Source organism: Deinococcus maricopensis DSM 21211 (assembly GCF_000186385.1).
Classification (GTDB): domain Bacteria; phylum Deinococcota; class Deinococci; order Deinococcales; family Deinococcaceae; genus Deinococcus_B; species Deinococcus_B maricopensis.
The window spans coordinates 700,249-755,093 of sequence record NC_014958.1; the positions used below are offsets into that span (position 1 = coordinate 700,249).

A 54,845-nucleotide genomic window follows, 5' to 3' on the forward strand; every position below is an offset into this window, starting at 1 on the left:
GGCGGTGTCCATGCGGATGCCGTCGATGGCGTAGGCGCTTGTCCAGGCCTGGCTGAGGCCGGTGAGGTACGCGGCGACGGCGCTGTCCTCCTGCCGGAAGTCCGGCAGGCCCGCCAGAGGACAGTTGACGTCGTCGCCGGTGCAGTTGTTGTGGAACCAGCCGGGTTGCTGCGTGACGATGCGCGCGCCGTACCCGGCGTGGTTGGCGACCATGTCCATCATGAATTTCTGCCCGCCGGCGTGCAGGTCGCTGATAAGGCCGGTCAGGTCGCTGGCCGTGCCGAGTTTGGGTTCGATGGCGGTGTCGTTGGGGTTGGTGTAATCCGGCCAGTAGCCGTGGTAGCCGCAGCTGTTGCCGTTGACGAGGCCGACTTGTTTGTAGACGGGCGTGAGCCAGAGGGTGGTGGCGCCGAGGTCGCGGAGGTAGCCGAGTTTGCTGCGCAGGCCCTGGAGGTCGCCGCCGTGGAATTTGGTGGCGCTGGCGCGGTCAAAGCAGTTGGGTTGGCCGGCGCTGTCGTTGCCGGTGTTGCCGTTGCTGAAGCGGTCGGGCAGAGCGAGGTAGATGACCTGTTTGCGCCAGGTGTCGATGGTGGTACCGCTGAGGGCCTGCGTGGTCAGGGAGCTGTGCGTTGCGGGGGTGGTGGGCTGGCCGCAGGCGGCGAGCAGCAGTGCGCTAGACAGCAGGGTGATGAGGGTTCGGGGCATAGGACTCCTTCTTGGTGTTTCCGGCCTCGCTGGGGGGTGCGGGCATGACGCGTGGCCTGCACGGTGGTGAGCGTTCACCGTGCGCGCGTGGATTGTCTGGAAACGCTTCATGTTTACCCTGCCAAACGCCCGTTGGGGAACGCTTCCACGCCAAGATGACTAGACAGATGATTCATGCAGCCTGAAGTTGAGGACCTGACCGCTCATGAGGCAAACACCCCCGACTTCATTCAGGCCGAAGCCCACCCCCCCTCCATACACTGAAACCAGTTTCAGCACGGGAGGTCCCCACATGGACTGGGAGAAAATGCGCGAAAGCGCCAACGTCAACGACATCCGCGGCGGCGGGGGTGGCCTGCCCGGCGGCGGCATCGCCGTCGGCGGCGGCGCCGCCATCCTGTTCGCCATCATCAGCCTGCTGTTCGGCGGCAACCCCGGCGACGTCCTCAGCCAGCTCGGCAACGGACAGAGCCAGCCCCGCGCCGGCACAGGCGCCAACGACGACGCCCGCCGCTTCGCCAGCAAAGTCCTCGGCAGCACCGAAGACGCCTGGGGCAGCATCTTCCAGAAGGCCGGACGCACCTACGACCCACCGCGCCTCACGCTGTTCAGCGGCGGCGTCAATACCGCCTGCGGCGGCGCCAGCAGCGCCGTCGGGCCCTTCTACTGCCCCGCCGACCAGAACGTCTACCTCGACACCACCTTCTTCGACGAACTGGCCAACCGTTTCGGCGCCGGCGGCGACTTCGCGCAGGCGTACGTCATCGCCCACGAAGTCGGCCACCACGTCCAGAACCTCCTCGGCATCAGCGACCGCGTCGAGCAGGCGCAGCGCCGCGCCGGCCGCGCCCAGGCGAACGCCCTGAGCGTCCGCCTCGAACTCCAGGCGGACTGCTTCGCCGGCATCTGGGGCCGCAACGCCGCCGCCAACCGCGAATACAACATCACCCAGCAGGACGTGCAGGAAGCCGTCACCGCCGCCGAAGCCATCGGCGACGACACCCTCTCGCAGGGCCGCGCCACCCCCGACAGCTTCACGCACGGCACCAGCGCCCAACGCGAACGCTGGTTCCTGCGCGGCTTCCAGACCGGCAACGTCGACCAGTGCGACACCTTCAACGCCCCGCAACTCTGAACGCCGCTCGCCACACCACGAACGCCCCGCTGCGGGCGTTCGCTCTCTTTTCCCCTCACCCACGCCCGGTACAGTAACGACCGTGCCCCCGCGCGCCCAGCCGCCCGCCCCCACCCTCGACGTTACCGTCGCGGGCGTCCCCGTGCAGGTCGTCGTGTCCCCACGGCGCCGCACCGCCGCGCTGCAGGTCAAACCCGGCACCGTCACCCTGCGCGTCCCCCCCGGCACCGACACCGCCCGCCTCGCGCAGTTCATCGAAACGCGCCGCGACTGGATCACCGCGCACCTGCAACGCTTCCAGGCCCGCGCGGACGCCACCCCCGCCTACACCTTCCGCAGCGGCGAGACCCTCCCGTACCTCGGCGAGACCCTCACCCTGCACGTCACGCCCACCGCCGCGCGCGCCTGGCGCGACGGGCACACCCTGCACGCCCCCACGCACGACACGCGCGCGCACGTGGAAGCCTGGTACCGGCACGAGGCGCTGCGCGTCATGACGCCCATGACGCACGCGTACGCCGCGCGCATCAGCCGGCACGTCCGCGCCGTGAAACTCACGGACGCCCGCACCCGCTGGGGCTCTTGCACGTCGGGCGGCGTCATCCGCCTGAACTGGCGCGTGCTGCTCGGCCCGCCCGCCGTCATGACGTACCTCGTCGCGCACGAGGTCGCGCACCTGCGCGAAATGAACCACAGCGCCCGCTACTGGCGCGTCGTCGCAGGCTTGATGCCGGACTACCAAGCGGCCCGCGCGTACCTGCGCGCGCACGGGCACACCTTCACGCTCGAGCCCTGACGCCCTCCCGGTCGTCCACAACGGCGAGCAGCGTCCCACGCTCGTCGCGCACGCGCACCTCCCCGCGCGCCGTGTCCCGCGCCCACACCAGCAGCGCGTTCAGGTCATCCGAAGCGCGCAGCACCTCCCGCGCCTCGTCCGCGCCGTACACCGCGTGCGCCGTCACGGGCGAACGCGCCGCCGGCGGCGTCCAGGCCTGACCGTCATCGTTCTTCACAAACGCATGTGACATGCAAGGCACCTCCGCCCTCACGCTACCCCGCGCGCTTGAGCGTCCATACGCGCGCCGTTCAGCGTTCCTTCAAGATTCGCGCGCGCCATGAACGCCCGTTCACGCGACTGACAGGCACGCGCTCAGGCACGCAGCGCATCCTGAACCCACACGAAAGGAGCACACCATGACCGACCACCCGAACGCCCCGAAATCCGAACAGCACGACACCGGGTTCGTCCGCAAGAACAACGAGACGCAACAGGACATGGACAACGAGGTGCACCGCCTCCAGCAGGGCGACAACGCCCTCCCTGAGGACGCCGGGCACGACTTCACGTTCCCCGACGAACAGGAAACCCTCGGCCGCAAGACTGGCGACGACCTCCCCGGCGAGAGCGACCCGCACCGCGACTGAACCCCCCAGGCCCCCGGGTGCCCTGCGCGCCCGGGGGCCTGCACGCTCCGCCAATGCGCGCACGTGCCGAACGCCCACGCCCCCTAGCCTGAGCGGATGCTGCCCGACGCCCTGCAGGTCTTCCTGAACCGCGCCGCCCCCGGCGCGCACCCGCATTGCGAACACGCCTGGCCGCACGGACTGAGCCGCGCGTGGCAGCTGCACACCCCCGACGGGCCGCTGTTCCTGAAAACGCACCGCAAGGCCGCCCACTACGCCCGCGAACGGCACGCGCTGCAGCACTGGGCGCCCGCGCTCGGCGCGCGCAGCACGCAACTCGTCGCGCACGACGACGACGCGCAGGCGCTGCTGCTCACCGCCGCGCCCGGCACCCTCGCCCTGCACGCCCCCCTGACAGCCGCGCAGGAACGCACCCTGCACGCTCAGGCGGGCGCGCACCTCGCGTGCCTCCACGCCCAGCCGCTCGCCCCCGCCGAGCACTTCGAGTACCGCGCGTACCTGCAAGGTCAATGGCCGACGGTCCGGGACCGCGCCCTCACCCACGGCACGCTCGGCGCGCCCACGCTCGCATGGGTGGACACGCAGGTGGACGGCGCCCTCCGCAGCGGACCGTGGCCGGTCGCGCCCGCCCACCGCGACTACACCGCCCGAAACTGGGTCGTGGACGTCCGCCCGGACGGCACCGTCCGCACCACCATCATCGATTACGGCGGCGCCCGCCCACACCCGCCGGTCCTCGATCTGGAACGCCCGCACGCGGAGGTGTGCCCACCCGCCCGGACCTCCGCGCCGCCTTCCTGAGCGTGTACGGCCGGGACCTCCCGGCGCCCGAAACGGCCTTCCTGGACGCCATGACCGCGTTTAACGCCGCTGCGACGATCACCTGGGCGCACCGGCACGGCGAGCACGACTACGCCGCGCGCTACGGGACGCTGCTCCGGCGCCTGAGCGCCGCCCGGCCCTGAAGCTTGCCGGCGCTCAGGCGCCCGGCGGACGCGGATACGGCCCCGCCCACGCCGGCAGCCGCGCGAACGCCACCGCGAACACCACCGCCGCCAGCCCCCACAACGCCGCGAGCGCCCACGGCACCCGCAGCGCCGCGCACCCCAGCAGGAACGGCACCAGCGGCGCGAACGCCACCTGAATGCTCGCCGCGACCGCCGACCCCAGCCCGGGCTCCGCGCGGTACGCGCGCGCCGCCAGCCAGAAACACGCCGCCGCGCACCCCACCGCCAGCGCGAGCAGCAGCCCCAGCTCCAAACCGCTGAACGTCAACGCCGGCCGCACGAACACCGATACCAGCAGCGCCGGCACTGCCGGCACCGCGAAACTCCACCCGAACGCCGCCCGGAGCGCCCGGAGCGCCCGCGGGCGCTCCGGGTACCGGCCCAGCCCCACGAACGCCCTCATCCGGGCTGCGCGGGCGTCAGGTCCTCCACGCGCGCCGACACGCCGCCCACCTGCACGTCCGCGCCGTCCGCGAACTCCTTACGCAGGCGCGCGAGCGTCACCGCGCCCGTGCTGGCTCCCGTGCGCCCCACGACCTTCCCGGCGGCGTCCGTCACGTCCGCGTGCGCCGGCAGGCCCTCGCCGGTCAGGCGCGCCAGGCGGTACCGGGTGTTCCCGCGCGCCTCCAGGCGCGCCATGATTTCCTGCCCCACGTAACAGCCCTTGCGGTAACTGATGGCGAAGTCCAGCCCCACCTCCTGCGGCAGCACCCCGCGCCACTCGTCCGCCGGGACGTCCGGTACGCCCGCCTCCAGGCGCGCCCGCTCCAGCGCCGCGCCCGGCACCTCCTCGCCGAGCGCGGCGAGCACCGCCGCCTCATGCGCCCGCAGGTAATGCACGTCCACGCCCACAGCGCCCACGCGGTTCACGCGCGCCGCCAGCACCGTCCCACCGCCCAGCTCGAAGCTCTGCACGTCCGCGCCTGCCGCGTCCCAGCCGGGCAGCGCCGCGCCCGGCCACACGTGGGCCGTCCCAAGCTGCTCGGTCACGTCCTGCACGTCCACCTGATCGAAGATGATGTACCGCCGCAGACGCGCCGCCAGCGCCGGCGCGTCGCCCTCCGCGAGATGCAGGTACACGTCGTCCGCGCGCTTGTACGCGCGCGCGAAGAACTCCACCTGCCCGCGCACGTTCAGGAACGCGCACGGCACCATGCCGGGCGTCGGCGCGGCCTTCAGGTGGTTCGTCATCTGCCCCTGCACGAAATCCACGCGGTCCGCGCCCGTCAGACGCAGCGCACTGGAAGGAATCCGGGTCCACATGCCCCGACTGTAGCGGCTGCGCGCCCGCCCGCGTGCGGCCCGCGTCACCGTGACGCGCGTGAACGCCACCCTCAGCGGCGTGTCACGCGCGCTCACCCGCCATGTGGCACGCTACACCCATGACGCCTCCACACCTTTCACGGCGCGGCGGGACGAACGCATGAGCGGGTACGCCGTCAGTGTCCCCCAGGACCTCGGCGCGCAGGGCGACTGGCTCGGCGAGCACGGCGTGGACGTCGGCGGCCTCCGCGCCCGCTGGCCCACCCCGAGCGAACTGCTCCGCGTCCTGCAGCACCTCGCCGGACACCAGACCGACACCACCGAAACCCTCGACCTGCTCACCTTCAGCGTCACCGAAACCGCCGGCGTGCAGCACATCAGCGCCAACGAGGCCCGCGCGTGGCTCGACGAGCACGGCGACGACGCGGACCTCGCGGGCGCCGAACAGGGCTTCACGATCATTCAAGGTGGCTGGGCGGAACTGCGCGTCCCGGACTTCACCGGCGACTGGAACGAACCGCACCCCTTCGACTTCGACGGCGGCAGCGCCGACCTCGTCGCGCGCATCATGCTGGGCGTCACGGGCCTCACCGGCCCGCTGCTCATCATGCAAGAGGGCGCCGGCGTGCCTGTCCTCGTGCGCGCCGGCGCCCCACACGACGCCCTCGCCGCGCGGCTCAGGGGCGCCTGAACCCCAGCTGGGTCCAGGCGCCCCCGCCCACCGCCGCTCAGCGCAGCGTCGCCACGCGGTCCAGCACGTCCGCCGGACGCACCGTGTAATCCCCCGTCTTCTCCTCCACATGCTCGAACTGCACCACGCCGCCCTTATCGATCAGGAACACCGCGCGGCCACTGATGCCCCGCTCATCCAGCGCCACGCCATACGCGCGCGCCACCGCCAGGTTCAAGTCCGCCAGCAGCGGCACGTCAATGCCGTACTCCGCCGCCCACGCCTGATGCGTATACACGCTGTCCCGGTTCACGCCCAGCACCACCGTGTCCGCATCCGCGAAATCATCCTGACGGCCGCTGTACTCCGGCAGCTGCATGCTGCACACCGGGCTGAAATCCAGCGGGTAGAACACCAGCACCACGTGCTTCTGCCCGCGGTAACTGGACAGCGTGATGGGTTCGCCGAGGGTGGACGGCAGCGTGAAATCCGGGGCGCTTTGACCGAGCAGGCTCATACCCCCCAGTCTACCGGTCGCGCACCCCACCGCGTCGCGCTGCACAGACGAGCGCCCACCCCGCCGCACCTCACGAATCGCTCGGCAGGCGCCGCACCGGCAGCTTCACCACGCCCCGCCGCGACAACCACCGCAACGCCACCACCAGCGCCGCGCCGATCAGCTGCACCGCGAGGTTCGGCAGCTTCCCATGCAGCGCGTACACCACCAGTGCCCCCGCCCCCGCCGCCGTCGCGTACAGCTGATCACGCCGGTACAGCACCTGCGGCACCTCGTGCGCCAGCAGGTCCCGGATGATCCCCCCACCCACGCCACTGATCGCCCCGACGAACACCACCCCCAGCGGCCCGTACCCCAACCCGATACCGCCCAGCGCGCCCGACACCGCGAACAACGCCAGCCCCATCGTGTCGAACACGCTCAGCGTCCGATCGAACCGCTCCAGGCGCGGCCCCACCAGAAACCCCAGCACCGCGCCCGCAATCGCCACCCACAGGTACGTCTCATCCCGCAGGTAGATCGGCGGGACGTTCCCCGTGAGCGTATCCCGAATCGACCCGCCCCCCACCGCCGACACGCAGCCCAGCACCACCACGCCGAACAGATCGAAGCGCTTGCGCACCCCCAACAGCGCCCCCGACAGGCTGAACGCGAAAATCCCCACCAGGTCCAGCACCCGCAGCCCCACCTGCAAATCCGGCAGCGGCAGCGCGTCCACGTTCATGCCCGCAGTATGCACCACCTCGCCCGCACCCCCACCCAAAGGTGCGCGCGCCCACCACGCCCCCCCACCACGCCCGCGGTACGGTGAGCGCATGACCCAGACGCAACCCCTGCAGGTCTACATCGACTTCCTCTGCCCCTTCGCGTGGCGCGGCGTGGAACTCGCCCTGATCCTCCGCGAAACGCGCGGCCTGAACGTCCAGCTCCGCCACTACTCCCTCGTGCAGGGCAACCACCCCGAAAACCCCGACCGCAAGCAACCCACCTGGTGGCTCACCGACCAGACCGCCGACAGCGGCAGTGACATGCAGCGCGGCAGCCTCGCCGCGTTCCTCGCCGCGCACGCTGCCGCCCGGCAAGGCGAACAGGAACGCTTCACGTTCACCGTCGAGCTGTTCCGCCTGCGCCACCAGGACGGCCGCGCCCTCCACGACCCCACCACCCTCCACGCCGCCGCCGAACGCGCCGGCCTGGACGCCGCCCGCTTCGCGCAGGACCTGCAGGACGACGCGGGCCTGCGCGCCGCCCTCACCGAGGACCTGCGCGCCGCCGCCGCGCTCGGCGTGTTCGGCACGCCCACCTTCGTGCTCGACGGCGCGAACGCCGCGTACTTCCGCTTCGCGCGCCTTCCCGAGAGCCCCGAAGCGGCCCACGCCCTGTGGGAACTCTACGTGCAGACGCTCCTGAACGACGCCCGCATCGAAACCATCAAACGCCCCCGCTGAACCCCTCAGGGCTGCGTCAGGCGCTGCTGTAGACGCTTCAGCAGCGCCGCCGGCTCGGGCAGCCCGAACGGCGTGCGGCCCTGCAGGGCCACCTGCGCGGCCGCCCGCCCGCCCGGAACCATCAGGCCATACCGGACGACCGTTAGGTCCTGCGGGCCGTCCTCCGCGACTCGTGCGCGCGCCATGAAGGCCTGCGTGCGCTGATAGAGGGCCGCGCGGTCCGCCTGTAACGTCGCCAACTGCTCGGGCGTCAACGCGCCAAGCAGCCGGCGCGTCAGTTGGCCCGCCTGCGCCGCCGTGAGGTTCGGCCGCGACAGGCTGCTCAGGACCCCCCGTACGGTGAGGACCTGCTCAGCAGTTAGCGCGAACGCCGCCCTGTCCAGCAGATGCACGGTCAGCAGCGCGTCCACCATGGGCGCAAGCGGCGCCGGCCGTGGCGCCGCGACGCCGCGCGGCCAGGGGGTATCGGTCACCGGAATGGCGCGGTTCGGGGTGGCTGCCGCCAACGTGAGCGTCGCCAACAGCAAACTCCAGATGACATGGCTCATAGGCAGCCCTCCACGACTCACCGTACAGCGCCTGCATGATGACGCGCTGACGGGCGAGGGCCGACCACCGCTCCGGTGGTCGGCCCTCGCCCGTCAGCTTATTTGGACAGGCGGAGTTGACGCTGGAACTTCGTCTCCTCCGGACGGATGGCGGTCCCCTGCGTCGGCAGGAAGTTGGTGGCGCGGCGCGGCGCGGCCTGCTCACCGATCGCCTGCGTGCTCAGGCGGTTGAACCACTGGTAGGCCGGCACGTTCACGCCCGCGCCCTGCGCGGCCGCCACGACCTTACGGTACCCGTCGTGCGCAAGTTGCGCGGCTTCCAGGTAACGCATGCCCTGGTATGCAGCGTCCGCCTGCCTGAACAGGGCGTCCGCGCTCTTGGCGTCCGCGTCGGTGACTTTGGCCTTGCCGTTGTCCTGCAGCGCGCCGAGAATTGCGCTCGCGTTGTTGAGGTACGCGCTGGTGAGGTAGCGGTACTGGCTGTCGAGGTTGAACTGCCCAAACGTGCGCCCCAGGTCGATGTACGACATGACGCTGTCGCTCTCATCGCCGCTGTTGACGAACATGAACTCCCCACCGGGGCCGTACTCGAGGTTCTGTTCGCTGTCGTACCCGTCGTGCGGGTGCGACAGGCTGAAGTGGTGCCCGGCTTCGTGCACGATGGTGTCCGTCAGGCCGTAACCGGCATCGTGCAGGTCGGGCGTCAGGAAGCTGTTCACAAACGCCTGCGTGCCCGTCACGCCATCGTCCGTCGCGACGCCCAGCAGGCCACCCTGGCTGTTCTGGGCATCATTGAACGCGTACACCGGCACGATGTAGCGGTTGGGGTTCTGGGCGTACAGCGCCTTGAGTTCGTTCGTGGCGAGGTTGAACAGCTTGTCGCCGTCAGGGTCGGCGCGGTCCGGGCTGCACACGTCGCCCAGGCGGAAGAAGCACTGGTACGCGCTGGCGATGTCGCCCGCCAGCGGGCTCTGCCGGGTCGTGCTGGTGAACTTCGCGAAGGGCTGCAGCACGGACACACGGTCCCGCAGCAGGTCCAGCTTCAGGATGTTTTGGGGGTCAGCGGCGCCAGCAGCCTGCTCCAGCGCCACGTTCACGTCAATGTTCTCGGGCTGTTGCGGGGGCGTCAGCGCCGCGCGGTAGATGGGCGAGGGCGTGAACAGCAGGTTCACGGCGACGTATCGCACGACGCGCGCCAGGTCCGGGCCGACCTTGCCGAAGGTGCGGTACGTGCGGTTGCGCGTACCGTACTCCCACACGGGCGGCATGCGGTAGTCCGCGACCCCGTCGTCGTCCACGTCAGGGTGGCTGATATCCCAGTTGCTGGTCCATGATTCCGGCCCGGCGGACAGGTCGTAGAACCACACGCGTTTGGCGTTGCTCTGGTCGCTGCTGGCCGTACCGCCCCACGCGATGAGTTTGCGGGAGCTGCGATCCCGACCGAAGTTGAACCCCGTGTCCGTCTCCTGCGTTCCCGTGCGGGTGTATGTGTGGAACTGGAAGTCGGGGCGGCCGTACCAGTTCACCAGGAACACCGTGTATTCCTTGGTGTTCACGCCGATCTTCCCGGCGTTGTCGGCCAGCCACTTCTCGGTGGACGGCCCGTCGATCCACACGTTGCTGGTCACGGGCAGCGTGATGTTGCCCGCGGGCGCGTCGCAGTCCGCGTTGGCATCCTGGCAGTTGTACGCCTGCTGATAGACGGTAGGCGCGATGTTGCGCGTCTCACCGTCCGCGTCCACGTACGTCGTCTGCTTGATGCTGTTCAGGTGCCCGAAGAACTCGTCCTCGAACGCCTTGCTGGCATAGACGTAGTTGTACTGGTACTTGAACGAGTTTCCGGTGTACTCATCCTTGCCGTACGCACTCGGGATGCGCGCAATCGAACGGGACGTTTCCGGCAGGATGCCGGTGAAGTCGCTGACGTTCACGTCGCGCGGCCCGGCCACCTGACCGGCACTGGTCGGGTGGTAACCGACCATCACGACATTGACTTTCAAGGTGGCGGTGATGTCCTGCTCGACGCCGGGCTTCAGAGCCTGCAGGCCCTGGTACTTCGTTTCGGTAGAGGCCGGGGGGGGCGGTGTGGGGGCAGGTTGCGGCGCGCACGCGGCGAGCGCGAGCGTCAAACCGAGCATGGCCGTAGCAATCCGGGTCTTCATACTTCTCCCTTCGTGCCCACCCATTCAGCTGGGAGCGGCCTCAGCACATAAAGCTGACAACCGCCGCACGTGTGAGCGTGCGGCATGAATGAGGTTTAGACGGCGTCATCATTCCGCACACCCAGCACGAGTGCAAGCACCTTTGCGTCCTTGTCTGACCAGCAGGTTTAGAAAACCTTCAGCGAAGCCGTTCGCGGACCAGGGCCGTGACGTGCGCGTGCAGACGGTCCGCTTCGCGCGCCACCTCGTCGCGCTCCTCTCGGGCGGACGCGCGTTCCTCTTCGGGCAGGCTTCCGACGTTGATGTCAACGTTCAGGAGCGTCGCGTGAATGGCGCCGTGGATCAGGTGCGCGCCCGCGCCGACGTCCGAGACGACGTGCCGGTGCGCGAGGGGCGCGGCGTGCACCGCGAGGTCCAGCGCGGCATTCAGGTCCCGCGCGGACGACAGGGGCGCGCGGATGGCGTAACGGGCGGCGTCCGCGCGCGCGGCGGTGCGCGCGGCCTTCTCCTCGGCGGTGCCGCGGGGGAGGTGCAGGGCGTGGATGTACCCCTCAAACGCGCGAACGTCGGCGTCTGGGTGGCGCAGGACGTTGAGCAGGTGCGTGCGGGCGTCCGCGAGCACGGCGGGGAGGTCCGGGTGGGCGTCCTCGCGCGCGGCGCTGATTTCCAGGCCCATGACGACGAGCGCGAGGCCGTACGCGCCGGCCATGGCGGACATGCTGCCGCCGCCGGGGGTGGGGGAGGAACTGGCGGTGCGTGCGAGCAGGACGTACGCCGGCTCGTTCCAGAGGCTCCCTTCGGGCGGGGCGGGCCGGTCGAGGCTGGGCTGCTCGGCGTTCGTCGGGCTGTCGTCGCTCATGCGTTCACCTCGGCGCGTTGCGCGAGCCACAGCACGAGCGCTTCGGCGCTGGCGGGGTTGGTGGCGAGGGGGATGTCATGCACGTCGCACAGGCGCAGGAGCGCCGTGACGTCAGGTTCGTGCGGCTGCGCGGTGAGTGGGTCGCGGAAGAAGAACACCGCGAGGACCTGATCCTCGGCGATGCGCGCGCCGATCTGCTGGTCGCCGCCCATCGGGCCGCTCAGGACGCGCTCCACCGTCAGGCCCGTTTTGCTCTGCAGGATGCCGCCGGTCGTGCCGGTGGCGACGAGGTGGTAGCGCGACAGGGTGTCCTTGTGCCCGAGCGCGAACAGCGCCAGTTCCAGTTTCTTCTTGTCGTGCGCGATCAGCGCGACCTGCCGTTTCATGCTCCTCAGTATGGCCTGCCGCGTGAGGGCGCAGCGCGGCGCGCCTAAACCCACCTGCACGCACGCGGCCGGCGGTTAGGCGCGGCGTCCCATGAGGCTGACGTGACCCTGAAGGTCGCCTGACGCGCGCCTGAACGCATATAAAGGTTTTCTCCTGGGAGGCTCATGGCGCGTCATGCACCGGTCGCTAGGGTGGTCTTCGGAGGTACGACATGAAGAAGTTCATTCTGCTGCCCGCCGCGCTGCTGACCAGCGGCGCCCTGGCTGCCCCTCAGATCAGTGCCCAGAGCATCATCGTCAACCCCGTGCAGAGCGACCTCGCCGTGCGCGTGTGGGTGAACAAGGACCCCGCTGGCAACGCCAACCCCACGTACCGCATCGGTGAGAAGATCACTGTCAGCACGACCGTCAACCAGGACGCGTACGTGTACCTGTTCAACGTGGACGCCCGCGGTGAGATCACGCAGATCCTGCCGAACCGCTTCAGCAGCGGCGAGAACTTCGTGAAGGCGAACACCACCAAGACCTTCCCGGCGCCCGGCGACAACTTCACGTTCGACATTGACGGCCCCGCCGGCCAGAACAAGGTTCTCGCGGTCGCCAGCAAGACCGAACTGAACCTCGACCAGATCACCAGCTTCCAGGGTGACGCGAGCCTCGCCACCGCGAAGGTCAGCGGCCAGCAGAACCTCGCGCAGGCGCTGAGCATCGTCGTGAACCCCGTTCCGCAGAACAGCTGGGTGACCGACACGGCGTTCTTCAGCGTCGCGGACCGCGCCGTGAGCCGCACCGGCCGCATCTTCGTCGGCACGAACGTCAGCAACGCCGTCGTGTACCTGAATAACCGTCAGGTGGGCGCCGCGAACACCACCTACCTGAACCTGCAGCCTGGCACGTACCGCGTGAAGGTCGCCGCGCCTGGCTACGCGCCGTACATCACGAACGTGACCGTTCGCGCGGACAGCACCGTGAACGTGAACGTGCAGTTCACGAGCACCACCACGACCACCACGCCCGCGCCCGTGGCGAACACCGCCCGCGTGACGTTCCGCAGCAACGCTGAAGGTGCGCGCGTGTTCGTGGACGGCCGCGAGGTCGGCACCATCCGCGGCGGCGCGCTCAGCGTGAACCTCGCCAAGGGCTCCCGCGACGTGACGATCCTCGCGGAAGGGTACCGCGCGTTCAACACCACGTACAACGTGCAGAACGGCGGCACCATCACCGTCAACCTCACCCGCTAAGCAACGCGGAGAAGCAGGCGGGGGCTCCATGCCCCCGCCTGCGTTCGTGTGTCACCACAGAGCCAGGGGCGCGGGCCCCTGCATTGCTGCTCAGCGGAGCGCCTGCACCTCGCGCTGCAGGGCGTCCAATTGGCCCTGCAGCGCGTCCGCCTGCACCGCGGCCGCTTTCAGGCGAGCGTCCTCCGTTTCGATGAAGCGCGTGTACGGGCTCATCGCGTCGCGCAGGCGTGCGTCCGCGCGGTCCTGCTCGCGGTCGTACTCGCGCCGCACGATGCCTTCCAGGCTCTCGCGCATCTCCGCGACGCGCAGGCGCAGCGTCCGCAGCGCCGCGAGACGTTTGCTCGGCAGGATGAACAGACCCAGGCTGCCGATCGTCAGGCCCGCCAGGATGCCCGTGAAGTCCGCGACGGCGCCGGTGACGGCCGCCATCGTGACCGCGCCGATCGCGAGGCCGCCCGCACCGAACCCCACCACGCCCTTGAGGGCGTCCTCGGCGTCCTGCGCGAGCTGCCGCGTGAGCTGCTGCTCCGTCACCTCCGCGAGGTGCCGCTGCGCGCTTCCCGCGATGCCTTCCAGCAGCGCCGAACGGTCGTAGCTGAAGCGCGTGCGGGCCACGTCGCCGCTCGGCTGGCGGCGGATCAGGAACGCCTGCACGTCCTCCCAGAAGTGCAGGTTCGATTCCACGAACCGGTCGATCATCGTCCCGAACTGGCGTTCGATCGCGTCGGGCAGGTCCGCGACCCCCTGCTCTCGGAAGCGCTGCTCCAGCTGCCGTGAGTTCATCAGGTCGCGGATGCGGCCCAGCCGCAGGTGCTCATCGATGAACTTGTCGGCGCGCACCTCGAATTCGCTCAGCAGGCGGTTCACGCGGTTGAGCTGCCCGTCCAGCTCGCCGCGCATCGTCTCGCCGTGCCGTTCACGCTGCACTTCCAGCAGCTTCAGCGTCTCGAAGTCCGCCTTGAGCGTGTCGCGCGCGCCCGCTTCGCGGCGGGCCTCGTCCGCGAGGAGTTCCGCGGCGGTGCCGAGCGGACTCTGGAGTTTCAGGCGGGTGCGTTCCACCTCGCCCAGTCGGGCGCGCAGCGCGTCCCGCAGCGCCGCGAAGCCCGCGTCGCCGCCGCGCTGCTCCCCGCGCGCACTCACGAGGTACACGGGCGGCGTGAGGTCCAGCACGCCCCGCGCGCCCGCCTCCACGAACGCCCGCACCTGCTCACGCTGCTCCGGCGTTTCCAGCAGGTCCGCCTTGTTCACGACCATCACGACGCTGCGGCCCCACCGCTGCGCGAGCGTCAGGAATTGTCGCTCGGATTCCGTGAACGGCCGGTCCGCGCTCGTCAGGAACAGCACGAGGTCCGCGCGCGGCAGGAACCCTTCCGTGAGCGTCTGGTGCTGCCGGATGATCGCGTTCGTGCCGGGCGTGTCCACCAGCGCCACGCCCTCCAGGTCCGGGAGGGGCGCGGTCAGGCGCACCACGAACGGGTCGCGGGTGGGCTGCAGCTCGCCGCGCGTTTCGCCGTGCACGAGCACGTAGATGCGGTCCGTGGTGGGCGTGACGCCTTCGGGCAGGACGGCGTCGCGCAGCAGGGCGTTCACGAAGCTGCTCTTCCCGGCGTTGAATTCGCCGACGACCACCAGCAGGAACGCCTCGTCGAGGCTGGTGATGGCCGTGCGGGCGTGCGCGACCGCTTCGGGCGGCGCGCCCTGCGCTTCCAGGAACGCGCGGATGTCCGAGAGGAGCGTCCGCTCACGCGCCAGCAGGTCATGAACTCGGTCGGAAACCAGCATGCCCCAAGCCTACCGAGCGCGCGGGGCGCGCGCCTTGCGGAAACCCAGAGGCCACCCGCGCGGCAGCGTCCGCCCTGAACGGTGCGGGGTCAACGCCAGGTTGCACCGGCGGTCCACCCCGGCGTCCCGCGTCCGCTCAGGGCTCCTCGTTCTCCTGCGCCTCGTCGAGGCCCGTGGCGGCCATGTACGCGTCCTGCACGTACAGGAACGCCAGTCCGTGCGCCGCGGCGAAGCGCACGACCGCGTGGACACTGCGCAGGTACACCAACAGGTAGGCCACGTTGTCGCCTTCTTCATCGCCGTGCAGGTGCCGGTCCATGTACGGCTGCGCGGAGACGCTCGCCGCGCGCAGCATCGCGCGGACCTCGTCCGCGCCGTACAGGCCTTCGGAGAGCTCCGCGACCGCGTCCGGGTGCGCCGCGCACCACTGAAAGAGCGCCGAGAACCCCGTGTCGACGCGTGCCAGCCCGGCGGGCGTACGCAGGACGGTGAAGTTGCTTGCCACGCCGTGCACGCGGTCCTCGGCGCGGTACATGCAGCGTTCGCCGGTGAGGAACGCCAGGGCCGGCAGGTGCGCCTGGGTCAGGAGGGTCTGCAGCGCGTCATCGGCGTACCCGGAGCGTGACGACCCCCAGGTGCTCGCGAGGTGACCCGGGTCAGGTGCGAGGTCCACTGCCCGGGCCTGACGCAGCGCCCGGATGATCCCGGTGGTCTCGTGCAGGTCCTGGGCCGTGTGTGGATCAATGGCACGGGCGGTGGCGTCGACATACATGAGCTCAGTGTAGTGAGGGCCGCAGCTCAACCCCGGTGAGGTCGCGGTGGCGGTCATCAACGGCGGGTTCGGAACGGACCCTGCCGCTCCTTGCGGGCGGTGGTGCTGTGCCGCGCAGCCCCCGTTTCCGGTCGCGGCGCGCGTGACGGCGCCGCGGCGTCCCCGGCCCTGTCACGCGAGTGTATATATCAGCCCACATCAAACCCACGTGCAATGTGGAAGACTATGCGCGCCCGCGCATGGTCTTGCGCGTGACTTCACCCCCCTGGAGGTTCACCTCTTGCGCCAAATCATGCTTTTCGCGGCCCTCACGGCCCTCGCCGCCACCGGCGCGCAGGCCCGCGACCTCGCCGCCATCCAGAAGGCCGGCGTCATCCGCATCGGCACGAACGCCGAATTCAAGCCGTTCACGTACTACGAAGGCAGCACCATGAAAGGCTTCGAGTACGACCTCGGCAACGCCATTGCCAAGAAACTCGGCGTGAAGGCCCAGTGGATCAACCAGCCGTTCGACGGTCTACTCATCGGCCTGAACCAAGACCGCTTCGACCTCGTGATCAGCAGCCACGGCATCACCCCCGAACGGCAGAAGGCCGTGGACTTCAGCAACCCCCACTACTGCAGCGGCGGCCTGATCGTCAGCAAGACCGGCGGGCCCAAAACGGTCGCGCAGCTCAAGGGCAAGACCGTCAGCACCCAGATCGGCACCACGTACGTTTCCGCCATCGAGAAGCAGCTCGGCAACCGCGCCGTGAAAACCTACCCGGACAACAGCAAGGCCCTGCAGGCCCTGATGATGGGCCGCGTGAACGCCATGGTGAACGAGAAGTTCTACGCGCTCGAAGCCATCAAGGCGAACCCCGGGCAGCTGCAGCAGGGCGACCTGATGTTCCAGGAGAAGCTCGGCATGGCCGTCAAGAAAGGCAACAGCGGCCTCCTCAAGGCCGTGAACACCGCGCTCGGCACCGTCCAGAAGGACGGCACGTACGCGAAGATCAGCAAGCAGTGGTTCGGGCAGGACATCCGCTGCAAGTAACCCACGCGCGCGCATGAGCGGCCCGGCCACCCGCCGGGCCGCTCGCTGCTGAACCGTAACGCAACTCCTGACCGCGCGGGGGTGCAGTGGTACGATGCCGCGCCATGACGCCCCCACCCCCCCTGCCTGCCGCGCGGCGCCTCGCCACGACCGGCCTGATCCTCGGCGTGTTCCTCGCTGCGCTGGAATCCACGGTCGTCGCCACCGCTCTCCCGTCCGTCATCCGCGACCTCGGCGGTCAGCACCTGTACGCCCTGCCGTTCGCGGTGTACCTGCTGACCAGCACCGTCACGAACCCCCTGTGGGGCCGCGCGTCCGACCTGGTGGGCCGCAAGCGCCTGTACCTGATCGGCGTGGTGCTGTTCCTGCTCGGCAGCGCCCTGTGCGGCGCCGCCACCAGCATGACCCTGCTGATCCTCGCCCGCGCCGTGCAGGGCGTCGGCGCGGGCGCCGTCCTGCCGCTCACGCTCACCTTGGTGGGCGAACTGTACGACCTGCGGGAACGCCCGCGCGTGCAGGCGTTTATCAGTGGCGTGTGGGGCGTTTCCGGCCTGCTCGGCCCGCTCGCCGGCGGTCTCATCACCGAGCACCTCTCGTGGCGGTGGGTGTTCTACGTGAACGTCCCGTTCGGGCTGGTGGCGCTGCTGCTGGTGTGGCGGCACCTGCATGAGCACGTCACGCGCCGCGCCGCCCGCATCGACTGGGTGGGCGCGCTGCTGTTCACGCTCGGCAGCGGCCTGCTGGTGTGGGGGCTGGAACTGCGCGCGTGGTGGCAGGCGGCGCTCGGCGTGGCCGTGTTCGTCTCGGCGCTGGTGCTGGAAGCGCGCCACCCGGAACCGCTGCTGCCCATGGGGAACCTCCGGCAGCGCCTCCCCCTGGTGGGCGTGCTGAACAACCTGCTGGCCGGCGCGGCGTACTTCGGCGTGATCGCGTACCTGCCGCTGTACGCGCAGGGCACGCACGGTGGCAGCGCTACCGCCGCGGGCGCCGTCCTGACGCCCATGCTGGTCGGCTGGACGCTCGCGAGCATCGTGGGGGCGCGCATCATGGCGCGCGTCAGCCTGCGCCGCCTCACGATCCTCGGGTTCGTGGTGCTCGTCGTGATGTTCGCGCTGTTCGCCGCGCTGATCCACGCGCCACTCCCGGTCGTGAGCGCAGTCGGGTTCTTCGTGGGCACCGGCATGGGCTTCTCGATGCTGAGCCTGCTGCTGGCCGTGCAGCAGGCCACGCCCAAGACCGAACTGGGCGCCGTCACCAGCGCCGTGCTGTTCGCGCGCAACATGGGCGGCGCCATCGGCGTGGCTGTCATGGCCGTCCTGATCGGCCAGGCCGCCCTGGCGAACGGGGGAGAGGCCCTCGCGGACGGCCTGGGCCGCGCGCTGCTGTTCGGCCTGGCGCTCGTGGCGGTCGCGTGCGCGCTCGCGTTCACGCTGCGGCGCGACCCCGCCACGCCCGGCGACTGATGTTCCCTGCACGGGCCGCCCTGCGCGCAGGGCGGCTCATCTGCGGCTGATGCGCGCCCGCCACAATGCCTGCATGGTCCGCCGCCTGCTCCCTGCCGCCCTGCTCGTCGGCGCCGCGTTCGCGCAGGCGCCCGCTACGCCGGACGCCGGGCACGTCCGGGCGGTGCTGTTCAGCGACTTCAACGGCGCGTACGGCAGCACCACCTACCCGCCCGCCGTGGCGCGCACCGTCACGCGCATCGTGAACGAATGGAAACCGGACCTCGTGCTGTCCGCCGGGGACCTCATCGCCGGGCAGAAGGCCGCCCTCAGCGACGCGCAGGTGCGCGCCATGTGGGCCGCGTTCGACCAGCAGGTGCACGCGCCGCTCCGCGCCGCCGGTCTGCCGTTCGCGTTCACGCTCGGGAACCACGACGCGAGCCTCACCCGCGATCGCGCCGAGGCCCGCACGTACTGGGCGGCGCACGCCCCGCCCCTGAACTACACGGACCGCGCGCACTTCCCGTTCCGCTACGCCTTCACGGTCCCGGCCCGCACGGGCGCGGGCACGCTGTTCGTCGCGGTGCTCGACGCGCCCCGCAACACCGTGAGCGCGCAGGACCGCGCGTGGCTCGCCGCGCAACTCGCCACGCCCGCCGCGCGCGCCGCCTGCATCCGCCTCGTGATCGGCCACCTGCCGCTCGCCGGCATCAGCGCCGAAAAGAACCGCAGCGGCGAAGTCCTCCGCCCAGACGACGCCCGCGTGCTGCGGCGCGTCTTGGAGCGGGGCGGCGTCCTCGCGTACCTGAGTGGGCACCACGCCGCGTACTACCCCGGCCGCCTCGGCACCCTGAACGTCCTCTCGTCCGGCGGGATCGGCGGGCGCGCGTACGTGGGCGCGCCCGGCACGGCCCGCAGCGTCGTCACCGTCATGGACCTGGACCTCGGGCGCGCCACGGTGACCCTCACGGCGTACGACGCCGACACCGGCCGCGTCGTGCCCACGAGCGCGCTGCCCGCCCGCATCGACGGGCTCGGCGGGCCCGTCACGCGCGTGGACGGGCCACTGCGCCGGTAGGCGCGGCGCATCAGTCCTCGTTCGTGCGGTCCTCCATGTCCGTCAGGTCCGCCAGGGCCGGCGCGGGCAACCCCGCGCCGCTCGGCGGCCGGAACGGCGTTTCAGCCGGGAGGTGGTCGGGCGCGTCACTCTGGTCCACCAGCATGCGGTCACTCTCGTGCGCGTCCGGGACGTCCGGCGCGAGGTGGGGGGTCACGGGTACGTGCTGATCGTCCGCCATGCCCTCAGCATGCGGGGCGCGCGTCAGGCGCGCATGAGTGCACGTCCGCTCCCCCTTGACCAACAGGAGGGGGCGGGCCCACTTGGGCCCGCCCCCTCCCCGCGCGGCGCGCTTACGCTTCGGTGTACGTCTTCTCGATGGGCATGCCGACCGCGTTGCCCCATTCGGTCCAGCTGCCGTCGTAGTTGCGGACCTGCGGGTAGCCGAGCAGTTCGCGCAGCACGAACCACGAGTGGCTGCTGCGTTCCGCGATGCGGCAGTACGCGATGACGTCCTTGTCGGGCGTGACGCCTTCACCCTCGTACAGTGCCTTGAGTTCCTCGGCGCTCTTGAAGGTGCCGTCCTCGTTCGTGGCCTTCGCCCAGGGGATGCTGCGCGCGCCGGGGATGTGGCCGCCGCGCAGCACGCCTTCCTGCGGGTAGTTGGGCATGTGCGTGACCTTGCCGCTGAACTCGTCCGGGCTGCGGACGTCCACCAGCGCGCCCTGGCCCGCGCGGACCGTCTCGATGTGCGCCTTCACCTGGTCGCGGTACGCGCGCAGGTTCTCGTCGCGCTGCAGCGCCGGGTACGTGGTGGGCTCAACGGTGGTGGCGTCGGTGGTGAGCTCGCGGCCCTCCGCGACCCACTTCTGACGGCCGCCGTTCATGATCTTGAGGTTCGGCACGCCGTTGTACGACAGGAACCAGTACGCGTACGACGCCCACCAGTTGCTCTTGTCGCCGTACAGGACGATGGTGTCGCCTTCCTTGAGGCCCAGGCGACCGAGGAGCGCCTGCAGCTGCTCCGGCTGGATGAACTCGCGCATGACCGGATCCCAGAAGTCCAGCTGCCAGTCGACCTTCTGCGCACCCTCGATGTGGCCGGTCTCGAACAGCAGGATGTCCTCGTTCACCTCAAGCAGGCGGACGCCCGCGTCGTTCTTGTGTTCGGCGACCCAGTCGGTGGAAACCAGCACGTCTTTCGCGTAATCCATTGTGTTGCCTCCTGTGGCGTGTGTACCAGCGCTCCCTGCGGATTGTAACCGCTCCGCACACCAGTTGACAAAATACGTCAACTGGACAGGACGCACCATCCACCAAAGGCCCACCCGGTACAGTAACCGCATGACCGACAGCGCCCTCCCCCCCAAACTCGCCAGCATCGTGGGCATGTTCCGCAGCGCCCCCAAACCCCTCCGCCTCCAGGCGCTCCTCGAATACAGCAAGAAGCTCCCCGCGCTGCCCGAAAAATACGTCGAGCACCCGGAATTCATGCAGCCCGTCCCCGAATGCGCCAGCCCGTTCTTCCTCGTCACCGAGAAAAACGACGACGGCGTGCAGCTCTACTTCAAGGTCCCCGAGGAAGCCCCCACCGTCCGCGGCTACGCCGGCATCCTCGCCGAAGCGCTCAACGGCGAAAGCCCCGAAACGATCCTCAACGTCCCCGACACCTTCTACCTCGACATGGGCCTCGGCGACCTCATCACCCCCATGCGCCTGCGCGGCATGGGCGCCATCCTGATGCGCCTCAAAAACGAAGTCCGCACCGACGCCTGAACCACCCCCACGCGGCGGACCCATGGGTCCGCCGCGCGCCTTGGAGGTCCCGCATGCGGTTCATCACCGTTACCGAACTGCTCGACCACCCCCCCGGCACCCTCTACCAGGAACTCGACCCAGCCACCCGCACCCTCGGCGCCCCGCGCATCCTCGGCCACGTCGAAGGCGGCGACTTCCTGAACGCCCCCCTGCTGCCCGAAGCGGGCAGCCCGCACGTCCACTGGCCGAACACCGCCATCCTCGAACACATCTACTACCACGAGGAACGCCCCGTGCTCGTCTGGGACGACGCGGACCGGCAACGCCTCCTGCGCCTCCTCGGCGACCCGGCCAGCCTGCTGCGCGAACCACCCACCCCGGTCGCCCCGCTGCCCTGACCCTCAGGCGACCGGCACGTCCGTGCGCAGCTGGTTCGCCGCCGAGAAGCCCACGTACGCTCCACTCACCACTGGGAAGTCCGTGACGCTCTGCCCGGCGTGGGTGGCCCAGAAGGTCGGCAAGACGCCCGCACTCACGCGCCCACCCAGAGACCGCAGAGGGTTCACGCCCCCTGCCCCGACCCCCGCCGGGCTGCATCCACGCCGGCCCGATCCAGGTGATCCGTGTCAGGCGCGCAACGAAACACGGCGCGCCGCGTCATCACGCCCCTCCAGAACGGTCGTGCTTGACGAGGAGCTCCGGAAGGTACTCGGACTTCACGCTCACGCGCAGGCCCCGGCGGTGCGCGAGCGCCGCCAGCCCCATCGTGGGCAGGCACAGCCAGTGCTCGGGAATATTCCGCGCACGGACGCCCCCGACCCAACCGGCGCGTCCTGACCATAAAACTGCTGGTGGCGCACCAGCGCCGCTTCCAGCTCCCGGTTGAAGCCGCCCTCGTCGTGCAGCATCACCATGCCCAGCATGCCGGTGATGTGCATGCTGACATTCAGGGTGTACGCCTGCATCGCCGCGTCGGTGTTCGCTGATGGCATCTGACGCATGGTCGCCTCCAGATCGTCGCCCGCGCTGTCCGCGCCCTTCAGGAACGCCTGGAAGGTGCTCACCAACGTGTACTTCCACGCAGCGCTCTCAGTGCCGGACGCCCGCAGCGTCCGCGTGTCCGTGTGCAGCAGCATCCCTTCGAGGTGCGCGTCATCACGCACGGCGAGGTTCAGGAACAGCGTGTCCAGCCAGCGGCCCGCGTGCGTGGTGCTGAGCGGCCCCGTAGACCGCCGCGCAAACGCCTCCGTGCCGGGCAGCGTCACCTCCAGCGTTTTCGCGTCCCGCGCGAAGCTTGCGAGGTAGAACGCATTCACGTACGCAGGCCCGGCCAGGGCCAGACGAGCCGCGAGGTTCAGGGCGCGGTTCCCGAGCAGCGTGAGGTCGAAGTCCTCTTGGCGCACTCGCGACTCCAGGAGCCGCCCAATCATCGTCTGGTCGCGTTCAATATCGTCCGGCAGCTCGGCAAGCACGAACGCGTCAGGTTGATGGCGTTGAATCATGCGCATCTAAGTAAGGCCGCCAGTTTCGCCCCCGCTTGACCATGGGGAACTGGTCGTACTGCCCAAAAACGCCGCTCTGATCCAGAATCCCCATCACGTGTTCCTGAGCGGCGTAGAGGTCCGCGAACGATGTGGACCACGGCTCAGGCCGCAGGCCGATCTGCCCTCCACCCCAGGCGTCCTTGATCACCGCGTCCGGCACGTCAACGGTCCCAGGCGCCCGCAGGCGCACGGTGATGTGTGGTCCCAGCCGCGAGCGAACGCCGAGCCGGTCCAGACCGTTGTGTCGGAAGAGGTTGGGGTTGGCGATCACCGCATCGCTGAACGCCTCAGCTTCATCGCTGTCCTCGTTCCAATCGTGGAGAACGCCGTCGTAACCCGGTCGGATCAGGCCAGCCAGGTGCTGCGCCAGCTCATCCACATGCTGCAGGGCTTCGGCAGGCGTCTGCTGAAGCTGAATGAGAAAGCGGGTGCCGTACCCCTTCACGGTCTCCATGAGGATGTCGTACGGCACGGCATGATCGCGGAACAGCTGAATGAACGAGCCGACCTGCTCCCTGGCGACCCCCTTCAGGAATCCCTCGCGCTCATAGGGTTTCCTGGCCTTTGGGAAGTCCTCGGATGCGAACGCTTCTGACCGGAAGCGTTTGTCAGCGTCCAGCGTGTCAAGGATGTGGTTCAGAATTTCGGGTTGGAGGGGGTGGTCTTTGCGCAGAACGGCCCGGCAATCCAATGTGTTGTTGCGCATGCCTCTGCTCCTGCGAACTGCTTGACAGCCTTCCCTTTGATCCACGGCCGTCCTGCACGCGTGGACGGCTGACTGCGCGTTTCCCAAATCGTGCTGAGGGTTCAGGTCGTGTCACCCCCAACTGGCGCTGGCCACGCGATGTTCACCCTGGAGAACCCAGTCGCGCACGCACTGCCCACCCCGAGGCGGTCATGACGAAGTCCTGCGGGCGCACGCGACCCGGAAGCGGCTCGACCAGTCCTGGGTGGGGTACTGTACCGCTACGAACAGGCCAAGTTGCTGACGGAACTGGTGGGGATGCAGGGCTTCCGGATCGGCGGTGGTTCCAGAACGGGTGTACGGCGTCACGTCAGGAAGGCTCGGACGCCTGACAGCGCGGGGGTTGGTTTACGGCAGTTCAGCCCAACCGCTGGCTGCGTGCATCCGGACGGGGTACCTTGAATAGTCACCAAAAATGTTGAGCCCTTGGAGCGCTTTGAGCACGTCTTGCTGACGGGTCAGTGCCTCCTTGGCGTCCAGGTTCCAGGGCGAAGGTGTCAGCATGACGCGCACGCCGCCCCAGTCCTCCTCCATCAGTTCCGCCCCGGCATCGTCCAGGATGCGTAGGTCCAGAAGATGCCTGAGTGCCGGACCAAACCATGTCCATAAAGCGAGGCCATCTGGGCCGAACTGCCTGAACTCGCCGTACTTCATGTCAAGCACTGCGGCGGCGTCATTCCCACCGTTGTCGTGCAGGATGCCACTGCAGTGGGGTTTTAGTTCGCGGGTGATCAGGGCCGCAACCTCATACAGCAGGTGGAGCGCCGCTTGATCTTGAGGGGTGGCGTAAAGACTGAATTTGTTGCCGCCACGGGGGCTGTTGGTGAAGTACGCTTCGTACCCTATGGGTTTGTCTCGCCTGAGTTCCGGGAGGAGCACGCGTTGATCAGGGTGCGCGTAGACCTTATCCAGGAAATCAGCGCGCTGGTACTTCAGTTTGCGCGCCGGGTTGTCGTCGTAGTCCCAGGATGTCGGCGTGAGTTGTGGGTGCTGTTCCAGGATATCGAGCAGGCGGTTGAGCACTTGCGAATCCAAGAGATTCAGGGGCGTAAAGAAGGTTAACTGGCACGTCAAAGGCATTTAATCTCCTGAGGGGAGTGTCCCACAGCCGCTCTTCACATCATCGAGCGTGACCGGAACCCAACGTTCCGCGCCACGGCGGGCCGACCACTGGAACCATTCGCCTGTGGTGGCGTCCCGGCGATACACGGTGACGTTTTCCGCGCGCCCCAGGTTCCTGCTCGGGCGCACGTCCGGGTTACTGCTGGAGAGAATCACCGCCAACTGCTTGTTTTCCTGCAGCGCGCCATGCAGCTCGCCGCGCAATTGCTGCGTGAAGTCGTGAACGACGTTCTGGCCTTCCAGCGATTTCACGTCAATCCATACCCGGTCGGTCACGCCATCGGGGCGAACGGTGATGGTGTTCCCGTCGATTTCCACTGGATGCGTCACGACCGTCCGCGGGGTGCCGTCCGGCAGGGCGTTGAAGTTGTTGTTCACCGCGCCCACCTCGTCGAGTACGGCATTTTCCACGGCGCTTCCGCGCGCGCCGTTCTGGTGTGCGCGTTGGGCGCCCGGCAGCCATTCCTCGAAGGTCTGCACTGGGTTTCCGCCGCGGGAGCGGTCCGTCTGATACCGGTCGTAGCGTGCCTGCCACTGCTCGGCCTCGGTGGTGGCGTTGTCGATGCGCTGCCGGAACGCCTTGTATTCCTCGGGGGTGAGGTTCGGGTAGTCGCTGCGGTCAATGTGCCCCAGCGGTGCCTGATCCTTGACGGCGGGATCGTTCGCCTGCTGCCGGAATTCGGCTTCGCGCAGACGCAACTCGTGCGCCTCCTGCAGGTACCGCTGACGCTGCGGATCAGTGGTGGGGAGCTTCGCGGCTTCAGCTTCTCGCCATTTGGCCATCTCGGCATGTTTGCTGGCTTCGACGTTCAGCTCCCACGGACGGCTGCCGATGGGCGCGTCGGTGCTGTGCCCCATCAGGTTGTTCAGCTGTTCTTTGAGCCGCCCGGGGACGCTGGTGTCCGCACGCACCTGACGGGCGTGCGCGTCGTGGACAGCGATATCGTGAGGATGCGCGTCTGGGGAAACGGTCATACGGGTCCGGCTCTGCCCGTACCCGGTGATCTCCAGCGTATTCGGAGCCGCGTGCGGGTTGACGTGTATGGGCACCGGCGCGCCTTTGTACCCGCTGAGGTTGGCGACGCGTTCTCCGACGTGCGTGCCGAACCGCTCGCCGACGTTGTGCGCGCCCGTCTGGATCTTCCCGATGCCGCCGGGGAGGCGGTGCGTGGCCGCGCCCGTGCCGGTAGCAATGGCGTACATCATGATCGATTCGGGGCTGGTGAGGTTCTTGAGCGCGTCGCCGAGCCCCGCGCCGGTGGCGAGGTCCCCGGCGACGTTCCCGCCCAGGTCGAAAGCGGTGTTCACCGCGAACCCCGCCGCTTTCTGGGTCATGCCGCTGCCGAGCATGCCGGCCTTGCCGAGCCCCTGACTGATCGCGCCACCGGCGCCGCCGATCGCGCCGCCGATGGCGCCGATCAGGGCGGCCTTGCCGACGCCGTCGAACAGGCTCTTCTGGAATTTGGCGTCCACGCCGATGTTGTCAATGGCGTTGTTGCCGATTTGCGTGACGGCGCCCGCCGCCGCACCGACGACGGCGCCGCCCACGACCGCCCCGATCACGCCGGCAGCAGCGGCGCTCGCGCCGAGCGCGCCGGCCATTGCGCCGACCGCGCCGATCACGAGCGGCCCGGCGACCACCGCCACGACGATCACGACAGCGATCATCAGGGCGATTTTCAGCCAGCCCTTCCAGCGGGGCTGCACCTGCGCGGCGGCCTTCTCGGCGTTTTCCGCGATGGCCTTGTCGAGTTCGCTGAGGTTGGCGCGCAGCGCGTCGAGGAGGCCCGTGACGCTCTTCTGCAGGCCTTCGCTCATGCCGCTGCGGGCATTCTTGTAGAGGGTCTGGAGGTCCTTCTGGACGCCCTGGAAGTCCTGCGTGGCGTGCTTCGCGTCCTGCGCGGTGCTCTTCGTGTGCGCCTGCGCGAGGCTCTGGAAGGTCCGCAGGGCCTGCGCGGTGAGGGCGCTGGCGCTGCGGTCGAAGCCCCCGGCGGTGGCGGTGGCGCCCGCACGCGCGCCGCTGGCGATGCCCGCGAGGCCGCTTTCGGCGCTGCGAGCGCCCGCGGCGAGCCGCACCGTCAGGCCGGTGAGGCCGCCGCTCAGTTTCGTGCGGGCGCCTGTGACCATGCGGCTGATCTGCGCCTCGGCCTGCCCGAGGGCGCGCTTCAGGGCTTTCGGGTCGGGTGCCTGCGCGCCGCGCACCTGCCCGGCGAACGTCGCGAGCGTCCGGTCGAGCTGTCCGGCGATCAGGGTGACGTTGCGGTGCAGCGCCTGCACGGCGCCGTTTGCCTGCTGGTCGAGGGCGCCCGCCTGCTGCGCGGCGGTGCGGGCAATGGCGGCCAGGCCGCTGCCGCGCGCCCCTTCGAGTTGCGCGAGCGTGGCGCGCAGCTGCGCCTGCAGGGCGGCGCTGAGTTGCGCCTGCGCGGCCTGCGTCTGCTGGCGCGTGCGGGCCTCGTCCGCGTCGAGCTTCCGGAACGCCGCTTCCCGCTTGACGCGCAGCTGCTCGCGGCTGCCGCGCGCGGCCTCGTCGATGCTGGCGAGGTCCTTGCCGAGGCCGCCGTCCGGGCCGAGCAGGTGCGTGGCCTGCTTGCCGCCTTCCTCCGCGAAGCCCGACTGGTACGCCGCGCCGACCTGGCGGGCGGCGTCCGCACGGGCCTTCCAGCGGTCGTCCGTGACGGGGCCGTCCAGGAAGCTGTCGTCCTTGCCGGTCACGTGGCTCAGGAACTCCTGCGCTTTGGCGTTCGCGCGGGCGCTTGCCTCGCCGCCCACCTGCGTCCCCGCCTGGCGGTACCCGCCGGCGGTGGTGTTGTACAGCGCGGTCACGTGCGCTTTTTCAGCCTGCGCGTCGGCGGTGACCTGCGCGAGGGCGCGGGTGTGCGCGGCCGTAATGTTCGTCTTGGCGAGGCGCGTCGCGGCGGGCAGCTGCGCGAGCGTGGCGGCGGCCCGGGCGCGGATCTGCGCGAGGGCGGCGCCGGAGCGGGCCTGCGCGCGGCCCTTCAGGGCGGTGATGCTGGCGTTCAGGGCGGCGCGGTGGCGGGTGGCGGCGGCGTTCACGCGGGTTTTCGCCTGACGAGCGCTGGCCTGCACGCGCGTGCTGAGTTTCGCGCCGAACGCGTGCAGCTGCCCGCCGTGTTTCCCCATGCGTTTCAGGAACGCGCTCACCTGCGCGTTCGCGTTGACGCGTTGTCTGGCGAGGACCTTGCGGGCGTGGGCGGGGTCGGCGCCGTGCGCGCGCAGTTGCGCCGCGTCGAGTTTTACGGGCGCAAAGGCCGCCTGGCGCGTGCGCGTGGCGGGCGTCTTGAAGGCGTGGACCGGCGCGGCCTTCAGGGCCGCGGCGGGGCGGCCGGGAGCGGGTCGGGCTGCCTTCGCGGCCGGGTGTGCGGGGGCGGCGGGGCGCGCGGGGGGCGTCACCTCGGCGTGCGGGAGGGGCGTGGGGCGCGGGACGTGCTGGCGGATCGCCTGGACGTGCGCGGCGCGGCTGGGCAGGGTCGGGCGTTTCGGGCCGCTGCGCGCAGCTTGCGCGTGGACCTGCGCGCGCGGCCCGCGGGGTTTGGGCGTGGCGTTCCCGGTGGTGTGGTGCTGCGCGGCTTCCGCGGCGCGCTGCACGGCCGCGGCGGCGGGGGCGGCGGCTTTCGCGTTCACGCGCAGCGGCGCGGCGGCCGTGGGGGTGGCGGCGCTGAGGGTGCGGCCCATGGTCTGGGCTTCCTGTTCAAGCGCCGCGTCCGGGTCGAGACCGGGCGCGACGCGGCCCTGCACCTGCTGCACGGTGTGCGTCGCTTCGTGCGCCAGCAGCTCCAGGCCTGAGGCGCTGTGCGGGTCGTACCGCCCGTTCTGGAAGTAGATGTCCTGCCCGCTCGTGAACGCCACCGCGTTCACCGACTTGCTCAGCGTGTCCGCTTCCCCGTCGGTGTGCACCCGCACGCGGCTCAGGTCCGCGTTCAGCCCCGCTTCCAGGTGCCGCTGCACACTCGCCGGCAGTGCCTCCCCGCCTCCCCGCCGCGCCTGGATGCGTGCCAGCAGCGGTTGCGACGCCTGCGCGTCCAGAGCGTCGAGCTGCCGCTGCACCGCGTGGAGTGCCGTGGCGCGCGCCTGCTGCTCGTCTGCGCGCGCCTGCGCGGCGCGGGCGGCGTCCGTCGCGCGTTGCAGCGCCGCGCGCTCGCCGGTGGGCACGAGGCCCAGCACCACCTGCGCCGTCGCGGCGCTCAGTGGGTGGCGCTGCAGCGTCGCGAGGTGCTCCCCGAACGCGGCGTGCCGCTGGGCGGGCGGCTGGCGGTCCGCGCGGTACGCCCCGGCGAGGCCCTGTGCCACCGACCGCTGCAGCGCTGCGTGCGCCTGCGCTTCCGCTGGCCCGAGCGGCCGGGACCGCGCAGGGTCATTCGGGTCCTGCAGACGCTGCACGCTCGCCTGCAGCGTCTGTACCCATGCGCCCGCCGAGCCGGGGGTGGGCGCCGCCAGCGGCGCGGCGGCTGGCGGCGCCCCGTCCGGGAGGCCAGCCTGAAGGTCGCTGGCGCGGCGCTGCAGCGTGGCGCGTTGCGCGTGCGTGTCCGCCTCCAGGGTCCGCTGAAGGCTCAGCGCGGCCAGTGCGGGCGCCGCTACGGCGCGCTGCAGCACCTGAGGCCGGGTCAGGTGTTCGCTCAGGAGAGGTGCGGGCGGGTTGAGTGGCGCGGCGGCCGTCAGGGCGGACTCGGGGGTCTGGGTGGCGGGCAGCTTCCCTTTTCTCTGAACGAACATAATCGACTCCGGTGTCTTCTGCACCTTACTCGCTGGCGCCCCCACCTGCCCACTCAGGGATGAGATCCCTCATGTGTGCCCTGCGGGGCCGCCGCCTCCCAGCTCAACGCATCGCCTTCAACCACATCCCGCACGCCCAGACGACGCAACATATGAATCAGTTGTGCCCGGTGATGCATGGAGTGCGTCAGCACGTGCGCGATGCCACCACCAAACGTCTTGCGCACCGGCGGGTCATCCAGAAAATCCGTCCATTGCTCGTCCCAGCGGCCATCGGCCTGCACGGCACGCGCGAGCGCGGCCAGTTCCGGCGCGACCACCCGCAGACGCGCCTCCAGCGCCTCCAGGGTTTCCCACTGCGCGGCCGGCTCCGGCAGGACACGCAGCGGCCCACCGCGCATCAGGTCCACCCACGTCTCCATGTTGTCAATCACGTGCGCGAACGTGCGTCGGACGGTTCCCCACCCGATCTCGAACGGTTGATCAAGTTGTGCATCTGTGAGCGTGTGGCTCTGAGCGAGCAGCCGCGCGGTCGTCCAGGTGTCATGCCCGAGCAGGCGATCGAGCAGGTCCATGCCTTCAGTCTTGCACGGGGCGCCGACACGCCCGCTCAGGCCCCGGGAATCACGATGTTGTCGATCTGCAGACCGTGGCGCAACAGGATTGTTTTCAGGCGCTGCATCGCTGCCACTGCCCGCGTGCGGTCCCCCTCATGAAACGCGATGGTCAGGCGGCCCGGCTCGCCCGCACGGGGCTCTTGCGCCTGCACCTGCAGCGGACGCCGGAACGCCGCGTCGTGCAGCACGTCGTTCAGGACGCGCACGAACGTCACCTCGTTCGCGCCGTCCAGCGTGAACGCAATGCCCTGCCGTTCACCCGTCACGCGCGCCTCCGCCGCCACACCCAGGCCGCCACGCCCAGCCCCGTCCCGTACGCCAGGTGCATGCCCAGCCGCGCCGCGTGCGTCCGCACGGACGTGCCGCGCGGGCCATCCTGCAACCCCAGGAGCGGCACCAGCGTTTCGTCCACCAGCGTCCACAGGGCCGCGCCGAACGCGACTCCCAGGGCGGGCGCGGTGCGGGCGCCCGTCAGCAGGCCGAACAGCGCGCCGCTGCCGACGCCCATGCCCCAGTGCACCGCCTCACTGAGGGCCGCCGCGGTCCGAGCGTCCGGCGCGCGGCCCGTAACGGCCGTGTACGCCCGCCGCCCGATGGCGGCGGTGCTGCTTTCGCCCGGGCGGTGCTGCTGCCCGAACGGGCTGATCACGTCCCGGTCGGGCGCGCCGGGCGTCGCGGGCGGTTCGTCGCGCGTCAGGATCGGCACCACCCGCACCGCGAACTGCCCCATGCACAGCGTCCCCACCGCGCCGGCGAGCGCCCCCCTGGCCATGTTCTGCACTGCCTGCGTCATACGGCACGCTACCGGAAACGCCGCCAGCAGCGCCAGTCCGCGTTCTTGACCGCCTCCTCACTGTGCATACTGATGGGCATGACGGCGCACGCCCACACGAACGCCACGCCCGAGCCCCTGAACTTCCCGCTGGATCACGTGGCCATCGCCACGCCCGACCTCGACACCGGCAGCGCCCCGTACCGCGCGATCGGGCTCACGCCCGAAGGTCCGGATGAGGACGTGGACACCCAGGGCGTCCGCGTGCGCGCGTTCATGGCGGGCGGCACCTTGATCGAACTGCTCGCGCCCACGCGCGACGACAGCCCCATCGCCGCGCACCTCGCGCGGCGCGGCCCGGGCCTGCACCACATCGCGCTGCGCGTCCTGGACCTGGACGCCGAAATGGCCCGGCTGCGCGCGCAGGGCGCGCCGTTCCTGAATGACGAGCCCCGCCCGGGCCGTGCCGGCACCCGCGTGGCGTTCCTGCACCCGAAGTGGGGCGCGGGGACGCTCATCGAACTGGTGGAGCACCCCGCATGAACGCCTGGGGCGCCCTGGCGGTCGTGTGGGCAGCGGGCATCGCGTACTTCAGTCAGCAGAGCCAGCCGCTCGGCGTGAGCGTCCCGCACCCGTGGGACAAGGTCGCGCACCTCACGGAGTACAGCGTGCTGGCGTTCCTGCTGGCGCGCGCGTCGGGCCGCTGGGCGCTCGCGTGCGCACTGACGGCGTGGTGGGGCGCGCTCGACGAGGTGCATCAGGCGTTCGTGCCGGGCCGCGAGGCGGGCATTCAGGACTGGTGGTTTGACCTGGCGGGCGGCGTGCTGGGCGGGTGGCTGGGCCGCCGGAACCGGGGCGGCGCACCAGACGCGCCGCCCCCCCCGGCGACCTTCTCGGACGCCTGAAGGTCCGGGCCGTACCCGCCAACCGCCGGTACGGCCCGCGCGTCAGACGTCGCCGCGGTCGGTTTCGTGCGGGTATTCGTTACCGCTGTGCCCGGTTTCGGAGCGGGTGAGGTTCCCGTTGCCGCTGAGGTCGCCGGTGGCGTCCGCCTGCGGGTTGCCGGGGCCGTCCTGAACGGCGCCGCGGTCCGACGGGTCGGATTCGTGGGTTTGCGTGGCGCTCTCGGCGTCGGTGCTGCGGTGCTTCTGCGGGGCGTTCGGCGTGGCGAACTGGTCATCTCGGTCAGTCATGCGGTCATCATGGACGCCGCCCCGCAGGGTCGGCTGAGGTCCGCGTGAACCCCCCTTAGCGCGGCGCAGGCCCGCCCGCCGCATACCCTTGACGGACGGTGCATATAGCGGTATCCTTTCCTTATCACCGCCGAAGAAGGCGGGTTTTTTATTGCTGCAGAACGGGACCCGGTCAATCCGGGTCCCGTTCTGCAGTGTTGAGGAAGGGGGCAGCGCGGCTCACCTGTGGCCCGCATACGCTTGACTGATCCTGCATACCGCGCTATTCTTTTCCCATCACCGCCGATTCCGGCGGCTTTTTTTATGGCCTGTTCAGGGCCTGACGGCCGGGTCGGCCTGGTACTTCTCGGCCTGCAACCGCCAGAACGTCGCGTACTCCCCGCCTCGCGCCAGCAGCGACGCGTGCGTGCCGTCCTCAATGACGCGCCCCGCTTTGAGCACCACGATGCGGTCCGCCATCAGCACGCTCGCGAGGCGGTGCGTGATCAGCAGCGCCGTCCGCCCGCGCGTCAGCTGCATGAACTGCTCGAACACCTCATGCTCCGCGCGCGGGTCCAGCGCCGCCGTCGGCTCATCCAGCACGAGGATGTCCGCGTCGCGGTACAGCGCGCGCGCCGTCGCGAGCTTCTGCCACTGCCCGCCCGACAGGTCCGCCCCGCCGAACGCCTGCCCGAGCCGCACGTCCAGGCCGCCCACGCGGTTCAGGTTGTCCCCGAACCCGCTGCCGTCCAGTGCCGCGCGCAGCCTCCCCTCGTCTTCCGGCGCGCCCAGCAGGATGTTGTCGCGCACGGCGTACTCGAACCGCGCGAAATCCTGAAACACCGCCGCCACCCGTGACCGCCACGCGCGCGGGTCCACCTCGCGCAGGTCCGTGCCGTTCAGGCGCACGTGCCCGAGCGTCGGGTCGTAGTACCGCAGCAGCAGCTTCACGAGGGTGCTTTTGCCCGCGCCGTTCTCGCCGACCACCGCGACCGTCTGCCCGTACGGGATGGTCAGCGTCACGTCCTCCAGCACCGGCGCGCCGCCCGCGTACGCGAACGTCACGCCGTCCAGCACCAGGTCCGGGCGGGCCGGGACCGGCTGCGGCACCGCCGGCGCGTGCACGTGCGGTTGCGCGTCGAGAAACGCGAAGTACTTGCTGAACCAGCGCGCATGCTCGGTGCTCATGCCCACGTACTCCGTGACGCCCAGCAGGTGATCGCGGACCTGCGCGAGCGCCTGCACCAGCAGCACCACCGCACCCACCGTCATGGCGCCGCTGCTCGCGCGCGTCACCGCGTACGCGAACAGCCCCGCGCTCACCGCCAGCGCGAGCGCGTTCGCGGGCAGCACGCCGTACGCCTGCTTGTTGCGCATGTCGCGCATTTCACGCGCGTACGCCTCCGCGCGGCGCCGGTACCGTCCAGACAGCCACGGGATCAGGTCGTACAGGCGCACCTCCTTGGCGTACTCGTGCCGCAGCGCCACGCGCTGGTCGTACATCAGTTCGCGCGCCTCCTGCGTGCGCTGGATGGTCAGGCTCCACCCGGCCTCCCGCAGCCGCACCTGCGCGCGCGTGAGCGGAATCATGCCGAGCAGCACCACCAGCGGCACCCACCACCCCACCACCAGCAGCGACGCTGCGAGGCCCAGGGCGGCGACTACCTCACGCGTGAGGCCGATCACGGTGGCGAGCAGGTTCAGTGGCCGGAACCGCGCGCCCGTGTGCAGCAGCTCGATGTCGTCGTGGAAGCGGGCGTCCTCCACGACGTCCAGGCCCGGCAGGTCCGCCATTTTCCCCATCAGCGCCGTGATGGTCTCCACGGAGTACCGGTCCGCGACGTACCCCTGCAGGATCGTCACGAGCACGCCCGTGAGCTGCCCGAGGAACGCGGCGCCCGCCCACGCGCCCGCGAGCAGCCACACATTCAGCGACTCGCCCGCGACGAGGCGCGTCAGGCCGTCAATGGTCCATTTCGTGATCAGGACGCTCGCGGCGGGCACCAGCCCCGACACCACCTGCGTGAGCGCGAGCGCCACCACCAGGGCCGGAGCTGCGCGGAACATGCGCGGAAGGGCCCGCGCCAGCACCCGCAGCAGTTCCCGGGTCGTCTCATGGCTGTTCGTTCTGGGGGGAAGGCCGGTCATGTGTGCGCAGCGTAGCGGCCCGCGCGGGCGCGGACCGTGGCGGATCCGCTCGCTTTTCGCTGCGCCGCGCGGCAGACTGAGGGTGTCCCGGAACAGCGGCGTTACCCACGTTCACGTTCGCGCAGCACCAGCTGCACGAGCGCCAGCACCACCAGTTCCGCTTCGGACGCGGGGGGCGTGAGCGCCTCAATCACGAAGCGGCGCGCGAACAGGCTGCGGCGTTTGCGCACGCGGTACGCGGGCGTGCCCGCGGCGTCCCGCACGGTGTACGTCGGGTTCACCAGGTAGTCGAAGCCGACCGCCACGAAGTCCCCGATGATCGGCACGGCGCCGATCACGCCCTCCAGCACGCCCAGCCAAGGGTGGTCGTCGGCCAGCGTGAACGCCACCTGCCCGTCCGGACCGAGAATGTCGTAGCGCGCGCCCAGCGCCGTGCGGAGGCCCTGCGCGCGCAACGCCCCCAGCTCGCGGCCGTGCGCGTCCCGGACGCGGCGCGTGGCGCGCCAGTCCAGGACGCCGTCCGCCCGGATGGTGTACGCGAGCTGCGTGCGGGCCTCGTCCGCGAAGACGCGCACCTCGTCGCGCAGGCTGAACTTCTTCTCCTTCACGACGGCGAGCAGTTGCGCCTGCGCGCCCTCCACGCGGACTTCGGTGAACAGCGAGAACTTGAACGTCAGCGTAACCGGGAACGTGGGCTGCATGATGCCTCACGGTACGGCACGGACGCTGCGGATGTTCCCTTGGGGGAGCGGGTGAGCGGGACGCGCTCCCCTCTGGGGCTCAGGCGTCCGCGCGGAACGGATCGCCGAGCTGCCCGCCCGCGCCGCGCCACCAGTCGGCGGCGGGCATCGCGCGTTTCCCCTCGGGCTGCACGGTCGCCACCAGCACCGCACCTTCGCCGCACGCGACCGTCAGGCCCGCCTCACTGACGCTCAGGACTGTGCCGGGCGCGCCGTGCCCACCCGTGGGGTGCAGCTGGTTCAGTTTCAGCAGGCGCCCACGCCACGTCGTGAACGTGCCCGGCCACGCGTACACGCCGCGGTACCGGTCGTACACCTGCGAGGCCGTGTCCGTCCAACGCACCCGCCCGTCGTCCTTCTCGAGCATGCGCGCGTGCGTGGCGAGCGTGTGGTCCTGCACGGTAGGGGAGAGGGTGCCCACGCGCGCGAGGGCGTCCACAATCAGGCGCGCCGCCTGCGCGCTCAGGTGCGCGCTGAGGTCCACGCTCGTCCAGTGCAGGTCGATGTCGAGCGGCTCCTGCAGCAGGACCGGGCCGGTGTCCATGCCCTCGTCCGTGACCATGATGGTCGTGCCGGTCACGCGTTCCCCTTCGATCAGCGCCCACTGGATGGGCGCCGCCCCCCGGTACTTCGGCAGCAGGCTGGTGTGCGTGTTCAGGAACCCGTAGCGGGGCACCGTGAGCAGGCTGCCGGGCAGGATCTTCCCGTACGCGCACGTGACGGCCACGTCCGCACCGCTGTCCCGCAAGGTCGCCTCGAAGTCGGCGTTGCCGCGCAGCTTCTTCGGCTGCGCGAGCGGCAGGCCCAGCTCGGTGGCGCGCGCGGCCACGGGCGGCGGCGTGAGCTTCAGGCCGCGCCCGACCGGCTTGTCCGGCTGCGCGACGACCAGCACCACCTCGAACTGTGCGCGGATCGCTTCCAGCACGGGTAGGGCGAACGCCGGGGACCCGAAGAACGCCACGCGCCGCGGCGCGTCGGTCATGCGCCCTCCAGGCTGCGGCGCTCGTCGAGCAGCTTCAGGAACGCCTTGGCTTTGCGCTGCATGGCCGCGAGGTCCTTGCGGTGGTCGTCCGTCACCTCGGCGGGCAGGCGGTCCAGGAAGAAGCGCCCGTCGAGGTGGTCCACCTCGTGCTGGAACACGCGCGCGAGGTAGTCCTCGGCCTCCACGACCTTGCGTTGCCCGTCGAGGTTCAGGTACGTCATGCGCACCGCCCGGTCGCGTTTCACGCCCTCTTCGTAGATGCCGGGGATGCTCAGGCAGCCTTCCTGGTAGTGGCTGTCCTTTTTCTTGTTCAGGACTTCCAGCACGGGGTTGATGGCCACGAATTCGCGCAGCACGCGGGAACGCAGCGGCGTCTCCTGGCCTTCGTCCTCGTCGTCGGCGTACTCGGCGGCGACGAACATCCGCACGCCCAGGCCGACCTGCGGCGCGGCGAGGCCAACACCGTGCGCGTCGTACATGGTTTCCAGCATCGTCCGCGCGACCTGCGCGAGCGCGGCGGGCGCGAAGCCGGGAATGGTCAGCGGCGCCTGCAGGTCCTCGATGGCGCGCGCCTTCTTGCGCAGGATCGGGTCGCCGTACAGGCGGATCGGGTACACGTTCGGGGAAGGGGTGCTCGGCACAATGCCTCAGTTTACCGCGCGCTTCCGGCGCCGTTCCGGCGTCCGCCTCGTTACTTCCGGCGGACGTCGAGCGTGACGGTCACGGTGTCGAGGGCGCGCACGCCGTCGGGCAGCGTGAGGTTCGCGCGCACGCGGTTGCGTCCGGGCGCGTACGTGAGGCGCGCCGGGACTTCCGTGAGGTCAGCGAGCACGCCGGGCGGGCCGACAAGGCGCACGCTCGTGGGCGTGACGGTCGCGCTCGCCACCGTGAGCGTCGCGGGCGGGTCGGGCAGGGTGACGCGGGCGGTGCGGACCGGGAGGGTGCCGGTGTCCACGCGGCTCACCGTGACGCTCGCCGGAATGAGGCGCAGGTCCGTGACCGGGCGGTCGTTCGCGTCGAGGGCGAGCAGGCGCGCCTCGGTGTCCGCGCCGGGCGCGACGGTGATGGGCAGCGTGATGACGCGCCTGACTTCCTCCACGTTGCGCTGCGGGCCGCGCACCTGCACGCTCGACGGCGTCAGGGTGTAGCGCGGCAGGGCGTTGCCGGTGCCGCCGCTCACGGCGAGGCTGACCGGCATGGTCCGGGTGATTTCGGCGTCCACGAACCCGCTGACGCTTTCGGGCGCGTAGCGGTTGATGCGCACGTCGTCGGGTGCGGTAACGCGGACGGTGCGCGTGAAGGTCCCTTCGGCCGCGCCGGTCACGTCGATGCTGGCGCGCACGGCGTCGTCCGGCAGGCTCGTGAGGCGCGTGCGGGGTCCACTGACCGTGACGCGGATCGTCTGCGTGGCGAGGCCGCTCACGCCGCGTCGACCCGCGCCGGTCGTCTCGTCGCGGACGACCAGGGGGACGTTCAGGCTGCGTTCGGTGATGGCGCGCCGGTCGGCGGTCGCCACGAACCACACGGCGGTCGCCGCGAGCAGCGCGAGGAATTTCGCGCCGCCGTTGTGGGTGGTGCGCGTCAGGAGGCGGCGCAGCAGGGTCAGGGGCGTCATGCGTTCTCCTCGAACACCAGTTCGCGCAGGCGCTCACGCAGCTCGGTGGCGTTCAGGTCCGGGCTGAGGCGGCCCTGCAGGGCGAGACGCATGCTGCCGCGCTCCTCGCTGACGACCAGTACGACGGCGTCCGTGAGTTCCGACAGGCCGATGGCGGCGCGGTGGCGGGTGCCGTAGCGGCGGTACGTGCCGTCGCTGCCCTGCAGGGGGAACAGGCACGCGGCGGCGAGGACGCGTCCGCCCTGGACGATGACGCCGCCGTCGTGCAGCGGGGCGTTGCGGGCGAACAGCGCCTCGATGAACGGGGTGCTGACGCGCGCGTCGAGGGGCACGCCGGTCTGGGCGTACTCGCCGAGTGGCGTGCGCCGCTCGATGGCGATAAGCGCGCCCGTTTTGCGTTCGGCCATGCGTTCCATGGCGCGGGCGATGTCCTGCAGGGCGGCGCCCCCTTCGCGTTCGCGGCTGCGGGGGCGACCGAGGCGTTCGAGGGCGGCGCGCAGTTCCGGCTGGAACACGACGATCAGCGCGAACAGGCCCACGGTGGCGGCGCGGCCCAGCAGGTAGTTGAGGGTCGTGAGGTCCAGCAGGTTCGACAGGAGCCAGAACCCGAGGAAGATCACGACGCCGCGCAGCACGTTGACCGCGCGCGTACCGCTGATGAGCTGGTAGCCCTGATAAATCAGGGTGGCCACGAGCAGGATGTCGATCAGGTCCTTGGCGCCAAGGGCGCCCGCGCTCCAGTTCACCGAGGGGCTCCCTTCAGGGGGTGATGGCAGTCGTTCCTCGCCCAATATACGCGGCGCGCGTCGAATGAGGCGCTCATGACCGTACCGCACACTGTGGAACAGCCGGTAAAACGCCCGGCTGGCCGGTGATGGATGGCCGAAAATTCAATGTAGATGAAGTCTATTGCTACAGTTCCGGTCAGAACGAAAAACGTGGGGGTTTGCTCAAGAAAATGCCGCAAAAACCCCTTGACTGCGCGGACTTTCTGCTACTGTAAGTGCAATTTGAGCGAGATCAAAAAGGTGCACCGAGACGCGCATTCCCCCCTCATCGTGCCGTCTCAGCACCTCTTTCCTGGAGGACTTGCGTGAAGGGTTCCGTGCGCTACATCATCACTCGCCCCTGCCTCAACGAAGGCAGCCTGCGGCTCCTCAAGTACCTCGACCCCGTGTTCCCCACGAGCGGCCCGGCCACATTCATTGACGACCGCGCGCACGAACACGCCGTCACGGTCGACCGCGCCCGCGCGCGCGTCACGGGCCTGCGAGACCTGTACAGCGCGCACAACCTCGGCGTCAACGACGTCCTGAACATCACGCTCCTCCAGGACGGCCGCTACCAGGTCGAATGCGTCGTGAAACCCGCCCGGCCCATCACCACGCCGCCCGCCACGGCCCGCCCGGCCACCCCGCCGCGCCCCGAGCCGCAACGCGTCGTCGTGAACGCCACCCCGCACGTCCGCGAGGTGCGCCTGCAACGCCAGGATGGCCGCGACCCCGCCATGCGCGTCACCGTCACCGAACGCGCCACGGAACGCCCCGAGGTCCGCGCCGACCGCGCCCCCGCCCGCGCGCCCGAACCCGCCGCGGCTAACCCCACCCGGCCGACCACGCCAGAACGCCCAGCCGCGCGCGTCACCACGGTCACCGTCAGCGAACCGGCCCCTGCGAAGCCCACGCCGAGCGCCCCGGCCTTGAGCGTTGCCGCCGCGCCCGTCGCGGTGCTGCCGCGCCCCGCCGCCATCGCCCCGTCCCCCGCCGCGCTCATCGACGCCGTGGACCTCAGCGACACCGACGCCCTGCAGGAACTCGCGCGCACCTGCGGCTACCGCTTCGACCAGCCCGCCCCCGGCCTCGCCCGTCTCCGCGCGGACCTCGGCGCGCACGCGTACACCGTCCTCATCGCCCTGAGCGAGGCCGCCACCCACACGCCCACGTGGCAGGACGGCGCTGACTACCTTGCCGTGCTCGTCAACGAGGGCGAGCGCCCGCAGGGCCTCCCGCGCCTCACCCGCGAAGCGCTCAGCGCCGTCGTCGAGCACGCGCGCCTCGCGCCCCTGTCGCCCATTGAACTGCGCGGCTACTGGAACACCGGCAGCTTCGACCTGACCGGTGCGGACAGCATCGCGGAACTCGTGAGCGCGCACCTCGCGCAGCGCGGCACCTTCTCGTTCGTGCTCATGACCCTCGCGCAGCAGAGCGCGCACAGCGTCGTCAGCGTCCCCCGCCTCGCTGAGCGCCTCGGCAGCGGCGTGAACACCGCCGAGCTGCACAGCATCCTCGAAACGCTGTCCCGCCCGCCGTTCCTCGCGCTCACCCCCATGAGCGGCGGGCAGTACTACCTGCGCGCCCGCGTGCCCGACATGCTCACCGAACTCGCGGACTACGCCGGCGGCATCCGCGCGCGCCTGCGCACCCCCACGCCCGCCTGACACGCAACCCACAAGAAGGCTGGAGGCACGCCTCCGGCCTTCTTGCTGCCCTGCCCGCTCAGCGGACGCGCGTGACCGTACGCGCCTCGCCGCCCGTATGCGCGAGGCGCAGCAGCGCCGCGTCCGGGAACTCGTCGTACAGGGACTGCCCCCACTCGATGACCGTCAGGCGGCTCTCCTCGACCAGCCGTTCCAGGTCCATCTCGAACAGCTCCTGAGGGTGCCGCACCCGGTACGCGTCCACGTGCAGCACCCGGCCCTGCGGCGTCGGGTACTCATGCATCAGCGCGTACGTGGGGCTGTTCACGGCGCCCGTGAACCCCAGCGCCGCCACCAGCCCCTGCGTGAGCGTCGTTTTGCCGGCGCCCAGGTCGCCTTCCAGGAACAGCACCCCTCCGGGCGGCAACCGGGACGCGAGGCGGGCGCCGAGCGCTCGCTGCTCGGCGTCCCCCTCCATGGTGCGGGTGTCCCCGGGCTCCATTCAGGCCTGCGCGGTCTGCCACGCGCTCAGGCGAGCGCGCCACGCATCCAGGTCCAGGGGCGCGGGCACGCGCAGCACCAGCGTGCCGCCGTCCTGCCCGAGCGCCAGCCACGCGCCCTGCGGGCCCTCGAACGCCATCAGGCCACCGCCGAGCGCGCCGCTCGCGCCTACGTACGCGTCCGCGACGCGCACCGCGAGCGGTTCCGGCCCGCCGAACGTCACGTCATGGCCGCTCACGAGGTACACCTGCGCGCCCCACACCTGCAACCCCTCGAACGGGCTGGACGGCGCCACCGGGGGCGTCGGCGTGAACGTCGTCGGCGTCGGCGCGCTGTCGTCGCCGCCGAACCCGCCGAACAGGTCGTCGCCGCCCGCGTCGAACACGCCCAGCAGGTCCGACAGGGCGTCACTCCCGAACGTCGCCGTCACCTGACGCGCCGCCTCGAACTCCGCGCGTGCCTCATCGAGCAGCGCCTCGGCGTCCGTGATGGTCTGCGCGTACTGCTCGCGCGCCTCGCGCGACAGCGTGCCCAGGCGACGCTGCGCGCGCAGCACGTTCGCGGCGCGGCCCAGCCGCTGAATGGTCTCCCCGGCGAGGCTGCGGTACTGGTCGTACTCGCCGATGACGCGGTCCGCGCGCTCGTCGAAGTTCTCGCGCTGCTGCGCCGCCTCGCCCATGCGGCGCTCCAGCGTCGCCCACAGGTCGTCGAGCGACGGGATCTGCCCGCGTTCCAGCGCCACGCGGGCCTGCGCGATGCCCGGCGCGATCAGCTCGGACGCGCCGGGCACGTCACGCGCGGCGCGTTCCAGCTCGTATGTCTCGCGCTGCACGGCAATCAGGCGTTCGGTGTCGCCGACGTTCTGGCCGTGCTCGAGAGCCTGCACGACCCCTTCGAGACGCGCGACCTCGTCGGACGCGAGCGCGCCGCCTTCCAGCGTGCCGCGCGCAATGCTGATGCTGAGGCGCGCTTCCTCGATGGAGCCGCGCGGCACCGGCCCGCGCACGTCCTCCAGGCGCCCCTCGAGGCGCTTGAGGCGCGACAGCTCGTCGTTGAGCGTTTCGCGCAGCGCCGTGCCGAGCTGCACGCGCAGCGTCGACAGGTCCTCGCCGAGCAGCCCCCCCGCATCCTGACGGGCGCGCAGGTCCTGCACCGTGCGGTCCAGGTCCGCGCGGACGCGCAGCAGCGGCTCGTACTCGCGCACGAGGTCCGCGAGCGCGCGGCGCTCATCCTGACGCTCCAGTTCCTGCAGGCGCTGCACCGCCTCGGCGGGCAGCATCGACAGGTCGATTTCCTCGGTGGCGCGCTGCTGCGGGCTGACGGCGCTCACGACCGACGATTCCACCAGCTTGCGCAGGTCCAGCACCAGCTTACGGGCGCGCTCCACCTCGGCGGGCAGCAGCGTCTCCTGCTTCTGTGCGTCGTCGATCTGCTGCGTGAGCGTCTCCAGGCGACGCAGTTTCGGGCCGCCCACCGCGGACAGTTTCGGCAGGGCCGCGCGGATCTCCGCGAGGTCACTGGCCTGCGCGACCAGGCCTTCCTGCAGGCGGCGTTCGAGCGCCTCGGCGAGCGTGTTGCCTTCGGCGAGCAGCGCGGTGACGTCCTGGTTGTCGCGCACAGCGTCACGCGCGACGTTGAGCAGCGAACGCAGACGCTGCAGTTCCGGCCAGTCGAAGTACAGCGCGAACCGCTTCGCGGTGTCCTCCAGGCCGAGCACCTGCATCTTCACGTCGGCGGGGCGTTCCTGCGTGACGCGCATGGCCTCCTGACCGATAGCGGTCAGGACCTCCTGCACGCGCCGCTTGGCGAGCGGGGCGGGCACGCTGAGCTGCAGGCGTTTGAACACCTCGCGTTTCAGGATGTCCGACAGGCCCGCTTCGTCGAGCGTTTCGAGCTGCTGGCCGCGCGCGCGCGCGGCGTCCTGCAGGATGCGTTCCAGAGCTTTCGGGGAGATCAGGTCCCCGAGCAGACGCATGGCGGTTCGGTGGTGCACGTCACTCCCTTCCGCGCGGCGGTCGCGCCGCCCTCACGATACTGTGCGCGCGCCGCATCACAGTTCCTCGTCCCACTCGACCGCCGCCTGCGTCTCGCTGAGACGCGGCTCGTCGCGTTCACGCTTGGCGCCCAGCAACCCGAACTGCACGCACAGGCCCCGGAAGCCGTAGATGGCCAGCCCGATGGCGACCGCCACGGACACCGCCCACAGCGGCCCCCACAGCGGGGACTGCATCACGCTGAGGTTCCCGAGCGAACGCAGCACGCCCACGCCCGTGAGGTCGCCGAGCAGCACGCCCAGGTTCGCGACGCCTTCCAGGATGGCGGGCAGCAGCAGCAGCAGCAGGCCCACGCCGATCGCGCGCCAGTACGCATTGCGGCCGCCGAACGCGAGGTTCAGCAGGTACAGCGGGTAGAACGCGAGCGCCGCCAGCACCAGGAAGAACAGGGCGCGCAGCGGCCCCGACCACACATTCGTGACGCCCTGCGCGGCGCGGTCCATGACGCTGACCGCGCCGCCGCTCGCTTCGGCCTCCACGTTCGCCAGGCTCGACACGAGGGCGCGCACGTCCTCCGGGCGCAGGCCCACGCGGCCCTGCGCGCCCTGCACGTCCGCGAGCAGCCCCGCGTACCCGGCCGCGCCGCTGATGTTGGCGGGCACGCGGCCAAGCGCGGTGCTCGCCTGGGCGAGCGCGTCCTTCGCGGTGGCGTTGTCGCCGTGGCCGCTCGCAGCGAGCGCGCGACCGAGCGCGGCGTACACGGCGTCCACGCCCGTGGCGGCCACCGGCGTGGCAGCGGTGCCCGGAGCGGGCGCCGTGCCGGTGCTCGGGGCCGTCGTGGAGCCGCCCGTGGTCGTGCTGCCGGTCGTGCCCGGGGTGGGGGTCGTGGGCGTGGTGGGTGTGACCGTCACGACCGTGCCTGCACCGCCCGCACTGCCGGTGCCCGCGCTCCCGGACGCGCTCGCGTTCGCGGGTACGTCCGCGCCCGCTGCCGCCTGTACGAACCGCTGCGCGCCGCCGCGCAGCTGCGCGACGCTGCCCGTGAACGCCGCGTCCTTCGACGTGAGCTGCGAAAGGGCCGTCACGAACGCTGACAGCTGCAGCCCCGCACTGGACGCTTCCGGCTCGTCCTGCACGACCGTGAACCAGCTGGTCGCGCGCGCCAGATTCAGGTACGCGTCACGCGGCGACGATGCGTCCACGTTCCCGAGGGCCGCGTTGATCTTCCCCCCGGCGGCGCGCAGCAGCTGCACGCGCACCGCCTCGGCGTTCCCGGCGGTCGCGCGGTTCACCAGCGCCGTGCGGTCCGCGGCGCTCAGCCCGAACTCCGACGCGAGCAGCGCCGCATTCGCGCGGGCGTTCGCGGCGCTGCCCGACAGGCCCTTGAAGGTCGCGTCGTACAGCATCTTGCGCAGCAGCGCGCGCGCCTGCAGCACCTGGGCTTCCAGGTCCACGCTCGCGCGCGCGTTCGCGATGCGCGCGTTGCGCAGCGTCTCCCGGAAGCCCTGCTGCAGCACGCCGTTGCTGCCGCCCAGCGAGTCCTCCAGGCGCCCGAACGCCGTTTCCGCGTTCGTGAGGGCCGCCAGGGCCCGCTCCGGGCTGCTGGGGCGCGCGCGCACGCTCGCGTCCAGCGCGGACGTGACCGTCCGGTACGCCGCGAGGTCCTGCGCGAAGGCGCCGCCGGACACCAGGGCCACGGTCAGCAGCGCGGCGCGTGCGTTCACGCGGCCTCCCGGATCTGCTGCAGCTCCGCGATCAGGCGGCCCATGTTCACCTGACCGCCCGCGAGCAGGGCCACGAAGTACTCCCCGATCGGGCGCATGCACACCGTCTGCTCCCCCAGGTCCGCGCACATGATGCGGAACGCGCGGCCCTGGAACAGCAGCGCCGTGGCGGCCACGACCGCGCCGAGCTGCTGCGCGCCGCGCGGCGCGCGCGCCTTCACGACCTGGCCGGCGCGCGTGCACAGGATCACGCCCTGCACGCCCGGCTGCCGCGCCAGGTCCGCGAGCAGGTCATCCTGCCCGCTGGCGGTGCCGAGCGCGTACAGGCGCGCGCTGGGGGCCACGAAGGCCAGCTCGGGGTCCTCAAATTCGAAATCGTCCGTACTGAAATCGTCACTGCTGAAATCCACGGTGTCCTCACTCTCTGCGGTGTCGCCGCGCGTCAGGTCGTCCCACTGAAGCTGCGCGGGCACGTCGAACAACGTGGGCGCTTTCGGGTGTTGTTGTTGAAGCTGGCCGGACAGCCGCCGCAGTTCCGAGCGGGCGCGTTCGCGCGGCATCACGGCCGACAGCTGATCCAGCAGCGGGCCGACCAGCACGCGCTGCATCTCACTGGCGGTCACGTTGTCGGGGGAGAGGCGGAAGTCCCGCAGGGCCGAACGGAGCATGGTGTCGGCGGCGCGCTCCGACACCACCCCCGAAAGCGACTCCGCAACGTAGCTGAAAACGGCGTTCGGCATGAGCTTGGCATCAGTATAAGCGCGCCTTCAGGCCGCGCGCTCAGGCATTCCTCACGCGGGCGCGCACCAAACGACCGTTGGGCCTTTTCGTTAGACTTCAGGGCATGACCACCCTCCACGCGCGCCTGAACGACGAACTCACCCGCCTGCGCAGCGCGGGCCTGCACATCACCCCCCGCGTCCTCGACGCGCCGCAGCGCGCCCGCACCCGCGTGGACGGCGTGGACGTCGTCAACCTCGCCAGCAACAACTACCTCGGCTTCGCCGACCACCCCTACCTCAAGGAACGCGCCGAAGCCTACCTGCGCACCTGGGGCGCCGGGGCGGGCGCCGTGCGCACCATCGCCGGCACCCTCAAGATCCACGAGGACTTCGAGGCGCAGCTCGCGCAGTTCAAGCACACCGGCAGCGCCCTCGTGCTGCAGAGCGGCTTCACCACCAACCAGGGCGTGCTCGGCAGCCTGCTGCAGGAAGGTGACCTCGTCATCAGCGACGAACTCAACCACGCCAGCATCATTGACGGCCTGCGCCTCGCCAAGGCCACCAAGAAGATCTTCAAGCACAAGGACATGGCCGACCTGCGCCGCGTCCTGCAGGAAAACCCCACCGACGGCCTCAAACTTGTCGTCACGGACGGCGTGTTCAGCATGGACGGCGACATCGCCCCCCTCGACCAGATCGTCGCCATCGCCCGTGAGTTCGGCGCGGTCACGTACGTCGACGACGCGCACGGCAGCGGCGTGCTCGGCGCGCAGGGGCGCGGCACCGTTCACCACTTCGGCTTCGAGCACGCCGACGACGTCATTCAGGTCGGCACGCTCAGCAAGGCCTGGGGCGTCGTCGGCGGGTACGCCGCCGGGGACGCGAACCTGCGCGACGTGCTCATCAACAAGGCCCGCCCGTTCCTGTTCAGCACCGGCCACCCGCCCGCCGTGGTGGGCGCCCTGAGTGCCGCCCTCGACCTCGTGCAGCAGGACGAGAGCTTCATGACGCGCCTCTGGGAGAACACCCGCTACTTCAAAGCGGAACTGCAGCGCCTCGGCTTCGACACGTTCGGCAGCGAGACGCCCATCACGCCTGTGATCTTCGGCGAGGCGAGCGCCGCGTTCGAGGCGAGCCGCCGCCTGCTGCAGGAAGGCGTGTTCGCCGTGGGCCTCGGGTTCCCCACGGTGCCGCGCGACCTCGCGCGCATCCGCAACATCGTCACCGCGGAGCACACCCGCGAGGACCTCGACCACGCCCTTGGCGCGTACGAGCGCGTTGGCCGGGCCCTCGGCGTCGTCGGCGGGTAACTGCGTTTCCTGCAGGGGGTGGGCCGCCATGCCCGGCGGCCCACCCCCTGCGCTCAGGTGCCCGGCAGCTGCTTGAGGGCCTGCCGGACGGCGCCCAGGTGGTACGCCACGTGCGCCAGGGCGCCCGCGAGCCCCCCCGCCGCGTCCTCTGACCAGTCGGTGTGCGCCCCCGACCACGCGACCACCGCGTCGTACGCCGCGCGCACGCGCGCCTGCAGCGCCGCCCACGCATCCGCGTCTACCACCGCCGGCTGGAAGCTGCCCGGCCAGTCGAACGGCCCGCGCTCCCCCGCCTCCCAGCGCAGCAGAACCTCCAGGTGATACGCCATGTGCGCCGCGTGCGCGGCCACGCTGATCCCCAGCGCGCCCGGGTCCGACGCCTGCGCCGCCGTAAAGCGCGCGAGCGTCCCCAGCAGCCCGTTGTTGCCGCTCCCGTCGGCTTTCGTGCCGTCCAGGAACGCCGTGCCCTGGCCGGGCACGCCGCCCTCCACGGCCTCGCGGAACACGAACAGCCACCCCGCCACGAACTGCGCCGCCTGCCCCTGAGCCGTCAACTCCACTCCTGCGTCTTGAGTCATGGCTCACGGTACTCGCACACGGTGAGCGGGGAAACAGGCCAGATGGCGTGCCGCGCGTACCGTGCGGTATGCGACGCGTTCTCCTCGCTGCCCTGCTGCTCACCGTGCCCGCCCTCGCGCAGACCGAATCGCCCCTCAACGCTGACGCGCTGCGCATCACCAGCCTGCGCGCCCGCGCGTACCCCGGCAGCGCCCTCACCGTCGAGCGGACCCTCTCGCGCGGCGGCAACTACACCCGGCAGGTCGTCAGCTACCGCAGTGACGGCCTGAAAATCTACGCGCTCCTCACTGTACCCGACGGCAAACCCCCCAAGGGCGGCTGGCCCGCCATCGTGTTCAACCACGGGTACATTCCGCCGGAGGTGTACCGCACCACCGAACGGTACGTCGCGTACCAGGACGCGTTCGCCCGCGCGGGGTTCGTGACGCTCAAGAGCGACTACCGCGGGCACGGCGCCTCGCAGGGCGAAGCGCGCGGCGGGTACTACGACCCGGGCTACACCATCGACGTGCTGAACGCGCTCGGCAGCCTCAAACGCGACCCGCGCGTGAACCGCACGCGCATCGGCATGTGGGGCCACAGCATGGGCGGGCACCTCACGCTGCGCGCCATGGTCGTCGACCCGAGCATCAAGGCAGGCGTCATCTGGGCGGGCGTCGTCGCCCCGTACGACCTGCTGATGAACGGCTGGACACGCGGGCCCGGCGCGGAACACATCCCCACGCGCCTCACCAGCCGCCGCAAGCTCATCACCGAGCAGTACGGCACGCCGGGCAGCAACCCGACCTTCTGGAACGCCATCAGCCCGAACAGCTACCTGCGCGACCTCGGCGGCCCGCTCCAGCTCCACCAGGGCACCGCCGACGTCGAGGTGCCCGTCACGTTCCACCGCGCGCTCGCGCAGGGTCTGCAGGCCGCCCGGAAACCGTACGAGGCATACGGGTACCCCGGCGACAACCACAACCTCAGCCGGAACCTGAACCTCGCCCTGAACCGCAGCGTCGCCTTCTTCAGGAAGTACTTGTGACCATCCCTGGTTCAAGGTGGCCGGGCGAACCGTGGCGCCCCTGATCCCTTGAGCGGGTGAACGACCACCCTCGTACCCTGCGCGCCCTGAATGGCCTGACGCTGCTGGCCGCGCTCATGGCCCTCGGTCACCTCGCCGTGCTGCTGGGCCAGACGTTCCCGCACGCGGTGAACCTCCTGACCAGCATGAACGCCCCCTTGAACCTGGTGCAGCGGACGGTGATCGTTGCGGTCATGGCCATCCCCACCACGGTGTGGCTGGGGCTGTGCGCGCTCGCCGCTGTGGCGCTGGTCGTGCAGGCGTTCGCCGGGCGGCGGCCCGCCTGGTTACGCGTACTGACGACCCTCACCATAGTGGCGGTGCTGCTCACCACGCACACCCTCCTGACAGACGCTGTGGCCACTGCCCTGCAAGTCGTCTCGGAAGCCCTGCAGGAACCCTGAACGGGCAGGAGGGGCGCAGGGTACCCTGCGCCCCTCCTGCCCTGGCGGGCGTTCAGCTGGCGTGCGCGGTTGCGCGCGCGGACGGACGCGCACTCGCCCACGCGATCAGCATCTGGCGTGCTGGGTCGTGCGTGAGGTGCGGGGTGCTGACATGTCCGGGCAGGTGCGGGAACAGGCCCGACAGCGCGAGCGCCCGGCCGGAAGCGGCGCACAGCGCGTGCAGGCGGCCGCACGCCGCGTACACGGTGCCGCCCACCAGCAGCGCCGAGGTGCACGGCGTCTCACCGGTAAAGACCCAGCGCGTCTCGCCCGTGAAGGCGTCCAGGGCCGTCAGGTGCGCGCTGCCGTCAGCGGCGACGAGGACCACATCCGCGCCGGCTTGCAGCACCGCGAGGGGCGCGCCGCCCGGCGCGCGGGCCCAAAGCGGCTGCCCGGCGGCCGTGAAGGCCTGCACCGTGCCGCCGTCCCGCGCGGCGAATACGTGCGCGCCTCGGGCGCTCAGGTGCGCGTGGCCGGTGCCGGGCAGGGCGCGGCTCCACAGGAGCTGACCCGTGCGGGCGTCAATGGCGCTCAGGTGGGCGTCCGTGGTGGCGTACGCCACACCTTCGGCGTACGCGACGGCGTGCAGGTCACCGGACGCCACCCACGTCCAGGTGGGCGCGCCGTCGGCGCCGAGGGCCGTGAGGGTGCGCGCGGCGGGCACGATGACCGGCGCCGTGTCCACGCCGTACAGAAACGGCAGGTGAGCAGCGACCATAACGCCGCCGGGCAGGCGGCGCGGTTCGGAGCCATGGGTGTCGCGCGCGCACAGGTGGCCGTCCGCGTCGGCGTGGAGGATGAGGTCGCCGAGCGTGGTGCAGCGTGCGCCGTCCATATGACCGGGCGCGGTCCAGGTGGCGTGGCGCTGGTCCGGGCGGAACGCCACCGTGATGGGCTCACCGGTCACGGCGTCCGGACGGGTGACGGCCAGGAGCGCGCCGAGCAGCGCCGGGCCGGTGTCACCGGGGGCGTCATGCAGCCAGGCGGCGGGCAGCAGTTCGGAAGTGGGGGCGGCACTAAAGAGGGGGAGGGCGTACAGGGCGGGCGTGCGGGACAAGAACCATCACCTCTTCGAGTCGGATGCGGGGGGCGCCACGCTTCGAGCATGAGAATGGTCACATCTGACCAATGCTCGGTCAGTGTAAGCCCCAATGAGTTAAGAATCGGTTGCCCTAAAACATTGACTTTTGCACATTTACGGCTCATCGGTTTGTCAGGAATGCGTAAACTGCAGCATGCGCGGCGCACGCCATTTCGACGACGGCCAGTATGCCCAGGTGGTCGCAGAACTCAGCGGCTGGATGGACCTCACCCCCGAAGAACTCTGCCTGCTGGGCCGAGCGGAACTGCGCCTCGGCCTGTACGACCCCGCCGAACTGCACCTGCTGCGCACCCACCTGAACGGCGTGCCCGACGCCACCGTCGAATACGGCGAGGTGCTGCGCGTCACCGGCCGCGCCCCCGCCGCCCGAGACCACCTGCTGCGCGCCCTGCCCACCCTCACCGAACGCGACGCGCAGCGCGCCCGGCACGTGCTCGCGCAGGCGCACCTCGACCTGGGCGACACCGACACCGCCATCACGCTCGCGCAGGCCGCCGCACACGGCCTGCTGGCCCTCGCCGCCGAGGACGACGCCTCGCAGGCGCTCGTGACCGTCGCCGACGCCACCGCGCTGCGCGGCGACCTCGCGCGCGCCGAACGCCTGCTGCGCCTCGCCCTCACCGTCCTGGTCGGCGCACCCGACCCGGGCCCGCGCCTGCGCGGCCTGCTGCTGCTCGCCCGCATCCTCGCGCTGCGCGGCGACGAGCCCGGCGCGCAGGCCACCCTCGACGAGATGCAGCCGCTGCTGCTGCTCGACGGCGCCGCGCAGGCCCGCATTGCCCTAGCGGTCATGCTCGTCGAGTGGAGTGACCTGCTCGCCGACCAGCCCGGTCTGGACGCCCGCCTCGCCGAGGCGCGCGCCCTCGCCGCGCGCGCCCAGGACACCCGCGCCCTCAACCGCCTCGCCATCATCCACGCGGACACCGTGAGCGCGCAGGGCGACCACGCGCGCGCCCTGCGGGAACTCGCGCGCGCCCCGCACCCCGAGGACCCCTACCTGTGGGCCGCCGAGGGGCGCGCCGCCATGCGCCGCCACGACCTGACCCGCGCCGAAACGCACCTGCGCGCCGCGCACGGGTTCTTCGGGCAGGCGAACTGGCCGCTCGATGAGGTGCGCACGCGCTTGGACCTCGCCGAGGCGTACCTCGGTGCCGGCCGGCTCGACGCCGCCCGCGCGGAACTGCACGTCGCGCTGCCGCGGCTGCTGCGCCTGCAGGAGACGCGCGCGGTCCGCGCCCTCGTGGAAGTCCACCCGGACCTGCTGCGCGAGGCGAACGCCGACCCGGCCCTCGTCCCGTACGTGCAGGCGACACTGGACGTCGCGGACGCCGCGCGCACCACAGGCGCGCCCGTGCGCGTCATCACCTTCGGGCGGCAGCAGGTGCTGCGCCGCACCGTCCCGCTGCCGCTGCGCGCCGCCGTGCCAGTACTGACGCTGCTCGCGCTCGAACCGGACCGCACGCGGCACGAGCTGGAGCTCGCGCTGTACCCGGACCGCCCGCCCGGCGCCGCCGCGAGCGCCGTGAAGCTCGCGCTGCACGCCATCCGGCAGCACCTCGGCGCGGACGCCGTGGAAACCAGCGGTCCATACCGGGACAAACGCTACCGCCTGAGCGCGCACCTCAACCTGGAGCTCGACGCCGTGCAGTACCTCGAAGCGCTGCGCGTGCAGGACGTCGGCCGGGCCTTTCACCTGTACGGTGGGCCGTTCCTGCCCAACCACGAGGAGGGCGAATGGGTGCAGGTGCGGCGCGAGGAGGCGCGCATCGGTTTGAAATCAGTTGTTTCCTCACGTATTGCGTCGTACCGCGCGATCGGCGACTGGCCGCGCGCGCGGTTCCTGTGCGAGGAACTGATTCGCCGCGACCCAGACGACCCCGAGCCGCACGCGTGGCTGCACGACATCGCCCGCGACGCCGGCGACCCGCTGCTGCTCGCGCGCACCCGCGCGCACCTCGAGGAGGCCTGAGCGGTACATGAGATAATCCTTCTACCTTGAACGGTTTGCGGGGCGGAACCTAAAGCCCCCTTCCAGCGCCGCTCAGGTGCCGCGCGGAGGCACCCCGTACGGTGGGCGCATGACGCTCGCCCCCACACGCCCCCGCACCCCGGCCCGCCGAGCGGCGCGCCGCGACCCGCTCGGCCCGCTGCTCCGCACCCTCCCCGACGCGCACCGCGAACACGTGCTGCTCCTGCGCCCTGACGGCACCCTCACCGGCACCAGCCGCGCCCTGCAGGACGCCTTCACGGTCGTGCACGTGCCCGCCCTGCGCGCCGCCGCCGACGGCCCCGCCGGCGTCTTCGCGGGCCTGCTCAGCATCTTCACGCCCCGCGCCGGCGGACGCGGCGTGCACGTCGAATGCCAGGATGAGAAGAGCGGCCCGTACCGCCGCGTGTACAGCAAACCCGGCTACGCGTACCAGGCGAGCCGCGTGTACCTCCCCACCGACACCACCGGCGAGATGAAAGAAGAAAAGAACGCCGGGCATGGCGACACCGCGTTCGTGTACATGGGCGGCTGGGGCGGCCGCGGCGGCGCCGTCGACGCCGGCTTCCAGCACGGCCGTTACGGCGGTGGTGCGCAGGACGACTGGGCGCCGTTCTTCCTCGTGCAGCAGGTGGGCGCCGCGAGCGCCGTCACCGTCGCGCGCGACAAGCAGGCCAGCGGCGCGCCCTGGCGCCTGCTCGCCGGCCAGAGCGCCAGCCTGAAATTCTGGGTGAGCCGCGTGGACGGCCAGCCGCACGTGAACATGACCGCCATGGGCACCACCAGCGTCGACCACACCCAGAGCACCCTCACCCTCAGTGCGCCCGTGGACGCCAGCTTCGACTGGAACCCCGAGGGCGGCGCGAACATCCTCAAGCGCATGACCACCATCGGGCAGACGTACGGGCAGCAGAACCTCCAGAGCGGCAGCTTCATGCGCGGCGTGCGCTGGAGCGACAGCCTCATCGGCCAGACCGAAGCGGCCGCGCACCTGTGGGGCGCCGACGACACCGGCGGCTACTGCAGCTTCCCCGACCCGAAAGCGCCCGAAGGGCAACGCGCCGACGGCAGCGGCCCCAAATGGACCGTGCAGTTCGTCAGCGCCGCCGAAGAAACCGACAGCGTGGTGCTGCAATGAACGCCGCCACCCGGGGACGCGCCCTGCTGACGCTGCTCGCCACCAGCACCGCCGCCGCCGTCTCGCCCCTGCAGCCCCAGGCCGCGCACGTCCACATCGGCGCGCTCGCCTGGGTGTACGACGACGCGACCCTCCCTGCCCTCGTGAATGGCCGCGTGCAGGTGCCCGCCCTGCACGCCTGCGCCCTGCTCGGCGCCCCCTGCACCCTGACCGGCGCGACCCTGCGCGTGGGCGCGGCAGCGCTGCCCGCCCGTAACGGCACCGTCGCCCTCAAGGCCCTCGCGGACGCGCTGCGGCTCGGCGTCGCCTGGGACGAGCGCGCGAAGGTCGCCACCGTCGCCCTCCCCACCAGCGGTTTCGCGTTCGACGCGCAGACCCTCGCGCGGGAACGCGCGAACGGCACCCTGCCGCCCAGCCCGAACGTGCGCGTCGTGACCGGCGCGAACCTGCTGTCCGTCGTCGGCCCCGGCCCGCTGCGCAGCTTCACGCTGTTCACGCCCGGCGAGGGCGGCACCCTCACGTACCTCGGCAGCCTCGCGCCCAGCACGCCCGACAACCCCGGCCAGGACCCCTGCAACGGACAATTGTGCTCCGTGGCGTTCGGCCCGGACGGCCTCCGCGCCCCGTACGCCGTCGCGTACGTCCAGTAACCGGCAGCGCGCCCCCGAACGCGCGCGGGGCCTCAGAGGCCCCCGCGCGGATTCACGTCCACCCGGAACCGCGCGCCGCTCGGCCGCTCCAACCGCCCCAGCAGCTCCGCGAGGCGCGCCTCGCTGCCCGCCCGCAGCAGCAGCTGATACGGGTACGCGCCCTTCACGCGCGCCACCGCGCCCGGCGCCGGCCCGATCAGCTCCTCCGGCCGCGCGCCGCTCCCCAACAGCGCCGCCGCCACCGCTCGCGCCGCCGCGTCCGCCCGCGCCTGATCCCGCGACGTGATCTCCAGCTGCGCCATCACGGAGTGCGGCGGGTACTTCAGGGTCTGCCGCAACCCGTACTCCTGCCGGGGGTAATGGTCGGCGCTCTGCGCGTCCAGCACGCTCAGCAGCGCCGGGTGCTTCGCCTGGAACGTCTGCACGACCAGCAGCGGCGCCCGCTCCGGGTGCCACACGAGCAGCTGCCGCAGCAGCCGGTGGTACCGCTCCGACGCGCGGAAGTCCGACACGTTCAGCCACGTGTCCGCGAGCGTCACCCCGACCACCGCGAGGTCCGCGGGCGCCTCCGTGCCCAGCAACGCCTGCGTGCCCACGACCACGCCCGGCGCGCCCGCGCGCAGCGCCGTCAGGTCGTCCTGCACCTCCTTGTCGAAACGGTAGATCGGGAAGTCCGGCAGCAGCCGCCGCACCTCCTGCGCAATCCACTCCGTGCCGGGCCCGCGCGTGCGCCACAGCTGCTCCCCGCACTTCTCGCAGCGGTCATGCATCGGCTCGCCGTACCCGCACTGATGGCACTCCAGGCGCCGCCGCTCACGGTGAAAGCGCAGCGGCACGTCGCAGTTCCGGCACTGCGGCGTGTGGTCGCAGTTCGGGCAGTTCACGAGCGCCGCGTACCCGCGCCGAGGCGCGAGCAGCGCCGCCGCCCGCCCGCGCTCCGCCACCTGCCGCAGCACCCGCGCGAGATCATGCGAGATCGGGTACCCGAGATCGCCGGGCTTGAGGTGCACGCCGCTCAGCGGCCCCATGCTCGGCTGCTCCGGCGGGTTCGCGTAATCCACGACGTGCACGCGCGCGCGCGGCGGCGGCAGCACCACGCCCTCCACCGGCAGGCTCTCCACGGCCGGCACCGTCCCGACCAGGGCGAGCACACCCCCCGCGGCGCGCGCCGCGCGCGCCGCGACGTCCGGCACGAACGCGTGCGAGCCGCTCAGCAGCTTGTGCGCGTCGCTGGCCTCTTCCAGCACGACCGTGAGGGCGACGTCCGCGAGGGGCGCCGACAGCGCGTGGTGCGTGCCGATCACCAGGCGGGCCAGGCCGGACTGCACGAGCTGCCAGGTGTACTCGCGCGCGTCGTCGTTCAACTGCCCGCTCACCAGCACCGCGCGCGTGTCCGTCTCGGCCGCGAGGCCAGACAGGTCCTCCCACGCGCGCCGCACGCTCGCGTGATCCGGACCGACAATGAGGACGCCGCGACCCACGCCCAGCAAGCGCCGGATGCGCGCCGCGAGCCGCCGGTGCCGGTCCAGCGCGCGGCCGCCGTGCAGGCGCCACACCGGGGCTTCCGGCAGGTCATCCGGGGTGGGGCGCGGGCCGCGCGCGCCCGGCGCGGGCAGCGGCGGCGGCGGCGCCGGCACGTCCACGCTCTCCGCCCAGCCGCGCGCGAGCAGCGACGCGATGCTGCTCACGCTCGCGCCCGCGCCGTCCGCCCAGGCGCGCTGGCTCAACGCCGGACCGTGCGCCTGCAACCACACCCACGCGGGCGGCGGCGGCAGCGGCACCTCCACCACTTCGGCCCAGCCCCGCTCCACG

Annotated in this window: 58 protein-coding genes (2 of these 58 only partly in view); 22 read left to right on the forward strand and 36 right to left on the reverse strand. The window is 71.0% G+C overall.

Annotated features, from left to right (window positions below; genetic code table 11):
• Nucleotides 1–705 carry the start of an alpha-amylase family glycosyl hydrolase gene (locus tag DEIMA_RS03105; RefSeq protein WP_013555772.1) on the reverse strand. It extends 900 nt beyond the left edge of the window, so only the first 705 of its 1,605 coding nucleotides appear in the window; the start codon lies at nt 703–705; the stop codon falls past the left edge of the window.
• A 292-nt stretch (nt 706–997) separates the two neighbouring features.
• On the opposite strand from DEIMA_RS03105, the gene ypfJ reads away from it, so the two are divergent.
• Together ypfJ and DEIMA_RS03115 are read left to right on the forward strand one after the other, a co-directional pair.
• On the forward strand, nt 998–1,840 hold the full coding sequence (gene ypfJ / locus DEIMA_RS03110; protein ID WP_013555773.1) for a KPN_02809 family neutral zinc metallopeptidase: 843 nt from the start codon (nt 998–1,000) through the stop codon (nt 1,838–1,840).
• An 82-nt stretch (nt 1,841–1,922) separates the two neighbouring features.
• Nucleotides 1,923–2,636 carry a M48 family metallopeptidase gene (locus DEIMA_RS03115; RefSeq protein ID WP_013555774.1) on the forward strand — a complete coding sequence of 238 codons (714 nt, stop codon included), beginning with the start codon at nt 1,923–1,925 and terminating at the stop codon, nt 2,634–2,636.
• On the opposite strand, the gene DEIMA_RS03120 is transcribed toward DEIMA_RS03115, so the two are convergent.
• The gene (locus DEIMA_RS03120) at nt 2,620–2,868 is read right to left on the reverse strand and encodes a hypothetical protein (RefSeq protein WP_013555775.1); all 249 of its coding nucleotides are present in this window, start codon (nt 2,866–2,868) and stop codon (nt 2,620–2,622) included. The genes DEIMA_RS03115 and DEIMA_RS03120 overlap by 17 nt on opposite strands.
• Nucleotides 2,869–3,034: 166 nt before the next feature.
• On the opposite strand from DEIMA_RS03120, the gene DEIMA_RS03125 reads away from it, so the two are divergent.
• From DEIMA_RS03125 to DEIMA_RS03135, 3 genes are all read left to right on the forward strand, one after another.
• Nucleotides 3,035–3,265: a hypothetical protein gene (locus DEIMA_RS03125; protein WP_013555776.1), complete on the forward strand. Its 231-nt coding sequence runs from the start codon at nt 3,035–3,037 to the stop codon at nt 3,263–3,265.
• Nucleotides 3,266–3,361: 96 nt separating this feature from the next.
• The gene (locus DEIMA_RS03130) at nt 3,362–4,066 is read left to right on the forward strand and encodes a phosphotransferase (protein WP_043816414.1); all 705 of its coding nucleotides are present in this window, start codon (nt 3,362–3,364) and stop codon (nt 4,064–4,066) included.
• The gene (locus DEIMA_RS03135; RefSeq protein ID WP_043816417.1) at nt 4,030–4,230 is read left to right on the forward strand and encodes a hypothetical protein; all 201 of its coding nucleotides are present in this window, start codon (nt 4,030–4,032) and stop codon (nt 4,228–4,230) included. The genes DEIMA_RS03130 and DEIMA_RS03135 overlap by 37 nt, the downstream gene beginning before the upstream one ends.
• 13 nt (nt 4,231–4,243) lie before the next feature.
• Here the strand turns inward: DEIMA_RS03135 and DEIMA_RS03140 are convergent, their stop codons facing one another.
• Both DEIMA_RS03140 and ygfZ read right to left on the reverse strand, forming a co-directional pair.
• Nucleotides 4,244–4,675, reverse strand: coding sequence for a hypothetical protein (locus DEIMA_RS03140; protein WP_013555777.1), 432 nt, complete (start codon nt 4,673–4,675; stop codon nt 4,244–4,246).
• Nucleotides 4,672–5,535, reverse strand: coding sequence for a CAF17-like 4Fe-4S cluster assembly/insertion protein YgfZ (gene ygfZ / locus DEIMA_RS03145; protein ID WP_013555778.1), 864 nt, complete (start codon nt 5,533–5,535; stop codon nt 4,672–4,674). The genes DEIMA_RS03140 and ygfZ overlap by 4 nt, the downstream gene beginning before the upstream one ends.
• A 58-nt stretch (nt 5,536–5,593) precedes the next feature.
• On the opposite strand from ygfZ, the gene DEIMA_RS03150 reads away from it, so the two are divergent.
• The gene (locus tag DEIMA_RS03150) at nt 5,594–6,226 is read left to right on the forward strand and encodes a hypothetical protein (RefSeq protein ID WP_043816419.1); all 633 of its coding nucleotides are present in this window, start codon (nt 5,594–5,596) and stop codon (nt 6,224–6,226) included.
• Between the two features lie 37 nt (nt 6,227–6,263).
• Here the strand turns inward: DEIMA_RS03150 and DEIMA_RS03155 are convergent, their stop codons facing one another.
• A complete protein-coding gene (locus DEIMA_RS03155; protein WP_013555780.1) occupies nt 6,264–6,722 on the reverse strand; it encodes a redoxin domain-containing protein in 459 nt (152 codons plus the stop codon).
• Between the two features lie 70 nt (nt 6,723–6,792).
• Nucleotides 6,793–7,446: a trimeric intracellular cation channel family protein gene (locus tag DEIMA_RS03160; RefSeq protein WP_013555781.1), complete on the reverse strand. Its 654-nt coding sequence runs from the start codon at nt 7,444–7,446 to the stop codon at nt 6,793–6,795.
• A gap of 91 nt (nt 7,447–7,537) precedes the next feature.
• On the opposite strand from DEIMA_RS03160, the gene DEIMA_RS03165 reads away from it, so the two are divergent.
• The gene (locus tag DEIMA_RS03165) at nt 7,538–8,170 is read left to right on the forward strand and encodes a DsbA family oxidoreductase (RefSeq protein WP_013555782.1); all 633 of its coding nucleotides are present in this window, start codon (nt 7,538–7,540) and stop codon (nt 8,168–8,170) included.
• 5 nt (nt 8,171–8,175) lie between these two features.
• Here the strand turns inward: DEIMA_RS03165 and DEIMA_RS03170 are convergent, their stop codons facing one another.
• The 4 genes from DEIMA_RS03170 to mgsA form a co-directional block, all read right to left on the reverse strand.
• A complete protein-coding gene (locus DEIMA_RS03170; RefSeq protein WP_013555783.1) occupies nt 8,176–8,718 on the reverse strand; it encodes a hypothetical protein in 543 nt (180 codons plus the stop codon).
• Nucleotides 8,719–8,816: 98 nt separating this feature from the next.
• Entirely contained in the window at nt 8,817–10,880 is a 2,064-nt protein-coding gene (locus tag DEIMA_RS03175) for a zinc metalloprotease (RefSeq protein ID WP_013555784.1), read from the reverse strand.
• A gap of 178 nt (nt 10,881–11,058) precedes the next feature.
• Nucleotides 11,059–11,739, reverse strand: a complete 681-nt coding sequence (locus DEIMA_RS03180; protein ID WP_013555785.1) for a cyclodeaminase/cyclohydrolase family protein — start codon at nt 11,737–11,739, stop codon at nt 11,059–11,061.
• Nucleotides 11,736–12,125: a methylglyoxal synthase gene (gene mgsA / locus DEIMA_RS03185; protein WP_013555786.1), complete on the reverse strand. Its 390-nt coding sequence runs from the start codon at nt 12,123–12,125 to the stop codon at nt 11,736–11,738. Before mgsA ends, DEIMA_RS03180 begins: the two co-directional genes overlap by 4 nt.
• A 212-nt stretch (nt 12,126–12,337) precedes the next feature.
• Between mgsA and DEIMA_RS03190 the strand changes: the two genes are divergently transcribed.
• The gene (locus DEIMA_RS03190) at nt 12,338–13,366 is read left to right on the forward strand and encodes a DUF4384 domain-containing protein (RefSeq protein WP_013555787.1); all 1,029 of its coding nucleotides are present in this window, start codon (nt 12,338–12,340) and stop codon (nt 13,364–13,366) included.
• A gap of 90 nt (nt 13,367–13,456) precedes the next feature.
• Here the strand turns inward: DEIMA_RS03190 and DEIMA_RS03195 are convergent, their stop codons facing one another.
• Nucleotides 13,457–15,148, reverse strand: coding sequence for a dynamin family protein (locus DEIMA_RS03195; RefSeq protein ID WP_013555788.1), 1,692 nt, complete (start codon nt 15,146–15,148; stop codon nt 13,457–13,459).
• Between the two features lie 136 nt (nt 15,149–15,284).
• A complete protein-coding gene (locus DEIMA_RS03200; RefSeq protein ID WP_013555789.1) occupies nt 15,285–15,920 on the reverse strand; it encodes a hypothetical protein in 636 nt (211 codons plus the stop codon).
• A gap of 292 nt (nt 15,921–16,212) precedes the next feature.
• Between DEIMA_RS03200 and DEIMA_RS03205 the strand changes: the two genes are divergently transcribed.
• The 3 genes from DEIMA_RS03205 to DEIMA_RS03215 all read left to right on the forward strand — a co-directional run bounded on the left by DEIMA_RS03205 (nt 16,213) and on the right by DEIMA_RS03215 (nt 19,476).
• The gene (locus DEIMA_RS03205; protein WP_013555790.1) at nt 16,213–16,956 is read left to right on the forward strand and encodes an ABC transporter substrate-binding protein; all 744 of its coding nucleotides are present in this window, start codon (nt 16,213–16,215) and stop codon (nt 16,954–16,956) included.
• Nucleotides 16,957–17,060: 104 nt separating this feature from the next.
• The gene (locus tag DEIMA_RS03210) at nt 17,061–18,419 is read left to right on the forward strand and encodes an MDR family MFS transporter (RefSeq protein WP_013555791.1); all 1,359 of its coding nucleotides are present in this window, start codon (nt 17,061–17,063) and stop codon (nt 18,417–18,419) included.
• A 73-nt stretch (nt 18,420–18,492) separates the two neighbouring features.
• A complete protein-coding gene (locus DEIMA_RS03215; RefSeq protein ID WP_013555792.1) occupies nt 18,493–19,476 on the forward strand; it encodes a metallophosphoesterase family protein in 984 nt (327 codons plus the stop codon).
• Nucleotides 19,477–19,486: 10 nt separating this feature from the next.
• On the opposite strand, the gene DEIMA_RS03220 is transcribed toward DEIMA_RS03215, so the two are convergent.
• Together DEIMA_RS03220 and DEIMA_RS03225 are read right to left on the reverse strand one after the other, a co-directional pair.
• A complete protein-coding gene (locus DEIMA_RS03220; protein WP_013555793.1) occupies nt 19,487–19,696 on the reverse strand; it encodes a hypothetical protein in 210 nt (69 codons plus the stop codon).
• A 112-nt stretch (nt 19,697–19,808) separates the two neighbouring features.
• The gene (locus DEIMA_RS03225) at nt 19,809–20,669 is read right to left on the reverse strand and encodes a sulfurtransferase (RefSeq protein WP_013555794.1); all 861 of its coding nucleotides are present in this window, start codon (nt 20,667–20,669) and stop codon (nt 19,809–19,811) included.
• 130 nt (nt 20,670–20,799) lie between these two features.
• Between DEIMA_RS03225 and DEIMA_RS03230 the strand changes: the two genes are divergently transcribed.
• A complete protein-coding gene (locus DEIMA_RS03230) occupies nt 20,800–21,231 on the forward strand; it encodes a SufE family protein (protein WP_013555795.1) in 432 nt (143 codons plus the stop codon).
• 53 nt (nt 21,232–21,284) lie between these two features.
• The gene (locus DEIMA_RS03235) at nt 21,285–21,611 is read left to right on the forward strand and encodes a hypothetical protein (protein ID WP_013555796.1); all 327 of its coding nucleotides are present in this window, start codon (nt 21,285–21,287) and stop codon (nt 21,609–21,611) included.
• A 3-nt stretch (nt 21,612–21,614) separates the two neighbouring features.
• Here the strand turns inward: DEIMA_RS03235 and DEIMA_RS18155 are convergent, their stop codons facing one another.
• The 8 genes from DEIMA_RS18155 to DEIMA_RS03270 form a co-directional block, all read right to left on the reverse strand.
• Nucleotides 21,615–21,779 carry a hypothetical protein gene (locus DEIMA_RS18155; RefSeq protein WP_013555797.1) on the reverse strand — a complete coding sequence of 55 codons (165 nt, stop codon included), beginning with the start codon at nt 21,777–21,779 and terminating at the stop codon, nt 21,615–21,617.
• Nucleotides 21,780–21,935: 156 nt separating this feature from the next.
• Nucleotides 21,936–22,715 (reverse strand): Imm49 family immunity protein, encoded by a 780-nt coding sequence (locus DEIMA_RS03240; protein ID WP_169311916.1) that lies wholly within the window; start codon nt 22,713–22,715, stop codon nt 21,936–21,938.
• The gene (locus DEIMA_RS03245; RefSeq protein WP_013555799.1) at nt 22,693–23,463 is read right to left on the reverse strand and encodes a hypothetical protein; all 771 of its coding nucleotides are present in this window, start codon (nt 23,461–23,463) and stop codon (nt 22,693–22,695) included. The genes DEIMA_RS03240 and DEIMA_RS03245 overlap by 23 nt, the downstream gene beginning before the upstream one ends.
• A 387-nt stretch (nt 23,464–23,850) precedes the next feature.
• On the reverse strand, nt 23,851–24,525 hold the full coding sequence (locus tag DEIMA_RS03250) for a hypothetical protein (protein ID WP_148234889.1): 675 nt from the start codon (nt 24,523–24,525) through the stop codon (nt 23,851–23,853).
• A gap of 57 nt (nt 24,526–24,582) precedes the next feature.
• Nucleotides 24,583–29,355: an eCIS core domain-containing protein gene (locus DEIMA_RS18455; RefSeq protein ID WP_013555801.1), complete on the reverse strand. Its 4,773-nt coding sequence runs from the start codon at nt 29,353–29,355 to the stop codon at nt 24,583–24,585.
• Between the two features lie 53 nt (nt 29,356–29,408).
• Nucleotides 29,409–29,930 (reverse strand): DinB family protein, encoded by a 522-nt coding sequence (locus DEIMA_RS03260; RefSeq protein WP_013555802.1) that lies wholly within the window; start codon nt 29,928–29,930, stop codon nt 29,409–29,411.
• A 35-nt stretch (nt 29,931–29,965) separates the two neighbouring features.
• A complete protein-coding gene (locus tag DEIMA_RS03265; RefSeq protein WP_013555803.1) occupies nt 29,966–30,238 on the reverse strand; it encodes a hypothetical protein in 273 nt (90 codons plus the stop codon).
• Nucleotides 30,235–30,765 (reverse strand): hypothetical protein, encoded by a 531-nt coding sequence (locus DEIMA_RS03270; protein WP_013555804.1) that lies wholly within the window; start codon nt 30,763–30,765, stop codon nt 30,235–30,237. The genes DEIMA_RS03265 and DEIMA_RS03270 overlap by 4 nt, the downstream gene beginning before the upstream one ends.
• A 72-nt stretch (nt 30,766–30,837) precedes the next feature.
• Between DEIMA_RS03270 and DEIMA_RS03275 the strand changes: the two genes are divergently transcribed.
• Complete coding sequence (locus DEIMA_RS03275; RefSeq protein WP_013555805.1) at nt 30,838–31,287, forward strand: VOC family protein; 450 nt, start codon at nt 30,838–30,840, stop codon at nt 31,285–31,287.
• Complete coding sequence (locus tag DEIMA_RS03280; RefSeq protein ID WP_013555806.1) at nt 31,284–31,649, forward strand: VanZ family protein; 366 nt, start codon at nt 31,284–31,286, stop codon at nt 31,647–31,649. The genes DEIMA_RS03275 and DEIMA_RS03280 overlap by 4 nt, the downstream gene beginning before the upstream one ends.
• Nucleotides 31,650–31,691: 42 nt before the next feature.
• Here the strand turns inward: DEIMA_RS03280 and DEIMA_RS03285 are convergent, their stop codons facing one another.
• The 7 genes from DEIMA_RS03285 to cdaA all read right to left on the reverse strand — a co-directional run bounded on the left by DEIMA_RS03285 (nt 31,692) and on the right by cdaA (nt 38,147).
• Nucleotides 31,692–31,937, reverse strand: a complete 246-nt coding sequence (locus DEIMA_RS03285; RefSeq protein ID WP_013555807.1) for a hypothetical protein — start codon at nt 31,935–31,937, stop codon at nt 31,692–31,694.
• Between the two features lie 312 nt (nt 31,938–32,249).
• Nucleotides 32,250–34,064, reverse strand: a complete 1,815-nt coding sequence (locus DEIMA_RS03290; protein ID WP_013555808.1) for an ABC transporter ATP-binding protein — start codon at nt 34,062–34,064, stop codon at nt 32,250–32,252.
• Between the two features lie 101 nt (nt 34,065–34,165).
• A complete protein-coding gene (locus DEIMA_RS03295) occupies nt 34,166–34,765 on the reverse strand; it encodes an LURP-one-related family protein (protein WP_013555809.1) in 600 nt (199 codons plus the stop codon).
• Nucleotides 34,766–34,844: 79 nt separating this feature from the next.
• Complete coding sequence (fmt, locus tag DEIMA_RS03300) at nt 34,845–35,786, reverse strand: methionyl-tRNA formyltransferase (protein WP_013555810.1); 942 nt, start codon at nt 35,784–35,786, stop codon at nt 34,845–34,847.
• Nucleotides 35,783–36,427 carry a peptide deformylase gene (def, locus tag DEIMA_RS03305; RefSeq protein ID WP_013555811.1) on the reverse strand — a complete coding sequence of 215 codons (645 nt, stop codon included), beginning with the start codon at nt 36,425–36,427 and terminating at the stop codon, nt 35,783–35,785. Before def ends, fmt begins: the two co-directional genes overlap by 4 nt.
• A gap of 50 nt (nt 36,428–36,477) precedes the next feature.
• Nucleotides 36,478–37,401, reverse strand: a complete 924-nt coding sequence (locus tag DEIMA_RS03310) for a CdaR family protein (protein ID WP_013555812.1) — start codon at nt 37,399–37,401, stop codon at nt 36,478–36,480.
• Nucleotides 37,398–38,147 (reverse strand): diadenylate cyclase CdaA, encoded by a 750-nt coding sequence (gene cdaA, locus DEIMA_RS03315; protein WP_013555813.1) that lies wholly within the window; start codon nt 38,145–38,147, stop codon nt 37,398–37,400. Before cdaA ends, DEIMA_RS03310 begins: the two co-directional genes overlap by 4 nt.
• 347 nt (nt 38,148–38,494) lie before the next feature.
• Between cdaA and DEIMA_RS03320 the strand changes: the two genes are divergently transcribed.
• Nucleotides 38,495–39,838, forward strand: a complete 1,344-nt coding sequence (locus DEIMA_RS03320; protein WP_013555814.1) for a hypothetical protein — start codon at nt 38,495–38,497, stop codon at nt 39,836–39,838.
• A gap of 58 nt (nt 39,839–39,896) precedes the next feature.
• Here DEIMA_RS03320 and tsaE read toward each other — a convergent pair whose 3' ends face one another.
• Genes tsaE through DEIMA_RS03340 form a run of 4 tightly spaced genes read right to left on the reverse strand, consistent with a single transcriptional unit; the run spans nt 39,897 to nt 44,776 of the window.
• A complete protein-coding gene (gene tsaE / locus DEIMA_RS03325) occupies nt 39,897–40,319 on the reverse strand; it encodes a tRNA (adenosine(37)-N6)-threonylcarbamoyltransferase complex ATPase subunit type 1 TsaE (RefSeq protein WP_013555815.1) in 423 nt (140 codons plus the stop codon).
• A complete protein-coding gene (locus tag DEIMA_RS03330; protein WP_148234891.1) occupies nt 40,320–42,311 on the reverse strand; it encodes a coiled-coil domain-containing protein in 1,992 nt (663 codons plus the stop codon). It abuts the gene before it with no gap.
• 57 nt (nt 42,312–42,368) lie between these two features.
• Nucleotides 42,369–44,036, reverse strand: a complete 1,668-nt coding sequence (locus DEIMA_RS03335; protein WP_013555817.1) for a hypothetical protein — start codon at nt 44,034–44,036, stop codon at nt 42,369–42,371.
• The gene (locus tag DEIMA_RS03340) at nt 44,033–44,776 is read right to left on the reverse strand and encodes a roadblock/LC7 domain-containing protein (protein WP_013555818.1); all 744 of its coding nucleotides are present in this window, start codon (nt 44,774–44,776) and stop codon (nt 44,033–44,035) included. Before DEIMA_RS03340 ends, DEIMA_RS03335 begins: the two co-directional genes overlap by 4 nt.
• Nucleotides 44,777–44,880: 104 nt before the next feature.
• Between DEIMA_RS03340 and DEIMA_RS03345 the strand changes: the two genes are divergently transcribed.
• The gene (locus DEIMA_RS03345) at nt 44,881–46,068 is read left to right on the forward strand and encodes a glycine C-acetyltransferase (RefSeq protein ID WP_013555819.1); all 1,188 of its coding nucleotides are present in this window, start codon (nt 44,881–44,883) and stop codon (nt 46,066–46,068) included.
• Nucleotides 46,069–46,121: 53 nt separating this feature from the next.
• Here DEIMA_RS03345 and DEIMA_RS03350 read toward each other — a convergent pair whose 3' ends face one another.
• Complete coding sequence (locus tag DEIMA_RS03350; protein ID WP_013555820.1) at nt 46,122–46,646, reverse strand: hypothetical protein; 525 nt, start codon at nt 46,644–46,646, stop codon at nt 46,122–46,124.
• A gap of 68 nt (nt 46,647–46,714) precedes the next feature.
• Here DEIMA_RS03350 and DEIMA_RS03355 point away from each other — a divergent pair, with 68 nt between their 5' ends.
• Together DEIMA_RS03355 and DEIMA_RS03360 are read left to right on the forward strand one after the other, a co-directional pair.
• A complete protein-coding gene (locus DEIMA_RS03355) occupies nt 46,715–47,674 on the forward strand; it encodes an alpha/beta hydrolase family protein (protein WP_013555821.1) in 960 nt (319 codons plus the stop codon).
• 56 nt (nt 47,675–47,730) lie between these two features.
• Complete coding sequence (locus DEIMA_RS03360) at nt 47,731–48,117, forward strand: hypothetical protein (protein ID WP_013555822.1); 387 nt, start codon at nt 47,731–47,733, stop codon at nt 48,115–48,117.
• Between the two features lie 52 nt (nt 48,118–48,169).
• Here the strand turns inward: DEIMA_RS03360 and DEIMA_RS03365 are convergent, their stop codons facing one another.
• Nucleotides 48,170–49,213 (reverse strand): outer membrane protein assembly factor BamB family protein, encoded by a 1,044-nt coding sequence (locus DEIMA_RS03365; RefSeq protein ID WP_013555823.1) that lies wholly within the window; start codon nt 49,211–49,213, stop codon nt 48,170–48,172.
• A gap of 178 nt (nt 49,214–49,391) precedes the next feature.
• On the opposite strand from DEIMA_RS03365, the gene DEIMA_RS03370 reads away from it, so the two are divergent.
• The 3 genes from DEIMA_RS03370 to DEIMA_RS03380 all read left to right on the forward strand — a co-directional run bounded on the left by DEIMA_RS03370 (nt 49,392) and on the right by DEIMA_RS03380 (nt 53,033).
• Entirely contained in the window at nt 49,392–51,227 is a 1,836-nt protein-coding gene (locus DEIMA_RS03370; RefSeq protein ID WP_013555824.1) for an SARP family transcriptional regulator, read from the forward strand.
• Nucleotides 51,228–51,336: 109 nt separating this feature from the next.
• The gene (locus tag DEIMA_RS03375; protein ID WP_013555825.1) at nt 51,337–52,383 is read left to right on the forward strand and encodes a hypothetical protein; all 1,047 of its coding nucleotides are present in this window, start codon (nt 51,337–51,339) and stop codon (nt 52,381–52,383) included.
• Entirely contained in the window at nt 52,380–53,033 is a 654-nt protein-coding gene (locus DEIMA_RS03380; protein WP_013555826.1) for a hypothetical protein, read from the forward strand. The genes DEIMA_RS03375 and DEIMA_RS03380 overlap by 4 nt, the downstream gene beginning before the upstream one ends.
• A gap of 32 nt (nt 53,034–53,065) precedes the next feature.
• On the opposite strand, the gene DEIMA_RS03385 is transcribed toward DEIMA_RS03380, so the two are convergent.
• Nucleotides 53,066–54,845: the 3' portion of a primosomal protein N' family DNA-binding protein gene (locus DEIMA_RS03385; protein ID WP_013555827.1), read on the reverse strand. It continues 707 nt past the right edge of the window; only the last 1,780 of its 2,487 coding nucleotides appear in the window; the start codon falls outside the window, past its right edge; its stop codon occupies nt 53,066–53,068.

Coding starts and splice junctions, on each gene's coding strand:
- ypfJ (WP_013555773.1), top strand. CDS start 998: ATGGACTGGGAGAAAATGCGCGAAAGCGCCAACGTCAACGACATCCGC.
- DEIMA_RS03120 (WP_013555775.1), bottom strand. CDS start 2,868: ATGTCACATGCGTTTGTGAAGAACGATGACGGTCAGGCCTGGACGCCG.
- DEIMA_RS03125 (WP_013555776.1), top strand. CDS start 3,035: ATGACCGACCACCCGAACGCCCCGAAATCCGAACAGCACGACACCGGG.
- DEIMA_RS03130 (WP_043816414.1), top strand. CDS start 3,362: ATGCTGCCCGACGCCCTGCAGGTCTTCCTGAACCGCGCCGCCCCCGGC.
- DEIMA_RS03140 (WP_013555777.1), bottom strand. CDS start 4,675: ATGAGGGCGTTCGTGGGGCTGGGCCGGTACCCGGAGCGCCCGCGGGCG.
- ygfZ (WP_013555778.1), bottom strand. CDS start 5,535: ATGTGGACCCGGATTCCTTCCAGTGCGCTGCGTCTGACGGGCGCGGAC.
- DEIMA_RS03155 (WP_013555780.1), bottom strand. CDS start 6,722: ATGAGCCTGCTCGGTCAAAGCGCCCCGGATTTCACGCTGCCGTCCACC.
- DEIMA_RS03160 (WP_013555781.1), bottom strand. CDS start 7,446: ATGAACGTGGACGCGCTGCCGCTGCCGGATTTGCAGGTGGGGCTGCGG.
- DEIMA_RS03165 (WP_013555782.1), top strand. CDS start 7,538: ATGACCCAGACGCAACCCCTGCAGGTCTACATCGACTTCCTCTGCCCC.
- DEIMA_RS03170 (WP_013555783.1), bottom strand. CDS start 8,718: ATGAGCCATGTCATCTGGAGTTTGCTGTTGGCGACGCTCACGTTGGCG.
- DEIMA_RS03175 (WP_013555784.1), bottom strand. CDS start 10,880: ATGAAGACCCGGATTGCTACGGCCATGCTCGGTTTGACGCTCGCGCTC.
- DEIMA_RS03180 (WP_013555785.1), bottom strand. CDS start 11,739: ATGAGCGACGACAGCCCGACGAACGCCGAGCAGCCCAGCCTCGACCGG.
- mgsA (WP_013555786.1), bottom strand. CDS start 12,125: ATGAAACGGCAGGTCGCGCTGATCGCGCACGACAAGAAGAAACTGGAA.
- DEIMA_RS03190 (WP_013555787.1), top strand. CDS start 12,338: ATGAAGAAGTTCATTCTGCTGCCCGCCGCGCTGCTGACCAGCGGCGCC.
- DEIMA_RS03195 (WP_013555788.1), bottom strand. CDS start 15,148: ATGCTGGTTTCCGACCGAGTTCATGACCTGCTGGCGCGTGAGCGGACG.
- DEIMA_RS03200 (WP_013555789.1), bottom strand. CDS start 15,920: ATGTATGTCGACGCCACCGCCCGTGCCATTGATCCACACACGGCCCAG.
- DEIMA_RS03205 (WP_013555790.1), top strand. CDS start 16,213: ATGCTTTTCGCGGCCCTCACGGCCCTCGCCGCCACCGGCGCGCAGGCC.
- DEIMA_RS03210 (WP_013555791.1), top strand. CDS start 17,061: ATGACGCCCCCACCCCCCCTGCCTGCCGCGCGGCGCCTCGCCACGACC.
- DEIMA_RS03215 (WP_013555792.1), top strand. CDS start 18,493: ATGGTCCGCCGCCTGCTCCCTGCCGCCCTGCTCGTCGGCGCCGCGTTC.
- DEIMA_RS03220 (WP_013555793.1), bottom strand. CDS start 19,696: ATGGCGGACGATCAGCACGTACCCGTGACCCCCCACCTCGCGCCGGAC.
- DEIMA_RS03225 (WP_013555794.1), bottom strand. CDS start 20,669: ATGGATTACGCGAAAGACGTGCTGGTTTCCACCGACTGGGTCGCCGAA.
- DEIMA_RS03230 (WP_013555795.1), top strand. CDS start 20,800: ATGACCGACAGCGCCCTCCCCCCCAAACTCGCCAGCATCGTGGGCATG.
- DEIMA_RS03235 (WP_013555796.1), top strand. CDS start 21,285: ATGCGGTTCATCACCGTTACCGAACTGCTCGACCACCCCCCCGGCACC.
- DEIMA_RS03240 (WP_169311916.1), bottom strand. CDS start 22,715: ATGATTCAACGCCATCAACCTGACGCGTTCGTGCTTGCCGAGCTGCCG.
- DEIMA_RS03245 (WP_013555799.1), bottom strand. CDS start 23,463: ATGCGCAACAACACATTGGATTGCCGGGCCGTTCTGCGCAAAGACCAC.
- DEIMA_RS18455 (WP_013555801.1), bottom strand. CDS start 29,355: ATGTTCGTTCAGAGAAAAGGGAAGCTGCCCGCCACCCAGACCCCCGAG.
- DEIMA_RS03260 (WP_013555802.1), bottom strand. CDS start 29,930: ATGGACCTGCTCGATCGCCTGCTCGGGCATGACACCTGGACGACCGCG.
- DEIMA_RS03270 (WP_013555804.1), bottom strand. CDS start 30,765: ATGACGCAGGCAGTGCAGAACATGGCCAGGGGGGCGCTCGCCGGCGCG.
- DEIMA_RS03275 (WP_013555805.1), top strand. CDS start 30,838: ATGGGCATGACGGCGCACGCCCACACGAACGCCACGCCCGAGCCCCTG.
- DEIMA_RS03280 (WP_013555806.1), top strand. CDS start 31,284: ATGAACGCCTGGGGCGCCCTGGCGGTCGTGTGGGCAGCGGGCATCGCG.
- DEIMA_RS03285 (WP_013555807.1), bottom strand. CDS start 31,937: ATGACTGACCGAGATGACCAGTTCGCCACGCCGAACGCCCCGCAGAAG.
- DEIMA_RS03290 (WP_013555808.1), bottom strand. CDS start 34,064: ATGACCGGCCTTCCCCCCAGAACGAACAGCCATGAGACGACCCGGGAA.
- DEIMA_RS03295 (WP_013555809.1), bottom strand. CDS start 34,765: ATGCAGCCCACGTTCCCGGTTACGCTGACGTTCAAGTTCTCGCTGTTC.
- fmt (WP_013555810.1), bottom strand. CDS start 35,786: ATGACCGACGCGCCGCGGCGCGTGGCGTTCTTCGGGTCCCCGGCGTTC.
- DEIMA_RS03310 (WP_013555812.1), bottom strand. CDS start 37,401: ATGACGCCCCTGACCCTGCTGCGCCGCCTCCTGACGCGCACCACCCAC.
- tsaE (WP_013555815.1), bottom strand. CDS start 40,319: ATGGAGCCCGGGGACACCCGCACCATGGAGGGGGACGCCGAGCAGCGA.
- DEIMA_RS03340 (WP_013555818.1), bottom strand. CDS start 44,776: ATGCCGAACGCCGTTTTCAGCTACGTTGCGGAGTCGCTTTCGGGGGTG.
- DEIMA_RS03345 (WP_013555819.1), top strand. CDS start 44,881: ATGACCACCCTCCACGCGCGCCTGAACGACGAACTCACCCGCCTGCGC.
- DEIMA_RS03350 (WP_013555820.1), bottom strand. CDS start 46,646: ATGACTCAAGACGCAGGAGTGGAGTTGACGGCTCAGGGGCAGGCGGCG.
- DEIMA_RS03355 (WP_013555821.1), top strand. CDS start 46,715: ATGCGACGCGTTCTCCTCGCTGCCCTGCTGCTCACCGTGCCCGCCCTC.
- DEIMA_RS03370 (WP_013555824.1), top strand. CDS start 49,392: ATGCGCGGCGCACGCCATTTCGACGACGGCCAGTATGCCCAGGTGGTC.
- DEIMA_RS03375 (WP_013555825.1), top strand. CDS start 51,337: ATGACGCTCGCCCCCACACGCCCCCGCACCCCGGCCCGCCGAGCGGCG.
- DEIMA_RS03380 (WP_013555826.1), top strand. CDS start 52,380: ATGAACGCCGCCACCCGGGGACGCGCCCTGCTGACGCTGCTCGCCACC.